The sequence below is a fragment of the Actinocrinis puniceicyclus genome, from assembly GCF_018283645.1.
Taxonomy (GTDB): Bacteria; Actinomycetota; Actinomycetes; order Streptomycetales; family Catenulisporaceae; genus Actinocrinis; species Actinocrinis puniceicyclus.
Map to the genome: position 1 here is coordinate 1 of NZ_JAGSXH010000013.1, position 54,605 is coordinate 54,605.

Here is a 54,605-nt window from a genome sequence, read left to right on the forward strand (position 1 = left end):
GACCTGCCCTGCCTCCCGCCGCCGCCCGCCCGGCCCAGGCCGCCGGCCACCGCCATCGCCGGTCTGCTGCTGCTCGCGCTGCTGGGCGGCTGGCTGGTGGCCGCCCCCTTCGTGCTCGGCGACCAGGTGCGCGGCGCCCGCTGGACCGCCGCCACCCGGGCCGACGTGGCGACCGGCGCGGCCGTCGCCGTGACCGCGGTACTCGGGCTGCTGTCGTACCTCGGCGCCGCGGTCTGCTGGCTCGCGCGCCACGGCGGCCGGCGAGCGTGAAAGCCACCCGCGGCGAGCCCGCCGTGCCGGTTCGTTCGGGCACGTCGGGCGGTCCTTCCGGTCGACCGCCGGTGCTGCTTTGTCATGGGAAAGTAACAGTTCGCTGAGTACATCATGAGAATCCGGAGCAAAGGCTCGCGGCTTCACCTTCGCTTCAGATTCGCCGCCAACACTCCGGCCATGACGCCGCTCAAGTCCTCCCGTCGCAGACTCGTGCTCAACGGGTCTCTCGCCGCGCTAGTGCTGGCCGGCGCGGGCGTCGCCTACACGACGGTCGGCCCGGCCACCAGCGCCGGAGCCGCTACCACACGGACATCGCCGGTGCAGCGCGGCACGGTCATCGCCTCCGTGTCCGCCTCCGGCAACCTCGCGCTGGCCGCGACCTCCTCGCTCGCGTTCGGTGCCGCAGGCAAGGTCAGCGAGATCGACGTGAAGGTCGGTCAGACGGTCGCCGCGGGCCAGGTGCTCGCCAAGATCGACCCGACCCTGGCCAACCTGCAGCTGACCGAGGCGCAGCAGCAACTGACGGTCGCGCGCGACAACCTGGCCAAGGCGCAGAACGGCCCGAGCTCGACCCAACTGGCGCTGAACGACGCGCAGCTGGCGCAGGACGAGCAGGCGGTCACCAACGCGCAGAACGCCTACTCGACCGCGAAATGCACCGCGTCGTCCACATCGCAGGCATGCGCGCAGGACCGTCAGGCGGTCACCAACGCCGAGAACGCGCTGACGCTGCTCAAGGCGCAACAGGCCAACAGCGCCTACGTCGATCCGGGCACGATCGCGCAGGACCAGGAGGCGGTCACCCAGGCCCAGGCGAACGTGAACACCGCGCAAACCGCGCTCGCAGGCACCGTGATCACCGCGCCCGGCAAGGGAACCATCCTGAGTATCGCAGGGCTCATAGGTTCATCGGTGAGCGCCGGCTCCACCACCACCGGCGCCCCGGCCACCTCCTCGTCGTCCGCGTCGGGCGGGTCCGGCGGCGCGGGCGGCAGCGGCTCCTCCGCGTCCTCGTCGACCTCCTCGTCATCCTCGGCCGCGTCGTCGAGCTCAGGGGCCTTCATCACGATGGCGGACCTGAGCCAGCTGCAGGTCACCGCGCAGGTCTCCGAGACCGACGTCTCCTCGGTGCAGATCGGCCAGTCCGCGACGGTCACCCTGAACGCCACCGGCAAGGCGTATCCGGCGCAGGTCGAGGTGATCTCGCCGACATCCACCGTCGTGTCGAACGTGGTCGAGTACGCGGTCACGCTGAACCTCACCGAGGCCGTCGCGGCGAGCGTGCGGCCGGGACAGTCCGCCTCGATCTCCATCGTCACCGGCGAGGCCAGCGACACGCTCTACGTGCCGAACTCGGCGATCACCACGGCGGGCGGCCGCTCGATCGTCACCGTGGTGGGCGCCGGCGGCAAGGAGACCATCACCCCGGTCACCACCGGCATCGTCGGCACGACCGACACCCAGATCGTCAGCGGGTTGACGCAGGGTGAGAACGTGCTGCTGACGCTCTCCAGCGGCGCGAGCACCACCGGCGGCCGCGGCTTCGGCGGCCTGGGCGGTTTCGGCGGCGGGCTCGGCGGGGGCGGCGGCGCGGCCGTGACCGGAGGCAAGGGATGACCGAGTATCAAAGCGCCGACGGCCCGGTCACCGGGTACGCGCCGCCGCGCCCCAGCGCCGTCTGGATCAGTGCCCTGCGGAAGGTGTACGGCGAGGGCGACGCGGCGGTGCACGCGCTGCGCGGCGTCGATCTGGACATCCCGCACGGCGACTACGTGGCCGTGATGGGTGCGTCCGGTTCCGGCAAGTCCACGCTGATGAACATCGTCGGCTGCCTCGACGTGCCCAGCTCCGGGGAGTACCGGCTGGACGGCATCGCCATCGCAGACCTCGACGAGCGGCAACTGTCCCTGGTGCGCAACCGGAAGATCGGTTTCGTCTTCCAGTCCTTCAACCTGCTGGCCCGCACCACCGCCTTCGAGAACGTCGAACTGCCGCTGGTGTACGGCGCGGTGCGCGGTCCGCAGCGGCGGCGCCGGGCGCTGGCCGCGCTACACCTGGTCGGGCTCGGCGACCGGGTCGACCACCACCCCAACCAACTCTCCGGCGGTCAGCAGCAGCGGGTCGCGATCGCCCGGGCGCTGGTGACCGCCCCCTCGCTGGTGCTGGCCGACGAGCCGACCGGCAACCTGGACACGCAGTCCAGTTCCGAGGTCATGTCGCTGTTCGACCGGCTCAACGCCGCCGGGCGCACCATCGTCCTGATCACCCACGAGGAGGACATCGCGGCGCATGCCAAGCGCGCGGTGCGCCTGGTCGACGGGCTGATCGTGCAGGACGTCAGGTTCGCACCGGTGGACGGTCTTCCCCCGCGGCTGGCCACCGCCGGCGCGGGCCGGCCCGCCGCGCCGTCGCTCGCGCTCGGGCCGGGTGCCTGATGCGGGCGCGCGAGGTCTTCCGTTTCGCCCTGCGCGGACTGCGGGCCAACAAGCTGCGTTCCGGACTGACCACGCTCGGCATCCTCATCGGCGTCGGGGCCGTGATCCTGCTGATCGCGGTCGGCCAGGGCAGCGGCGCGGCGGTGCAGGCCCGCATCTCCAGCCTCGGCTCGAACCTGCTGACCGTCACCCGGCAGGCCGGCGGCTTCGGCCGGGCCGCGGCCACCCGCACCGGCACGCAGAGCAAGGTCTCCAACCTCACCGTGGCCGACGCGCAGCTGCTGGCCGCCTCGGACCAGGACCCGGACGTCTCGGTGGTCGCCCCGGTCGCCTCCACCTCCGCGACCGCCACCTTCGAGGGCGCGACCACCACGATCAACCAGATCGTCGGCACCTACCCGGCCTACCTGCCGATCTCCAACGACACCGTCGCCGCCGGGTCCTCCTTCACCGACGAGGACGTCAACCGGCACCGCAAGGTCGTCGTGATCGGGCAGACGGTGGTGACGAACCTGTTCGGCACCATCGACCCGATCGGCAGGACGATCCAACTCGGCGGCGTGCCCTACACGGTCGTCGGCACGCTCGCGGCCAAGGGCGGGGGCAACACGTTCAACGACCCGGACAACGTCGCGCTCGCCCCGCTGACCACGGTCCAGGACAGCCTGACCGGATTCGGCTCGCTCAGCGAGATCGCCGTGCAGGCCAGGGACGCGAACTCGGCGAACGCCGCCCAGGCGGAGGTCACCAGCCTGATGCTGGAGGCCCACCACGTGACCGCGGCGAGCGAGGACTTCAGCGTCACCAACGAGGCGACGCTGCTGTCCACCGCCGCGAGCACCACCCAGACCTTCACGGTGCTGCTCGCCGCGGTCGCCGCGATCTCGCTGCTGGTCGGCGGGATCGGGGTGACCAACATCATGCTGGTCACGGTGACCGAGCGCACCCGCGAGATCGGCATCCGCAAGGCGCTGGGCGCGCCGCGCGGCGCGATCCTCGGCCAGTTCCTGATCGAGGCGGTGCTGCTGTCGGTGGTCGGCGGGGCGCTCGGCGTCGTGGCCGGCGTGGCCGGCTCCCGGTTCACCGTGGACGGGATCAAGCCGGTGCTGGTCCCGTCCTCGATCCTGCTCGCGTTCGGCGTGTCCGCCGTGATCGGCCTGGTCTTCGGCTCGCTGCCGGCGAACCGGGCCGCCAAACTCCACCCGATTGAGGCACTGCGTCATGAGTGAACTCGAAACCAGGCGGGCCGCGGCGGCGGCCGGCGAAACCCACCCGGACATGGCGCGCACCGCGGAGCTGGTGCGGTTCGACGGCGCGCAACCGGCCGAACCGGATCTCGGCGCCGAACCGGACGGCGCCGACCTCGACGATACCGACCCCGACGGCGCCGAATCCGCGGCGGCCGAACTCGACGGCGCCGACGCGGACCTGCTGGCGATCCCGCCGCGCGCCGACGACCTGGGCACCGCGCTGGCCGCCCGGCCGCCGCGCGCGAAGCTGCCGAAGGCCACCGTCGCGCTGGCCGCCGCGGCGCTGATCTGCGCGGGCTTCATCGGCGGGGCGCTGGCGCAGAAACACTTCGGCGCCTCGTCGAGTGGGCGCGGCAACTTCGCGGCCGCGTTCGGCAACCGGACCGGCGCGGGCGCGGGCGGGAGCGGCGCGGCGGGCGGTTTCCTCGGCCGCGGCGGCTTCGGCGGCGCGACCGGCACCAAGAGCGGGGCCGGCGGCGCGATCACCGGCACCATCACCGTCGTGAGCGGCGACAAGCTGTACGTCACCGCCCCGGACGGCAGCGTCTACACGGTCACCGCCGACGGCTCGACCGTGATCGACGTGACCAGCGCCGGCTCGCTCGCGCAGCTCAAGCCGGGACAGAGCGTGGTCATCGCGGGCAGCAACGACAACAGGGGCGACGTGACGGCCACCTCGATCACGGCCGGCGGCGCCGCCCCCTCCACTTCGGGCACCAAGACCTCAGGCGGGCAGTGACATGACGAGCGGCAACCTGAGAAACCTCCGGACCAGGACCGCGGCGCAGGTCTGCGTGGCGCTCGGCGCGGCCGTCGCCGCCGCCGCCGCGCTGGCGGCGTGCGGCGGTGGCAGCACCTCGATCTCCGCCGTGGCGGCCGCGACGCCGTCCGCGACCGCGTCCCTGTCGCGCAACGCGGTATACCTCGACTGCCTGCGCCAGCACGGCGCCGACATACCGACCGCGTTCCCCTCCCGGGGCGTTTTCACCGCGCGGCCCACCGGACCGCGCCCGTCCGGAGGCTTCGGCGGCCCGGGCGGCGGCTTCTTCGGTCAGAGTCAGAACCCGCAGATGCGGGCCGCGATGCGCGCCTGTGTCTCGGTCCGGCCCACCGGGGGCTTCGGCGCTCGCGGCGCAACCCAGTCGGCGGCGTTCCGCAACTGCATGACACAGCAGGGCGTGACCATCCCGGCCACCCGGCCGACCGCGTTCCCCACCGCGCCGCCGACCGACCGCGCCGCCAGGTATCTCAATGGTCTAAGTCTCTCCGACCCGAAGGTCGAGGCCGCGCTCAGGGTCTGCTCGCCGCTGCTGCCCTCTCCCGGGGCGCGGGCGTCCGGTACCAGTAGCCCGACCGGCTGAGCCGCCCCCGGCGCGGAACGCCCGTCCGCGCGCGCTCTAAGGCTGTTTTCAGCAAGTTCATCCACCCTTGCGATACCGGGTCGACTCTTGCGGAGGGGTGTAACCCATGGCGAACGGTGGAGCGCGACTACTCGTCGTCGACGACGACAGCGAGGTGCGCGAGGCGCTGGGCCGCGCGCTCAAACTCGAGGGCTTCGCGGTGACGCTGGCAGCCGACGGCGCCGCCGCGCTGGAGGCCGTGCGCGACACCCCGCCGGACGCGCTGGTGCTCGACCTGGCCATGCCCGGCATCGACGGTCTGGCGGTCGCCCGCGCGTTACGCGCCGCGGAGGACCGCACCCCGATCCTCATGCTCACCGCCCGTGACGCGATCGCCGACCGGGTCTTCGGCCTCAACGCCGGCGCCGACGACTACCTGGTCAAACCGTTCGCGCTGGTCGAACTGGTGGCGCGGGTCAACGCGCTGCTGCGCCGGGCCACCCAGCACACCCCGCCCCCGCCGCCGATGCTCGAATGCGGCGACCTGGCCCTGGACCTGGCGGCCCGTCAGATGGTGCGCGCAGGCCGGCGCGCCGACCTGACCAAGACCGAGTTCGAACTGCTCGAACTGCTGCTGCGCAACGCCGGCCGGGTGGTGACCCGAGAGTTGATCATCGACCGGATCTGGGGCTACGACTTCGGACCCGGCTCCAACTCGCTCGAAGTCTTCGTCTCCACGCTGCGGCGCAAGACGGAGATCGGCGGCGCGCCGCGCGTCATCCACACGGTGCGCGGCGTCGGGTACACCGTCCGGGAGTGCCGGCCTTGAGCGCGGCGGACCGCGTCGGGCGGTCCGCCGCAGCCGCGCTCGATCGGGTACGCGCGCTGTGGCGCCGAACCGGCCGCTTGAAGCTGCGCACCCGCATCACGATCGCCGCCACGCTGGCCGTCGCGCTGGGCATAGGAGGCGGTGTCGCCTTCGCGTACCTGGCCGTGCGCGCGGAACTGTACGGCGGCATAGACCGGCAGCTGGGCAAACAGGTCGGCGCGTTGCAGCGGCTTGCCGACGAGAAGGCCCGCCCGAACGGGCCGGCGCCGGTCAAGTTCCTGCCGTCGGGTTCCGGCCCGTCCGACGCCAAGTCCGTCGTCGTCGGGCCCAGGCGCAGATTCGGCGACTCGGTCGACTACGTGCAGATCGTGCGCGCCACCGGTCAGCCGCTGCTGCCGAACGACCAGACCGCGCGCCTGCCGGTCGACGCCACCGATCGCGCCGTCGCGGCCGGCACCGCGGCCGAGCAGTTGCGCACGATCAGCTTCCAGGGCACTGACGTGCGCCTGGCGACCGCGCCGCTCGGCCAGGGCGTCGCGATCCAGGTCGCGCTGCCGCTCACCGCCGCCGAGGACCAGCTCAGCCAGCTCGGGCTGGAACTGCTCGGCGCCGGCCTGGCCGGGATCCTGCTGGCCGGCGGGCTGGGCTGGTGGGTGACCCGCACCGCGCTGCGCCCGGTCGGCCAGCTGACCGAGGCCGCCGAGCGGATCGCCGCGACCCGGGACCTCGCGCACCGGATCGACCCCGGCGACCGGGCCGAACGCGACGAACTCGGCCGCCTCGCGGTCAGCTTCAACGCCATGCTCAGCGCGGTCCAGGACTCCACCGAGCGGCAGCGCCAGCTGGTGGCCGACGCCTCGCACGAGTTGCGCACCCCGCTGACCTCGCTGCGCACGAACGTGGAGGTGTTGCGCAAGATCGAGCTGCTCGATCCGGACGACCGGGAGCGCCTGATCGTCTCGGTGCTCGCCGGGATCGACGACCTGACCGGGCTGGTGGCCGACACCGTGGAACTGGCCCGCGGCGAGGAGCCCGCCGCCGCCTTCGAGCAGCTGGACTGGGCCGAGGTCGCCGGGAATGTCGTGGACCGCGCGCGGCTGCACTGGCCGGGCGTGGACTTCGCCGCGGACCTCGCCGCGACACGGATCGTCGCGGTGCCCGACCGCATCCAGCGCGCGATGGCGAACCTGCTGGACAACGCCGCCAAGTTCAGCGGCGGGGCCGGCCGGGTGGAGGTCACCCTGGCCGGCCACACACTCACCGTTCGCGACCACGGTCCCGGCATCCCGGAGGGCGACCTGCCGCATGTCTTCGACCGCTTCTACCGGGCCGCCTCGATGCGGGACCGGCCGGGCTCCGGACTAGGGCTGGCCATCGTCGCCCAGGTCGCCGAATCCCACGGCGGAGCCGTGTCGGCCGCCAACCATCCCGACGGCGGCGCGGTCCTGAGCCTGCGGCTGCCCGAACCTGCCGAGCCTGGCGAACGCGGCGTCCCGCGGGGCGTCCTGCGGGTCGCCGCCGACCGGCGCGGCCCGGCGCAGTGATCGCGGCCAGTTGCGCTCGCCCAGCAGGATCATCGTCGCGGGCAGCAGCAGCACCCTGATCACGGTCGCGTCCAGCGCGACGGCTACCGCGAGGCCGACCCCGAGCTGCTTGAAGTCCTGCATCGACAGCGTCCCGAAGACCGCGAACACGGCGACCATGATGACCGCGGCGCTGGTGACGGTCCCGGCCGCGGACCGCAGCCCGTGGACCACCGCGCGCTCGGTCGTCATGCCCGCCTCGCGCGCCTCCCTGATCCGGGAGACCACGAAGACGTGGTAGTCCATCGACAGGCCGAACAGCACCACGAACACGAACAGCGGCAGCCAGGACTCGATCGCTCCCGGCGCCTGCGTGCCGACCAGGGCCGCGCCCCAGCCGTGCTGGAAGATCGCCGTCATCACGCCGTACGCCGCGCCGACCGACAGCAGGTTGAGCGCGATCGCGGTCAGCGCTATGACCGGCGAACGGAAGGCCAGCAGCATCAGCAGGAACGTGATCGCGAGTACGAACGCGAAGACGGGCACGATCGAGTGGTGCAGCCGGCTGTTGAAGTCCGCGCCGAAGGCCAGCTGCCCGCCGACCGCGACCTTCGCCCCCGGCAGCCTGCCGAGTGTCTGCGGCACGACCGCGGTGCGCAGAGTGCCGAGGGCGTGCAGCGACGCGGCGTCGGTGCCGTCGCCCCGCAACGGAACCTGGATCTGCGCGACGCCCGCGGCCGGGTACAGCTGCACCCGGATCGGGTTGCCCGCCTTCGGATCGCCGAGTTCGCCGGTGCGCAGCGCGGCCCGCTCGAAGTCCTTGATCGCGTTCTGCGCCGCGGCGCCCCGGATGTCAGCGCTCTTGAGCACCACCACGGCCGGGGCCGGGCCGCCCGGGAAGGTGCGCACGATCTGCCGGTAGGTCTGCACCAGCGGCACGTTCTGCGGCACCTGCTGGTCGATCGTGAGCTTCTCGGTGTGCATCCCGAACGCCGGTCCGGCCAGCAGCAGCAGGAAACCGGCCGATCCGAGCAGCGCGGCCCGCGGGTGCGCGGCAGCCTTGCCCAGGGTCGCGTTCCACACCCGGCCGCCGCCGGCCGCCGTCGTGCGGGAGCGGCGCGCCGCGCGCCGCTTCGCGCCGGGCAGGCGACCGAACTCGACCCTGTCGCCGAGCATCGACAACAGCGCCGGCAGCACGGTGACCGAGCCGAGCATCGCGATCGCCACCACCAGGATGGTCGCCGTGGCGAAACCTTCGAAGATGTGCATGCCGGACAGGTACATCCCGGCCATCGCCACCATCACGGTCAACCCGGAGACCAGCACCGAACGACCGGAGGTGGCCGCGGCGATCCGCAGCGCCGTCTCCCTGTCGCGGCCGGCGGCCCGCTCCTCGCGCTCCCGGCGCAGGTAGAACAGGCAGTAGTCGACTCCCACCGCGAGGCCCATCAGCAGCATCACCGAGTCCGCCGAGGAGTCCACCGCACTGAGATGGCTGGCCAGGCCGAGCAGCCCGATCGCGGCGATGAACGCGGTCAGTGCCAGCAGCACCGGCAGGATCGCGGCGAGCAGCGCGCCGAACGCGACCAGCAGGATGCCGAGGGCGAGCGGCACGGCCGTCCACTCGGCCTGCTTGAAGTCCTTGCCGAGCGTGTCGTTGAACCAGTGGTTCCCCGAGGCCTCGCCGAACTCGCTCACCGCGATGCCCGGATGCGCCGAGCCGGCCTTCGCGACCGCGTCGAGCACCGGCTGCACCCGGTCCGCCGCCTTCTGCGGGTCGCCGGTCATGTCGAACTCGATCAGCGCGCTGTGTTCGTCCGCCGAGATCAGGCCGGCGGAGTACGGCTCGCGCAGGTTCTGGGTGAGCCCGGTGGCCCGCACGGCCGAGACCACGTCCGCGACGGTCGCGCGGAACTGCGGCGTGCCGGTGGTCTGCGAAACGCTATGCACCAGCACCATCTCGCCGGCGGGTTGCGCGATGTGCGCGTCGTCGAGGATCTGCAGTGCCTGCGCGGAGTCGCCGGAGCCCTGCTGCGCGCCGGTCAGGTTCCGCTGCCCGGCCGCACCGCCGATCACCGTCGCGAGCACCACGAACAACAGCCAGCCGAAGACCGCGGTCTTGCGGTGTCGCGCGCTCCAGCCGCCCAGCGCGGCGGCGATGTTGCGCCTGTCCTGTCGTGTCGAACGTTGCACGGATCTCTCCTCAAGCCTTCTGCGGCGGTGTGGCTCACCGCCCCCCACCGGAAAGCTACGGCCTGCGGTCATGCCTCTGACATGCGGTTGAACCCCCAATTAGGGTGTACCTGGGTACACCTTCGGATCGGCCGCGTAGGTCCCGTGCGGTGCTCGGCCGGGTGCCGACAGACTGGTCACGCCACGTCTGGGCGACGGGGGCTCACAGGAGGTGCGGGAGATGGCCATCACCGGTCCGGCGGACGCGGTCGCGCGGCGCGATCCGCCGAGGTCGCGGTTCAAGCGAGCGCTGCTCGCTCCGTGGCAGGGACTCGTCCTGACGCTCGTCGCCGGCCTGAATATCGCCGTGGTCGTGCTGCAGGTGGAGGTGATCGCGTTCATCAGTCTCGGCGTCGGCCTGCTGTTGCTGCCGATCTCCACGCTGATCTGCCGGTGGGTGGCCAACCTGGCCCGCGATCTGGCCTGGCGCTGGCAGGGCGTGCAGATCCCGCGGCCCTATCGGCCCAAGCCGGCCTTCCAGCGCGGCGCGATGGGGCTCGTCGAGCGCTGCCGCTGGATCCTGCGTGATCCGGCGACCTGGCGCGACCTGGGCTGGAGCTCGGTGAACATGGTGCTCGGCCTGATCCTGGCGATCCTGCCGGCCAGTCTGGTCGTGTACGGCGTCGAAGGGTTCGTCGATTCGTTCCTCTGGCCGGTGCTGGTGCGGCACGGGGAAGAGAACTGGTACACCTTCGTGCATCTGCGGCCCGGCAACGAGCACCTGCGCTGGGTGTCGGCCTGGATCGGCGCGTTCGTGCTGATCCTGGGCTTCCTGACCGGTCCGGCTCTGCTGAGGGCGCACGCGCACTGGACCCGCGTCCTGCTCAAGCCGACCCGCGCCGCCGAGCTGGCTCTGCGCGTGCGGCACCTGACCGAGACCCGCGCGGACGCCGTGGACGCCTCCGCGGCCGAGCTGCGCCGCATCGAACGCGACCTGCACGACGGCGCGCAGGCCCGGCTGGTCGCCATGGGCATGAACCTCAGCGCGGCCGAGGCGCTGCTTGAGCACCACCCCGACGAGGCGCGCGCCCTGCTGCTGGAGGCCCGCGACGCCTCCATCAAGGCGCTGGCGGAGTTGCGGGGGCTGGTGCGGGGCATCCATCCGCCGGTGCTGTCGGACCGCGGCCTGGCCGACGCGGTGCGCGCACTGGCCCTCGACAGCGCGCTGAACGTGGAGGTGACGGCAGACCTGCCGGGCCGCGCCCAGGCGCCGGTGGAGTCGGCGGCGTACTTCGCGGCCAGCGAACTGCTGACCAATGTCGCCAAGCACTCGGGTGGCACGCGGGCCTGGGTCGATCTCTCGCACGCGAACGGGGTGCTGCGGCTGACGGTCACCGACGACGGTCACGGCGGCGCGGACCCGGGCGGGGGCACGGGGCTGCGCGGAGTGGAGCGCCGGATCGGTACATTCGACGGGTTGCTGACCGTGACGAGCCCGCCCGGCGGGCCGACCGTAGTCACCCTGGAGATTCCGTGCGCGTTGTCCTCGCCGAAGACCTCTTCCTCCTGAGGGAAGGGCTGACCCGGCTGCTGCAAGCACACGGTTTCGAGATCGTCGCCGCGGTGGACGACGGGCCGAGCCTTCTCAAAGCACTGATCGACCATCGCCCGGACGTGGCGGTGGTCGATGTGCGTATGCCGCCGACGTTCACCGACGAGGGTCTGCAGGCGGCGCTCGCGGCGCGCCGCCAGGTGCCCGGCCTGCCGGTGCTGGTGTTGTCGCAGTACGTTGAGCAGCTCTACGCCCGCGAGCTGCTCGCCGACGGCACCGGCGCGGTCGGTTACCTGCTCAAGGACCGGGTTTTCGACGCGGCTCAGTTCGTCGACGCGGTGCGGCGGGTGGCGGCCGGCGGTACGGCGATGGACCCCGAGGTGATCGCGAAGCTGCTCGCGCGCGGCAGCAGCCGGGAACCGCTCGGCCGGCTGACCGCGCGCGAGGTGGAGGTGCTGGCGTCGATGGCGGAGGGCCGGTCCAACGCGGCGATCGCGCAGCGTCTCGTGATCACCGAGCGCGCGGTGACGAAGCACACCTCGAATATCTTCGCCAAGCTGGACCTGCCGCCCTCCGACGACGACAACCGCAGGGTGCTGGCCGTGCTGGCGTATCTGGATCGGTGAGAGACGGCGGACCGGCCGAACGCCCGCTCGGCCAGGCTCGATTTCAGTGAAGCGCGCTCTGAGCGAAGCGCTCTGAGCGAAGCGCCGCCTTCGCGATCCCGAGAATGAACGGGCCGGTGTTCACCGACTCGCCCGTCGGGCTGAACGCGTAGACCAGCACCCGCCGCCCGCCCAGAAGCGCGACGATCAGGGTATGCAGGTCCCGCGCCGAGGAGATCGCGCCGCCCTCCGCCCACGGATAAGGACTCTGCTCCGTCACGTTGACGAGCGTCGTCGTCGAGCCCGAAGCGTCCGGCACGGCGAGGTAACCGTGCAGGCGCGGCCCCCACGTTGACGAGCGTCGTCGTCGAGCCCGAAGCGTCCGGCACGGCGAGGTAACCGTGCAGGCGCGGCCCCGAGATCCGGTAGGAAGTGGCGGCCGGCACCGAGGTGTCGTGCAACCTCAGGGGCTTGATTATCCGCGCGTCCACCGTGTCGGCGTAGCCGCGCCCGGCCACCCGTTCGATCAGCATCCCGAGCAGGAAGTAGTTCACGCCGTTGTACTGCTGCGCGGTCCCCGGAGTGAATGCCATCGGCTCACCGGCGAGCGACCCGACGACGTCCCGCGGCGTCGGATGCTCGAAGCGGTGCGCGACGAACCCGGCCGGGTCTCCCTCATCGTCGCCCACGTGCGCGGCGGGCAGCCCGCTGGTGTGGTTCAGCAACTCGGCCACGCTGATCGGCGGGTAAGCACCGGGCATCGTCCAGCACTTCCTGCCCGGCTACGCCCCCGAACTCAACCCGGTGGAACTACTCAACGGCGACACCAAGCCGAGGTCGCGAACAAGGCAGCACCCCGCAACCGGCTCGCCATGGCCGCCGCCATCAGAGCCCACCTACACCGCCTCCAGAAGCAGCCAGCCCGCGTGATCTCCTTCTTCCACAAACCCGAAGTCGCCTACGCAGCGTCCTGACCACAACAGGAAAGACCCACGGGTCAATAAACTCCCCGATGTCCTCGACTGGCGAACCGGACGCGAAGAGTCTTGCGAACCGCGATCCGGCCTGCACGGGGGGCAGAGTCAGTCTTCGGGGTGGTGCCGGCCCCACCCCGCGCCGGCGATCAGTCCACCGAGAGGAAACCGGACGCGTCTGCGACCATCACATCCGCATCGATGCGCCCGGCGCCGGCACGCCGGCACGCCGGTGCGGCGCCCGTGGCCGAGGCAGAGGCAGAGGCAGAGGCGAGGCAGAGGCGAGGGTTCACCCCGCGTCGGCCGGCAGCAGCGCCGTGGTCGGGCGAAGCCAGAAGCGCACGGATTCGGTCAGGAACAGAGCCCACAGATACGCCGCGAGCGCCACGAACGCGTAGGTCAGCCCGTGGTGCGCCGGGTGCGCCGGAATGAAACTGGCCAGAACCAGGATCACGACCCTGCCTTCGAATCCGAGCGCGCCCGCGATCGTCAGCCATCGAGGCACCGGCACCGACGCACGGATGCGGTACACGATGTCGTAGTGGTGGTACATGACCGCGCCCAAGTACGCGAACGCGACCGGCATCGCGCCGTGGATCTCTGCTGCCAGCGCGATCGCGATCGCGTATTCGAATGCGTGGTACACCGGAGGCACCAGCCAGCCGAGCTTCGAACCGAGCCGGCGGGCCTCGGCCAGCGGCCGCGCGAGGATATCAGACATCGCATACAGTGCGTCGGTCGCCGCCGGGCCACGAGGAACGTCCGGCCCGGCAAGGGAACGCCGCACGCGCCCGGCGGTCGTGTACGCGGCCGCGATCAGGCCCCAGATGAGCAGCACGGTGAACGTCGTGCGCGGCTTGCTCAGCGCCGTGAGCAACGCGATCAGTGCCCAGCGCTCACCGATGGGCAGGATGACCACCTTGCGCGCCCAGTACGACAGGCTCTTGCTCGGGCTGTCCGGCAAGGACCCGGCCGACTGGTCGTCCGCGAGCGTCGCACGCTTCGCTTCGTGCTGTGCCGTCTCACTCCGCTTCGCTTCATGCTGTGCCGTCTCACTCCGCTTCGCTTCATGCTGTGCCGTCTCACTCCGCTTCGCTTCATGCTGTGCCGTCTCACTCCGCTTCGCTTCATGCTGTGCCGTCTCACTCCGCTTCGCTTCATGCTGTGCCGTCTCACTCCGCTTCGCTTCATGCTGTGCCGTCTCACTCCGCTTCGCTTCATGCTGTGCCGTCTCACTCCGCTTCGCTTCATGCTGTGCCGTCTCACTCCGCTTCGCTTCATGGAAGGCGAAATCCACGTGGTGACGGACCGTCTGCAGCGCCATCGCGAGCGCCGCCAGAAGCCAGACGTCGTCGCCGTGGCGAGCCGAGCCGAAGGCGAGGCCGGCGTAGACCGCGTACTCCTTCACCCGGTCGCAGGTCGCGTCCAGCCACGAGCCGACCCGGGAGAAGTTCAGCGCGTAGCGGGCCAACTGGCCGTCCGTGCAGTCCAGCACGAACGAGACGTACAGCGCGACCGCCGCGGCCACGTAACCGCCGCGCGTGCCCGTTGCCGCCGCGATCGCGCCGACCACCGCCACCAGCAGGGACAGCGTCGTGATCAGGTTCGGACTCAACCCCCGCTGCGCGCACCACCGCGCCAGGAAACGCGAGTAGGACGACACGAAGACCGTCGTGAACAAGCCGTCGTCGGTCTTGACCGCCCTGCGCAGCCGGATCGCCTCACCGTCCGTGCGCGCCACCCGGTCGTACGCGTCCTTCCGGGCAGACAGCGGCGCGTCGACCAGCGTCGCGACCAAGCCCGCCGGAAGCGCGACCTCGTGGATCGGCAGCTGCTCGGCCAGCTGCTCGGCCAGCGCGTCCGGGACGAGCGGCCGCGGGGCGGTCAGCTTGGCCGCAGGTGAGATCCCCTCGACCCGGTGCGCGGTCAGATCGGGCAGCGTACGCAACCTGGTCGCCAGCAGTTCGCGGGCCGGCCCGGACACGGTCAGCACCCCGGTCGCGTGCGTGGCGGCCCAGCGCGGGTCGTCGATCGCCAGCCGCAGCGCGTGCCGGTGCGCGACCAGCCTGCGGTCCACCAGCGCCACTCGGCCGGCCGTGGACGCGCTGGCCACGGCGCGCGCCGCGGCCGCGGGACCGTCCGCGTCGACGACGGTCGCGCCGAGAGCGGCCAGATCCGCCCGCAACAGCCCGTCCCCGTCAACCGGCTGGGGACCGGTCAGCACCGCGATCGTGGGAATGCGCACTCGGCGGCCTTTCGTCAAGTTTTTGGCCCGGCGGCAACCATAGTCCCGGCTACAGTCCCGGCAACCGTAGTCCTTCACGGCCGTCGGCTACCATCGAGCAGCGATCGCCGGTGAACCTGGCCGGTGAGCCTGGCCGGAGCGCGGTTGAAGCGCCGCCCGGGCGCGGGGGGCCGAGAACGAGTCAGTGAGGACGCTGCGTGCCGAGTGAGACCGCCCCGCCGGACGTCAGTGGCACCGCGCCGGACGTCACCGTCGTCGTCATCGTGTACAACGACGCCGCCCGGCTACCCGCGGCCGTCGACTCCGTCCTGCGCCAGACGCTGCGCAACCTCGAAGTGGTCATCGTCGACGACTGCTCGACGGACGCCACCGAGCGGGTCGCCACCCGGCTCGCCGCCGAACACGAGCGCGTGCGCTACCTGCGGCTCGCGCAGAACAGCGGCGGCTGCTCGGCGCCGCGCAACGCCGGCATCGACGCCGCGCGCGGCACCTACGTGATGTTCCTCGACTCAGACGACACGCTCGACATGCACGCCTGTCTGAACATGCTCCAGGCGGCTGAAGAACACGACGCGGACCTGGTCTCCGGCGTATGCGTGCGGGTGCACCACAACCGCTCCGGCCTGACCGAGTCCGTCCCGTGGTGGCCCGAGATGTACGCCGAGCAGCGGGTGCTCGACGGCGTCTCGCAGCTGCCTGACTTGCTGCGCGACACGCTGTCGACCAACAAGTGCTACCGGCGCGCGTTCTTGAATGGGCACAGCTTGAATGGGCACAGCTTGAATGGGCACGGTCTCGACGGGCACGGCCTCGACGGGCACGCGCTGCGCTTCCCCGTCGGCTACCACTACGAGGATCTGCTCTTCTCGGCGAAGGCCTACCTGGCCGCCGACCGCATCGTGCTGATCCCGCAGACCGTGTACTTCTGGAACGTCGTCGTGCGCGCCGCGCAGAAGTCGATCTCGAACCGCCGCGACGAGATCTCCAACGTGCGCGACCGGATCGCGATCCACCGGTTGATCGACGAGGCGATCGCCGCCTGGCTGGACGGCGGCGGCGACCCCGAGGTGAAGATCGCCAAGGACGCGAAGTTCATCGAGCACGACCTGGTGCTGTACCTACGCGACCTGCCCTATCAGGAGCCCGCGTACATCGCCGAGTTCACCGGCATGTTCCGCGACTATCTGCGCACCCTGCGACCGGAGGCATTCGAGCGCTGCCCGCACCGGGCCGCCGTCGCGGGCGCGTACCTGCTGCTTGAGGACGACTGGCCGAACCTGGTCACGGTCTGCGAGCACCTGCTCGACCGGACCCGCGAGAGCGCGAAGGCCCTGGAGCGCACCAGGATCACCTCCGACCTCGTCGAACACGACGGCCGCGTGTACTGGTGTGACGCGCACCTCGACACGCAGCCGGGACGCGCCGCGCTGGACGTGACTGGCCTGGGATGGTCACACGTCCCGTACAGCCGGGCGAACCTCGCCTCCCGCCTGACCGGGATGCGCGCGCTCGGCGACGGGCAGGTCCGGATCGAGGGCGAGACCGTCAATCCGCTCGGCCGCATCCCGCGGGACGCGGACCTGTCGGCGTCGTTCGAGATCCGCCCGGTGGCGCGGGCGGTCCGCAAGTACCGGGTCAAGGCCGCCGAGGTCCGGCACGAGGGTGGCCGGATCCTGTGGGCCGCGCAACTGAACCCGACCAAGACGGTGCGGCCCGTCGGCATCGTCGACCAGGTGTGGGAGGTCCGGCTGCGACTGACCGCCGGCCGGCTCGGCACCGCCGAGTCGAAGATCACCGCGCTGCGCCTGCCCGACGGCGCGCACGACCCGCACGACCTACACGACCTACACGACAAGCCCCTGACGTTTCCGGCCCGTCCTCTGCTCACCCGCGCGGTGGGCGACGAATGGGTCGCCGCGATCAACCATCGCGGCTTGTTCACGCTCAACCTCGTCGCCCGCAATCCGATCGCCCGCGCGGTGACCGCGCCGTTCAGCCAGTCCGGCACGAGCGCGCGCAGCGCGAGAGTGCTGCGGATCGCGCAACGGCTCTACCGGCGCGCTCAGATCGTCAACGATCCGCGGATCAAGCGCGAGGTCTACACGCGCCTGCTCACCCGCCTGCCGCTGCGACGAGGCTCGGTCGTGTTCGAGTCCCACATGGGCGGTTCCTACAGCGACAGCCCCAAGTACATATACGAGGCACTGCGCCGCTCGGGATACCGCGGCAAGGTCTACTGGTCCTACGCCAAGAGCAGCGCCGGTTTCCCCAAGGACGCCACCCTGGTCAGGCGCAACTCCTGGGCCTATCTGCGAGCGCTGGCCCGCGCCGAGTTCTGGGTGGACAACCAGGGCTTCCCGCAGTGGATCCGCAAGCGCCGCGTCACGACCTACATCCAGACCTGGCACGGCACCGCGCTCAAGCGCATGGGCGTGAACGCCCCGCAGGTGCGCGCCATGCTGGAGGCCGACCGCACGAGACTGGCCAAGGCCGTCGGCCGCTTCGACCACTTCCTGGTCCGCTCCGAGTACGACATCAGGACCCTGGTTGAAGCCTTCGAGCTGCGGGCCGAGCCGCTGCGCGTCGGCTACCCGCGCAACGATCTGCTGCTGGCCCCGGACCGGGACGAACGCGCGGCGCAGCTGCGGCAACGACTTGACATCCCCGAGGGTCGCAGAGTCCTACTGTACGCGCCCACCTTCCGGAACACCTCCGGCGCCTTCGAGCCCGGATTCGACCTCGCCGAATTCGCCGGACGCTTCGGCGAGCGTCTGCTGCTGCTGGTGCGCGCGCACTACCTCAACCACGTGCGGGTCCCGCAGGAGGCCGGCGACGCGATCCGCGATGTGTCGACGTACCCGGACATAACCGAGCTGATGCTGGTCGCGGACGGCCTGCTGACCGACTACTCCTCCGTGATGTTCGACTACGCGCTGCTCGACCGGCCGCTGTTGTTCTTCGCGCCGGACGCGCGCACTTACGCGCAGGACCGCGGCACCTACTTCGACCTCGCGCAGCGCGCACCCGGCCCGTTCACCACCGGCCAGGACGAACTGTTCGCGGCCGTCGAGGGCTTCGCCGGGGCGGATGCAGGTGCGGACGACGCATACGCGCAGGCGCGCAAACGGTTCGCCCACGAGTTCGGCGAGTACGAGACCGGAACGGCGGCCGAACAGGTCGTCGCGCGGTTCTTCGGCGGCAGAGGCGGCGCGCGATGACTGACGTCTTCATCGTCTGCAACACGATCCACGAACTCGGCGGCGTGCAGCGCTGGGCACAGCGCGTGGGCGAACTCCTCGCCGAGCGCGGGCACCGGGTGCACCTCGTCGGCGTGTTCGCGGTCAGGCAGCCGCACGAACTCGTCGGCACCGGCCCGGACGGCGAGCCGGTCGCACCCCGGTATCAGACCCACGTCATCCACCCGGACCGGTACGGCGCCAGGCCGAGACCCGCGCTGCTCTCCCGCATCGCCAATCCGCTCGCCTACGCCCGGCACAGGCGCTGGCAAGCGGTTCAGCGCTCCGGCGCCAAACGACTGCGCGCCCTCTTCGAGACCGCGTCAGACCCCGGCGACGCCGTTGTCATCTGCGCACAGGTGCACGCGATGGAGTGGGTCGCCCCGGCCGCGCCGCGCAGCCTGCCGGTCATCGCGATGAGCCACGAGTCGTACGCCGCCGCCAACGCGTCGAGCCGCGGCCGGCGCGTGCGCAGGCTGTACCGGACCGCGGCGCGCTTCGTCTCGCTCACCGAGGATGACGCGCGCGAGTGGACGCGTCAGGGCATGAACAACGCCGCCGCCATCCCCAACCCGCTGCCGATCCCGGCCCTCGGCGGAGCCGACCCCGGCGCGCGCGTCGTGATCGCCGCGGGCCGCCTCTCCCAGGAGAAGGGGTTCGATCTGCTGCTCGACGCCTGGCGCGCGGCGAGCGGCAACCGGCCCGGCTGGACGCTGCGCATCTACGGCTCGGGACCGCAGCAGCAGGCGCTGCGCGAGCAGGCCGAGGCGCTCACGGCCGGCGCCGGGGTCGACTTCGCCGGGCAGACCGGCGACATCGCGGCCGCACTGGTCCAAGGCTCGATCTTCGTCAGCGCCTCCCGCGCCGAGGGCTTCCCGATGTCGCTGCTCGAAGCCATGGCCTGCGCCCTGCCGTGCGTCGCCTTCGACTGCGCGCCGGGCGTGCACGAACTCGTGCGCGACGGCGTCAACGGCCTGCTCGTCCCGCCCGGAAACACCGAAGCCCTCGCCGCGGCCCTCGGCCGGCTGATGGACGACGCGGGGGAGCGGGCGACCATGGGCAAGGCCGCGCTGGAGAGCGTCTCCGCCTACGCGCCGGACCGGATCGTCGAACGCTGGGAGCGGATGATCTCACTCGTGCTGCGATAGGCGGTTGTCACAGACGTATTACGTGATCATCGCCGAACGGTCGAAGGCGCTCGGATAGGGTCGACATCATGACGTGGCTGGTAACCGGAGGCGCCGGATACATCGGGTCGCACGTCGTGCGCGCACTGCTCGCGGACGGCGCGCGCGTGGCCGTGCTGGACGACCTGTCCAGCGGGGACAAACGCCGGGTGCCGGACGGCGTCCCGCTGGAAGTCGCCTCCGTGCTCGACCGGGACGCGCTCGGCCGCGTCTTCGCCGAGCACCGGATCGGCGGCGTCGTGCACATCGCGGCGAAGAAGCAGGTCGGCGAGTCGGTCGAGAAGCCGCTCTGGTACTACGAGCAGAACGTCGGCGGCCTGCGCGTCCTGCTCGAAGCCATGGTCGCGGCCGGGGTACGCCGTCTGGTCTTCTCCTCCTCCGCCGCGGTATACGGCTCGCCGGACGTGCCGCTGATCACCGAGGACACGCCCTGCGAGCCCCAGTCGCCCTACGGCGAAACCAAACTCGTCGGTGAGTGGCTGATCCGGGACACCGCGCACGCGCACGGCCTGTCCTACGCGAACCTGCGCTACTTCAACGTGGCCGGTGCGGCGTCACCCGAGCTCAGCGACCCGACCGCGCTCAACGTCGTACCCATGGTGTTCGAGCGCATCGACGCCGGGCTGCCGCCGCGCATCTTCGGCGACGACTACGACACCCCGGACGGCACCGCGATCCGCGACTACGTCCACGTCAGCGACATCGCCGGCGCGCACGTCGCCGCGGCCCGCCGCCTGGGACACGACGAGCACGCCGCGCTCACGCTCAACATCGGCCGCGGCGAAGGGGTCTCGGTCCGCGCGCTCGTGGACCGCATTCTTCAGCACGCGGGCAGCGACCTGGTGCCCGAGGTCACGCCCCGGCGCCCCGGGGACGGCGCCCGATCGATCGCGTCGGCTGACCGTATCAAGGCCGAACTGGGGTGGTCCGCGCGATACGACATCGCGGATATGGTGGCCTCCGCGTGGGCCGGTTGGCGCATGCGTCATGATGCATTCACGCACTAGTCACTGGCTACATCGAGCAACGCGGAACAGGAACCATGATCGGGCTTATCCTCGCCGCCGGGGCGGGTCGCAGACTGCGCCCATATACGGACACGCTGCCCAAGGCGTTGGTGCCTGTGGACGGCGATCGCACGGTGATGGACCTGACGCTCGCCAACTTCGCCGAAGTGGGACTGACTGACGCGGCCGTCGTCATCGGGTACCGCGCCGAGGCCGTGCATGAACGCAAAGCCGCGCTCGAAGCCGCATACGGCGTCACTCTTCACCTCGTGCACAACGACAAAGCCGAGGAGTGGAACAACGCCTATTCGCTGTGGTGCGCGCGTGACTTGCTCAGCGAGGGCGTGATCCTCGCCAACGGTGACACGGTTCATCCAGCGTCGGTCGAGCGCACCCTGCTCGCGGCGCGCGGTCCCGAGCAGCGGATCATCCTGGCCCTCGACACGGTCAAGAAGCTGGCCGACGAGGAGATGAAGGTCGTCTGGACCCCCGAGGACGGGGTGCGCCGGATCACCAAGCTGATGGAACCGGCCGAGGCCACCGGCGAGTACATCGGCGTCACGCTGATCGAACCGCGGGCCGGCGCCGAACTGTCCGACGCGCTGCGGGCCACCTTCGAGCGCGACCCGCAGCTGTACTACGAGGACGGCTACCAGGAACTGGTGGACCGCGGATTCCGGATCGACGTGCGGCCGATCGGCGAGGTCGACTGGGTCGAGATCGACAACCACGACGACCTGGCGAAGGCCCGCCGGATCACCGCCGGCGCCACGGCAGCCAACGCAGCCACGGCCGTCGGCACGCCCGCCGCCGACACGTCGGCCGGACGCGGGTAGTGGCCGTTCTCGCCCGGCTGATCCCGGGTCCCGCGGCCGTGCGGATCGGCGCAGGCGTCGCCCGCGAACTGCCCGCGATCCTCGCCGACCAGCGGATCTCCACCTCCGGTCGGCTCGCCATCGTCATCAGCGAGGGCTCCGGGACCGCGCTGCGCGAGCGGCTGCACGGCTTCCTGCCCGCCGACGCCGGCTGGTTCCCGACCCGCGGCGGTCGGCTCGACGACGCCGTCGACGTGGCCGACCGCATCCGCGCCTCCGCCGCCGGACACGAACCCGGGGCCAAGGGCCTCGGCTCGTACGACACCATCGTCGGGCTCGGCGGCGGCCGCGTGATCGACGTCACCAAGTACGCCGCAGCCCGTCTCGGCCTGCCGATGGTCGCCGTCGCGACCAACCTCGCGCACGACGGCATCTGCTCCCCGGTCTCCACGCTGGACAACGACGCGGGCCGCGGCTCCTACGGCGTTCCCGGCCCGATCGGCATCGTCGTGGACCTCGACCTCGTGCGCGACGCCCCGGGCGCCTTCGTGCGCGCCGGCATCGGCGAGGCGCTGTCCAACCTCTCCGCGCTCGCCGACTGGGAACTGTCGCACGAGGCCACCGGCGAGCCGGTGGACGGCCTGGCCGCCGCGATGGCGGGCACCGCCGCCGAGGCCGTCCTGCACCAGCCCGGCGGCATCGGCGACGAGTCCTTCCTGGCCGTGCTCGCCGAGGCGCTGGTCCTCTCCGGCCTGGCCATGTCCGTGGCCGGCAACAGCCGGCCCAGCTCAGGGGCCTGCCACGAGATCTCGCACGCGCTGGTGCTGCTCTTCCCCGGAAGGTACGGCCAGCACGGCGAACAGGTCGGCCTGGGCGCCGCCTTCGCCACGCACCTGCGCGGCGACGCGGAACGCGCCGGGCAGCTCGTCGACGCCTTGCGCAGACACGGGCTGGCCGCGCTGCCAGCGGATCTGGGCATTGATACTGCCGGTTTCACGGAAGCGGTAGCCTACGCGCCGCGGACGAGGCCCGGGCGCTACACCATTCTGGAACACCTCGACCTGACCGAAGCTGAACTGCGCGACGCGGTGAAGGACTATGTCGACACCTACGCTCGATGAGTTGCGGCTCGTCGTCCAGCCCGCCGAGAAGATGCAGCGGCGCAGCGGCGAGCACTGGGCCGGCCGTCTCTATATGCGGTGGGTCTCGCTGCGCGTCACCCGACGCCTCGTCAACTCGCCCATCTCGGCGAACGGCTACACCTATCTGATGATCGTCGCGGGGCTCGCCGCGGGCGCCGCGCTGCTGATCCCCGGGCTCGCCGGTGCGCTGGTCGGCGCGCTGCTGATCCAGGTGTACCTGTTGCTGGACTGCGTGGACGGCGAACTGGCCCGCTGGCGCAAGCAGACCTCGATCGTCGGGGTCTACCTCGACCGGATCGGCGCGTACGCGGTCGAGGCCGCGTTCCTGGCCGGCCTCGGCTTCCGCGCGGACCGCCTGCACGCCGGACCGTGGGCGGTCCTCGGCCTCGCGGCCGCCGCCGGGATCCTCGTGGTCAAGTCCGAAACCGACCTGGTGGACGTGGCCCGCGCCCGCAGCGGCCTGCCCGCCGTCGCCGAGAGCGCGTCCGTGCCCCGCTCCACGAAGGTCGCCAGGGCCCGCGTCCTGGCCTCCGCGTTCAAGGTGCACCGGCTCATCGTCGTCATCGAGACCTCGCTGCTGGTCCTGGCCGCCGGGATTCTCGACGCGGTCGCCGGCGGCGGCGCGAGCGGCCTGTTCTACACCCGGCTCGCCGTCGCGCTCCTCGCGGCGATCGCGCTGGCCATGGTCTTCCTCCACTTCGTCTCCATCGTCATGTCGAGCAGGCTCAAGGGATGAGACTCGCCGCCGTCATACTCACCATGGGCAACCGCCCCGCGGAACTGGCCGAGCTGATCCGCACGGTGGCCAAGCAGCAGGGCGACCCGATCGACGTCGTGGTGGTCGGCAACGGGGTCAAGGCGTCCGCGCTGCCCGACCTCGGCGGCGCGCGCACCGTGGACCTTCCGGAGAACCTCGGCATCCCGGCCGGGCGTAACGAGGGGTACCGGCTGCTGCTCGACCTGCCCCCGCAGCAGCGTCCCGAGGTCATCCTGACCCTCGACGACGACGGCTCGCTCAACGGCGACCAGGTCGCAGAACAACTACGCGCCGCGTTCGCAGCCGATCCGCGCCTCGGCATCGTCTCGTTCCGGATCACCGATCCCGCGACGGGCGCGGTACAGCGCCGCCACGTGCCCCGGGTTCGGGTCGGTGACCCGAACCGTTCCTCGACCGTCACCACCTTCCTCGGCGGCGCGAACGCGGTGCGCACCGCCGTGCTGGAACAGGTCGGGCTGCTGCCGGGGGAGTTCTTCCTGTTCCACGAGGAGACCGACCTCGCGTGGCGGGCACTGGACGCAGGGTGGAGCATCGAGTACCGGGCGGACCTGACGTTGCACCACCCGACGACTTCCCCCACCCGGCACATGACTTATCACCGCATGGTCGCGCGGAACCGGGTATGGCTGGCCAAACGGAACCTGCCGTGGCTGCTGGTGCCCGTGTACCTCGCCGTGTGGGCCGGGCTGACCGTGCTGCGCACCCGCGACCCGGCCGCGTTGCGGGCCTGGCTCGGCGGATTCGCCGAGGGCCTGCGGACGAGCGCCGGCCCGCGCCGGCCGATGCGATGGCGTACTGTCTGGCGGATGGCCAGACTCGGCCGGCCGCCGATCATCTGACGGCCATCCGACGGCCATCCGACGGCCATCCGACGGCGCTGAACACCTGCCGCGGCGGGACGGAAACCGGCGGCGGGCCGATTCGGTCAGACTAGTAGGGCGATGAGGGCGAGAAGGGTCGAAGTGAGCGGCACACAGACAGTCGCGGCCGGGCCGCAGCAGCAGGGCGCGCAGCCGTCCGAGCCGGTCAGCCTGCCCGCCGCCGATCCGGAGTACCAGGAGCTCGGCGGCTCGGGAATGGCGGCCAAGTACGGCCTGGCGATCGCCGGGGCGCGGCCGAACCCGGTCGCGTACGCGCGCCGGCTGTGGGTGGCCAGGCACTTCATCGTGGCCTGGGCGACCGCACGCAACCAGGCGTTGTACTCCGGCTCCCGGCTCGGCCAGCTGTGGCAGGTGCTCACCCCGATCCTCAACGTCGCGGTCTACTACCTGATCTTCGGCATCCTGCTGGGCACCCGGCAGGGCATCCCGGACTTCATCGTCTACCTGGTCGCCGGCGTCTTCATCTTCAACTTCATGCAGACCGCGATGCTCTACGGCTCGCGGGCGATCAGCGACAACCTGAACCTGATCCGCGCGCTGTACTTCCCCCGCGCCAGCCTGCCCATCGCGATCACGATCATCCAGCTCCAGCAGCTGATGATCGCGATGGTGATCCTCTTCGCGGTGGCGCTGGCCCAGGGCGAGCCGGTCACCTGGCACTGGCTGCTGATCGTCCCGGCGCTGTCCCTGCAGTTCGTCTTCAACACCGGCCTGGCGCTGGTCGTGGCCCGCTTCGGCGCGATCCTCACCGACACCAGCCAGCTGCTGCCCTTCGTCCTGCGCACCTGGATGTACGCCTCCGGCGTCTTCTACAGCATCAAGATCATGGTCGGGAAGCACCGCATCCCCGGCGCGGTCACGTGGGTCCTCGACCACAATCCGCCGCTGCTGTTCATCCAGGTGATCCGCGGCCAGCTGATCAAGGTGCCGGCCACCGGCGATCCGAAGACCGCCACCGGCTACGCCAACGCTATGTTCCTGCCGCCGCACGCCTGGTTGTGGTTGGTGATCTGGGCGCTCGTCGTCGGCATCGGCGGGTATCTGTACTTCTGGCAGGGTGAGGAGACCTACGGCCGTGGCTGAGCAGTTGATCCCGGCGGACGGGAAGGTCCTCGTCGACGGCGAGGAACTGACCCGTGAAGAGGCGCTGGAACGCCGGGCCAAACGGCGCGCCGAGGCCGCGCGCAACTCGCCGACCGTCGTCGTGGAGAACCTGCACGTCCACTACCGGGTCTACGGCGGAAGCGGGGCCACCCGCGGCGCCGCGACCGGTGCGCTCAACCGGATGATCCACCGCCGCAAGCACGACGCGCTGCGCGACGTGCACGCGATCAAGGGCATCTCCTTCGTCGCGCGGCGCGGCGAGTCGATCGGCCTGATCGGCTCCAACGGCTCCGGCAAGTCCACGCTGCTGCGCGCCATCGCGGGCCTGTTGCCGGCCGAGAAGGTCGGCGGCGTCTACACCGACGGCCAGCCGAGCCTGCTGGGCGTGAACGCGGCGCTGATGAACGACCTGAGCGGCGAGCGCAACGTCGTGCTCGGCTGCCTGGCGATGGGCCTGCACCCGAACGAGGTCAAGGAGAAGTACCAGTCGATCATCGAGTTCTCCGGAATCGACGAGAAGTCCCCGAACACCTCGCTGCGCCCGATGAAGACCTACTCTTCCGGGCAGGCCGCGCGGCTGCGTTTCTCCATCGCCGCGGTCAAGCTGCACGACGTGCTGCTGATCGACGAGGCGCTGGCCACCGGCGACGCGGGCTTCCAGCGGCGCAGCGAGGAGCGGATCCGTGATCTGCGACGCAACGCGGGCACCGTGTTCGTGGTCAGCCACTCCCTCAGTTCGGTGCGCGACATCTGCGACCGCGCCATCTGGCTGGAAGCCGGCCTGATCCGCATGGACGGCGACGTGGACGAGGTCACCGCCGCGTACGAAGCCTGGAGCAACGGCTGACCGCCATGGGCATCACGGGAAAGCTGTTCCTGGTGACCCTCGGCCTGGCCGCGCTGGCGGCCTGCGGCTTGACGCTGTGGCTCTGGCCGCGGCTGGCCCGGCCCGGCGCGCGCCCGGTGGCCGGCCGGATCGGACTGATGCTCGCCGCCCAGCTCACCGCGGCGCTCGCCGTCGCGGCACTGGCGAACGACCTCTTCGGGTTCTACACCTCATGGAGCGACCTGTTCGGCGTCGCACCGCAGCGTTATCAGCTCAAGGACTCCGGGGGCGTGCAGCCCGGCGTCAACGCCTCGCAGTTGCACGGCGGCACGACGGCGACCGCGGCGCCCGGTACTTCCCACGCGCCCGGAAAGGCGGCCGGTGACACGCTCGTCACGACGACACTCGTCGGTCTGCGCAGCGGCATCACGACCCGGCTTCAGGTGTTCCTGCCGCCGCAGTACTTCGCCCCCGCCGACACGCGCCGCTACTACCCCGCGATCGTCGTCGACGAATCCGCGGACCCAGGTGTCAGCACCCTGTCGTCCGAACTGATGTCCAGCGCGGCGCAGCCCGGAGCCGTCGTCGTCATAGTGCGCGGCGACGGGCACCACCCAATCCCCTGCGTCAACCAGGCCGATGCGCCGACCGGAGAGCTGTTCTGGGGTCAGGACCTGCGTACCGCGGTCGCCGACGCGTACCGCGTGCGGCTGGAGCCGGCCGCGTGGGGGGCGCTGTCGAGCGGATCGGGCAACGCCTGCGCGCTGTCGCTGGCGGTGGAAGACGCCGGGCGCTATTCGGCGGCGGCCGTGTTCGGCCCGTGGCGGGCTCCCGGGTCGCCGGCCACGACCGGAGGCCCGGCCTGGTGGCTGCGCAACTATCCGGCGCCGCCCAGCCGTCTGCTGCTGGCAGCCTCCGGCGCGTCGTCGCAGGCCATCCTCGGGCCGGTACGCCCGCCGCTCCAGGTGACCTCGACGACCGGCCCGACCAGCGAGTACGCCGCGCTCGACTGGCTCGCGCGGACCCTGGCGAACGGCGCCCCGCAGTCATGAAAACCAGCAACGTCGCGAACGCGGCGATGATGAGCGCGGAGAGGATCGAGGCCCCCGGCGCGCCCATTCCCGCGCCCGTCGCCACCTACAGGCCGGTCCCCGCTTACGGGCCGGTCCCCGCGACCACGGCCGCGGGGCCGCCGCGATGAACCTCACCGGCCTTCCCCTCCTCGTACTGCTCATGGTGCTGACCGTCGCGGTCTTCGCCGCCGCGGTCCGCTTCTGGCCGAGATTCGCCGGCCGCGGTTCGCGCGCCCTCACCGGGCGGATCGGTGCGCTCGTGCTCACCCAGCTGCTGCTGCTCGCCACGGCGCTGGCCGCCGCGAACAACTACTTCGGCTTCTACACCTCGTGGCGCGCCCTGGCCGCGGTCGCGACGGGCCGCTACTCCGCCCCGGCGCCCGCGCCGCTCGGCGCGGACATCACGGTCAACAGCCACAGCAGCCTGCCGATAGCGGGTGGCGCCGAGCCCGCTCAGGGCGGCCGGCTCGACGACGTCACCGTCCACGGCCGGCTGACCGGCCTGTCCGCGCACGCGCTGATCTACCTGCCGCCGCAGTACTTCCAGTCCGGCTTCAGCAACACCCTGTTCCCGGTCGCGATAGTGTCCAGCGGCTACCCCGGCGACGTGACCAAGCTCGTCACGCTGCTGCGCTACCCGGCCCGCCTGGTGGACGGCATCCGGGCCGGGCAGGACAAGCCGATGGTGCTGGTGATGATGTCGCCGATGATCATCCCCGGCCGCGACACCGAGTGCACCGACGTGGCCGGCGGCGGCCCGCGCGCCGGCGAGTTCTGGTCCGTGGACGTCACCACGGCCGTCGAGCGCGCCTACCGGGTCAGCCGCCGGGCCTCCGGCTGGGGGCTGGTCGGCGATTCCACGGGCGGCTACTGCGCGCTGAAGCTGGCGATGCTCGACTCGGACCGGTTCTCCGCGGCGGCGAGCCTGTCAGGCTACTTCGACGCATTGCAGGACTCGACGACCGGCGACCTGTACGGCGGGGACCCGGTCTTCCGGCAGCACAACGACCTGCTGTGGCGCATCGAGCACCTGCCCGCGCCGCCGATCGCCGCGCTGCTGACCACCAGCCGCACCGGGGAGTCGAACTACGCGCCCACGCTGCGGTTCGTCCGCGACGCCAAGCCGCCGATGCGAGTATCGACCCTGATAAGAGCCTCCGGCGGCCACAACTTCAACACCTGGAACGCCGAGGTGCCCGCCGCGCTGCAGTGGCTCAGCACCCATCTGGTCCCTGCGAGCGCCGGAAGCTGAACCCCGCGGCGGCGCGGGGCCGGGGCGCTCGCACGCGGCCGGGCCGCAGGCTCTACGATCAGGGATCGTGGTGCACCCAGGGCGGGGATCCGAGCAGGCCGACGGGCCGGCTTCGGGGCCCGACGCTACCGCCGCTCGGCCGCCGGAAGCCCCGAAGGAGGGGGAAGCGCCACCCGGCGCCGGTCCTGGACCAGCGCCGGACCTCGCGGAGCCGGCGCATGCTCAAGGACTTCGGCAACGTCATCGCAGACGCCGGTTCGGCGACCCCGCGGCCCCGAGACCGGTCGAGAAGCCCAGCGAGTACATCGTGTGCGGCGCCAACACACTGGCGTACCGCCTCGTCGCGGAGCTGACGGAACTGTACGAGGTCTCCGTCGTCGCGATCGTGCCCAACCGGGACCGCGACCACGCGCCGCAGATCACGAAGATCCTCGGTGAGGGCTCGGTGATCGCGGTGCCCGCCATCACCGAGGAGGCGCTGCGCGCCGCAGGGGTCGTCGTCGCCCGCGGAATCGCGCTCGTCGACGGCGACGACCAGAGCAACATCCACACCGCGCTGCGCGCCCAGGCCCTCAACTCCGGGATCCGCGTCGCGCTGCGGATGTACAACCAGCGCCTCGGCAAGCACGTCGAGCGGCTGCTGAACGACTGCGCCGCACTCTCCCGTTCCGCGACCGCGGCGCCCGCGTTCGTCAACGCCGCGCTGCGCCGGCCGAACTCGGTGCAGGTGGGCACGCGTTCCGTGAGCGTCGAGATCGGCCTCGGCGGCGATCCGGCGGACTTCCTGTGCACGATCGCGGACCGGATCGACAAGCAGGACCTGGCCCGTATGCGGCTGCTGCCGGACGCGCCCGGCCCGGCGGCGACCTGGATCAGCGAAGTGGCGCGCAATCCGCCCGTCGCGCCCGGTGGGGCCGGCGCCTTCGCCTTCACTCCCGCCGGGACGCCGGTCGCCGCCCCGCCGCCGGGTACGCGCGCCGTGCTGCGTTTCCTCGACGGGGTGCGACCCCACACGCCGGCCTGGTACTCGCGGCTGCGCTGGCGCATCGTGGATCTGCGCCGGCTGCTCAGCGCGAACCAGCTGAGCCGGGTCTTCCTCGGCGCGTTCGCCGCCGTGCTCGCGTCCTTCTTCGTGGTCTGGTACCTGAACGGGCACCTCGCCTGGGCGATCTACGACACCCTGCTCGACATGGCCGGCGCGGCGCAGCCCGACGTCCTCGGGCAGCCGAGTCAGACGGGCGGCGCATGGCAGCGCGCGGCGCAGGTGGTGACCACCTTCTGCGGCATCATGTTCATCCCCGCGATCACCGCGATCATGTTGGATGCGCTGGCCCGGGGCCGCGCCGGGCTGGCCCGCCGGCCGAGCGCCGGCGTACGCGGCCACGTCGTCGTGTTCGGGCTCGGCAACGTCGGCACTCGTGTCGCGACCTTGATCCACCGGCTCGGCATTCCGGTGGTCTGCATCGAACGGGACCCCACCGCGCGCGGCATCGCGGCGGTCCGCGGCATGGAGATCCCGGTGCTCGTCGGCGAGGCGCCGCTGGAGGACCAGCTGCGCAAGGCCCGCGTTCACCGCAGTCGCGCCGTGCTCGCCCTCACCGGCGACGACGCGGCGAACCTGGAGGCGGCGCTCGAAGCCAGAGCGCTGGCCCCGGACGTGCGTGTCGTACTGCGCCTCTTCGACGACGACTTCGCCACGCAGGTCTACCGCACCTTCACGAACGCGGCGTCCCGCTCGGTCTCCTACCTCGCCGCCCCGGCCTTCGCCGCGGCCCTGATGGGCCGGGAGGTGCTCGGCACGCTCTCGGTGTACCGGCACGTGGTGTTGGTCGCGGAGTTCGTCACCGAGGCCGGCTCGGACCTGGTCGGCAAGCCGATACACGAGGTCGAAGTCCCCGGCGAGGTGCGCGTCATCGCCGTGCGGGCCAAGGGCGCCCGTGACTACGCGTGGAGGCTGGATCGCTCGCGCTGCTTCGCCGAGGGGGACAAGTACGTGCTGTTGACCACGCGCGCCGGGCTCGGCCGCCACACCAGCCGCGTCGCCGCTTAAGGCCCGACCAGAAGTAATCGCGTGCCCGGCCGCAACCCCGATGGACACATTCCCGAACGCGGCTAGCCGAGGGCGCCCCAGGCCTCCGGGCTGTGCCGCTCGGCGTGTGAGAGCGCGAACCGCGCGTCGTCGGCCGCCGCCTGCCGAACCCGGTCAGTACCCTCATACGCCGCAAGCTCGATCAGCATCCTGAGTATCGCGACGTGCGCGTCGGTCAACGAAGAACTCCGCTCATCGCCGCTCACGTTCCCGACCATCAGATACTCGCCGGTGCTGCACCCGAAGTTGCCCGTGGTGAGGGCGCCCTGCCGCGCGCCGGGCAGAAAGTGCCACGCCTCCGCCTCGATCGCCTGGGAGATGTAGTGCCCTCCCAGCGGATCCAGCATCCGCTGGTCGCGGCGCCCCGGCAGCCGCGGTTTCACCAGGTGCAGGTCGCACACGTAAAGCTCGCAGGTCCCGGTCTCCACCGTGTCAGACCACGTGGAGAGCCCGGCGGCCCCGTTCAACCCGCTCGCCGCCTCGATCAACTCCACCGCGCTCGGCGCCGAGTGCAGGTCGTACTGCCCGCACGCCTCCGGTGCCGAGAACGGCACGGTGCCGCCACTCGCGAACAGCGCCCTGATCACCCGCAGACTGCTGTCGTACGCCTCCTGAATCACACCGCGCGGCACCGGTTCGTCGTCGCCCAGCGGCCGGCGCCGGATCCGGCACGCCGCGTTCGTCGTCGCGTGGGGCGGGCGCCTTGCTGGCCGTCGGCGCGAAGAACGAGACGATCACGCTGCTGGTCGCGCTGGGGCTGGCGCTCGGGACGCGCCGGTTCGAGACCGGACGCCTGCGTGGCCGCGTGGGCGCGCGGAAGCACGAACTGGTGGAGTCCGCATCCGGTCGAGTTGGACCCGATGTACGCGCGCTACCGCAGCCGGCTCAGCCGGGCGAACCTCGCCCGCTACCTCGCCACGCAACCGGCACTGGATGCGCGCGTCTTCGCCGGCGGCGCGGGCGCGTGCCTGAGCTTCCGCAACACGAACATCGGCACGTACCCGATGCACGCCGGATACACCCCGGAGAGTCAGGAGTGCCGCTCCTGTCTGCTTCAGGACACGGCGCACGCGTTGAAGTGGAATGGCTTTTCCGGCGTGCTCGTGTACTGGCTGGCCTGCTTCGCCGCTGCGGGATGGCCGATCGCCAGGTCGGTGCCCGGAGGCCGACGCAGGGCGTTCGGCCTGGTCGGCTTGGCACTGATCGGCTGCACCGTGGTGCAGTACACGACTGCCGTATACGGCGAGGGCGACGAGGTCACCAAGCACTTGTCGCCGGCGTTGTTCGCCGCCGCTCTCGCGCCCGTGTGGCTCGTGGCCGGTGCGTTCCAGCAGCGTCGCGCGCGGCCCGTCGTGGTCGCGCCCCGGCGCGCATCATCACTCTTGTGGCGGACCACCGCGTCCCTGCGGTAGAAGGTTCGGCCTCGGTGGCGCAATCTGGAGTTGATCGGCTCCGGCGATGAATGTCCGAGGTGCTCTATGGCCGACACGCCGCCCGATGACTGGAGTTCGTCGCAAGTCGGCTGGGGCGTCGCGCCTCCACTGCGCGGCTCGGGGTTTTGGGCAGGACAGCCGACCGGTGACGAGCCGTGGTCGCAGTCGCAGTCCCAGCCGCCGCGGCAGTCGCAGCCGTATGCGCTTCCCACCCCGCCCCGGCGCAGGTGGCCGTGGATCCTGCTCGGTGTGCTGCTGCCGGCAGTCGGCGGGTGCGTCGCCACGATCGTCGCGTTGACCGCAGGTGTCCACGGGACCGCCAAGACGGAGCACGTACTGTTCAAGGTGACCGGCGACGCGAAGTCCGTGACGGTCGTCTACACGACGTGGAACAACGAGACCGCGTCGACCGACCAGCGGCGCGTGACCCTTCCGTGGACGACGGCGGAGAGCACCGACGGGCTGCTGAAAGGCGGCATGCTGACCGTGATCGTCGGCGTCGGAGGCGGCACCGCAACCTGCTCGGTGGCCGTCGACGACGGCGCGCCGAAGACGGCGACCGCCAGCGGAGCGTTCTCCACCACGACCTGCCAGCTCGGTTAGCGAGCTGGCTGGCCGTCGCCAGAGCGACGACTGATGCGACAGCCGAAGCCGAGTCGACATCATCGGAGCCGACGGCAAGCTCACTGCGTTGGTCGGTTACTGACGGGCCGTCGATCCGCGAGCCGCGTTCGCATCGGACCGAGAAGGCGGCACTCAACTGCCAGCACGCGGCGGCTGGTCGTGCCCGATGGCCGTCGCTGGAATTCAGGTACCGGGTCGACCGGCTCGGCCTGGTCGGCAACCCGCTCGCCATCGCTGTGATGCTCGCTGCTTTAGTTCGCGGCTTGCCGTGTTGCTCCGGCGCCCAGTAGCTTCGGCTGACAGGCTTTGCAGTGACAACGGGCTCGCGCACCGTAGGGGAACCATGGGAAACCTCGACTTCACCAGCAACGCAGGATTCTCTTGGTACTGCGTACTGTTGGTGATTGACGGGCTGACGATGATCGTGCTTGGCCGGTTGCGCGGGCAGTCCCGGTCCGGGCTGACCTTGAACCTGGTCCTGGGCATCGTGTTCCTCTGCTACGGCCTGTACCTGACGTTCGGTTTCCGAGGCGGCCACTACTTCGTCTCGTATTGGGCGCTGATCCTGCCCGTGGTGCTGATCACTCGGACGATCAGATCATCCAACGGCGAGAAGGTGCGGCGACGGGAAGCGGCGAAGCGGGCCCGCTATGCGGAGCTGCAAGAGGCCCAGGAAGCGCACGCCGCAGAGGTCGAATACCGATCACCGGGCAAGTAGGCGCTGCGATTCGAGGTAGACGGTGGTCGCCGACAGCTCGTCGGCGACCCCACGATCTCTCTGTCAGGACGGGCTACCAGAGCTTGGGTACAAGCCGCCGAGGCACGTCGCGTGGACGAGTCGTACCGGGCAGGACGCCGTAGTAGAACACCTCGATCAGGACGGTGACGGCGTTCTCGTACCACTCGAACGCTGACGCTGCAAAAGCACTGATATCGATGGGCGGCACGGGTCCGTCCATCTCCACCGGCAGAAATGTGGCCGGTTTGCGGCCCGCCGGGTGAGGCGGGATCGTGACGTCGAGCATGACGGGACCCGGCTCGGTGCGTGAGGTCCACACGACCCGGATGAGGCAGTGCGCAGAGCTCTTCGGCGGTAGTTCGGGGTGGTGAAGGTGCGGTGGACCTCCCGGCCCGTGCCAACCGCCGCTCGCCGCGCCGACCGGTTCACGGACCGAGGTGATGGGCCCAGGGTGGATCGCGTGCCGATTACGGTGCAGGCTCAGGTTCCAGCCCGCACTGGCGAGCGACTTGGCCAGTTCGAAGACCCTGTCGCCGGCGGAGCCGTCGAACCCGTACGCGACGGCGACCTGTCGTTGGAAACTCATCATCGCGAAGACCCCGGAGCGGATCCGCAGGATCCCGATGTCCCACTGCCGTCGGCTGTTCGTACCCGTGAGCACGCCGAAGTCGCTCACTAGTCGCGCAGCCGGAAACAGCGCGTCGCCACCGCCGATACAAGCGAACTGGTCCTCGATCCAGTCTTCGGCTGCGGCATGCAGTTCGTGAAACTGTGCGGTGCGCACGAAACGCGGCAGATCCGGTGGCCGCCACGGTAGCTCCCAGTTGAGCAACGGCCCCTGAAAGCCCATGACACCCCCGTGACGCTTCGGACGAATTGCCGGGATTCATGGCGACCGGCAGATCGTCATGCTAGCGGGACCATGTCGAAGGTTGAACTTCCTGTGCGGGGGACAGTGCTCCTAGCGGGTCACGGGGGGTTCGGTGGCCGGAGAGGGACCATCGGTGGCTGAGAAGGAGGAGCGCCGGGAGGCATCCCGTCGACTACGAACGAACAGCTTCGTGGCGGCAGCCGTGGAGCAGCCGGAGCCAATCTCCAGGGACCGTGCCGACGAGGTCCAGTAACCGACTCGTGGGCAAAGTAGTGGGCAAATGATCAGGGCGGGTGGCTGTTGGCGGCGTCAGCCCTGGTCAGAAGAGTGCCCACGGCGCGATTCGAACGCGCGACACCCGCTTTAGGAGCGGCGAGCAAGATCAGTCCTGGCCTGCGGAAACGAATGGCTTCCGCAGGCCAGGACAGTCAACGTGAGAACGTCAGGGAGCGCGAGAGAATCCGCGAAAGCTGCCGGAAACGCATGATCGTCTCCCATTCGCATCCCAACATGGGCAGGGTATTTATACGCTGGGCGTCGCGGGGGCCGGACCTCCGGGATTGTCGCCGGGCCACGGGATCACGTGGTGGCGCACGAGCCGCTGGCCGTCAGAACCCTGCGACCAGAAGTGGAAACCGTGCTCGAGGTCGCCGTCCAGATCAGAGCCCGGACGCGCCGAGGCCTCGTCGTAAAGCTCGCGTGCGCGCTCAGCGGTGATCAGGTCACTGATCAGGCCGCCATTGGAGAGAACGTAGCCGCCTGCCGGCATACCTCGCAGCAGCTCAGACACCGCAGTCCTCCGTCGATAGCTCAGCCCACCAGCAGCCGTGGCCCGGTGCGGACTGCGCACCCCACTTGTCTGCCAGCGCGGCGACGATCAGCAGCCCTCTGCCCGACTCGCCGTACGGAAATGCCGCCTCGTCGCCCGGGTCGAACGCCTCGTCGGGGGGTGCGAGCGGCGTCGCCGGCTCCCCCTGGTCGACCACCTCGATCCGCAGGCAGCCCGCTGACAGCTCGAACGAGACCTCGAACTCGCCGTCGCCGTTGCTGGCACTGTGCAGCACCGCGTTGGTCGCCAGCTCCGCGAGCACCAGCTCCGCGTCATCCAGCCGGGTGCAGTCCGGGATGAACTCGCGCAGCTCGCCGCGTGCTTTCCGCACGGATCGTGGTACAGCTGGCAGCGTGCGCGACAGGCTCTCGGGCATGAGGAATCCCCAGGTCAAAGCCGCGCGCCCTGTGTGATGCGCAGCAGTCCTGTACAGAGCTTGCGCCTCTGTACAGTGCCGCGTCAAGCTATGGGGGAGAAATCCACGAGCCGGGGTGAGACCGATCGCCAAGACACCGCGCTACGCGCTGATCGCTGATGGCCTGCGTCAGCAGATCATCGACGGCACCCTCGCGCCCGGGTCGCAGATGCCCTCCCTCGCCGAACTGGTGGAGCGCTACCGGGTCTCCGAGCGCACCGCCTACGAGGCGACGAGGATCCTGCTCAACGAGGGCTTGACCGTCTCACGGCCCGGCGCAGGCAGTTTCGTGCGCTCCCGCCCGGACGTGGTGCGCATGGTGCGGCACTGGTACCGCGACGCCGCGGGCAAGGGGTCGCCGTGGCGCGCGGAGATGGCAGCCGCCGGACGCCACGGGTCCTGGATCGCCGAATCCACACCGGTGCCGGCTCCGCCGGCGATCGCCGAGCGGCTCCAGGTCGAGCCCGGCGAGCGGCTCATGCGCACCCTCTATGTGTTCACCGCGGATGACGCCCCGACGTATCTGTCGACCTCGTGGGAGCCGCTTGCCGTCACCGGCGGCACGCAGATCATGCTCCCGGAGAAGGGCGCACACTCAGGCAAGGGCGTCGTCGACCGGTTTGGCGTCATCGGTGTGCGGATCACGCGCGCCACCGAGGAGCTCGTGCCGCGGACGCTCACGATCGCGGAGGCCGAGAAGCTGCGCCTGCGCGCGGGTATCTCCGTGATCGTCATCGAGCGGACGTACTACGCCGGCGACACACCCGTGGAGACTGCCAACATCGTGCTGCCGCCGTCCTATCACGCGGTCTACGAGATCCCGGTGGGCGGGAGCGCCTGAGTCGCTGACCCACTTGACGTTCCAGGCCATCGCCGCCCGCCACGCCACCGAATCGTGACCGAGCGCGAACTGTGGTCGGCAGCCCGCGCCGCCGACCATCTCGGCCTGGCCGGCACACACAGCGCCCGGCGCACCCTCTCCCGCTGGGGCGTACAGGCCGTGGCCTACGAGCGCGGCGAAAGCGGCCGCCTCGAAGCGCGCTACGACGCCCAGGAAGTGCGCGACAAGGCCGCCACCAGACCGGGGCGCGGCAAACGCACCGATCTGATGCGAAAGGCCGCAGCCGAGGGAACCGACGGTGTAGCGTCTGACGCGTGATGGTCCCCGCGCAGGCGGGGTTCGCGCCCCGGCAGGGAAACCGGCCGGGGCGTTCTGCTGCCGCCTGGCCGTGCTACGGCCGAGCACCGCGCGGCACGCCACTCACCGCGAGCTAGGGCCGTGGCGACGTAGCGGCATTACGGTCGACGTCCCTCGGGCTGCGCAAGCAGCCGTGCCTTCGCGACAACGAATTCGCGGTCGCTGAGGCCCCCGTCAGAATGCAGTTTCGCCAGCCGTTCGAGCTCTCCTGCAAGATCCCGGGCGCCGGCAGCCGGCTGCTTGGCGAGCGCACCGGAACGCGTGTTGTAGGCGGCGACGAAGCGGCGTGCCTGGTCGCCGAGCGTCGGCGCGATTTTCCGCACCAGCTGGAAACCATCACCCTCGACCGTCAGATACAACTCGCGGTTGTCGATCTTCTTTCGCGCGCCGAGTGCGAACACGCCGAGTGTCACCAGCCTCGTCACGGTGATGCGGCTGGTGAGCTGCCCCTCGGTTTCGATGCGCATCACCGAGCCTGTGAAGCGTCCCCTCGCCTGTCCGGCGACCGAGACCGTGTCGGCGGCCAGATCGAGTACGACCCCGAATTCCCGTGCCCTCTGCGCGAGGTTGTGATCCGGATCGGTGCGCCCCAGAGGCTGCTGCCCGGCGCCGGCAGCCCGGGCGGTCGCAGCTCGCTGATCTGCCTCGTTACCAGCACGCACATACCAGAGGATCGTGAGTACGAGGATGAGTACGAGCCCGATGATAATGCCGATACCTGCGCCGTTCATGATTGCTCCCGCCCTTGAGTGCTGTACAGCGCACGGTACCGCTCTCATCACCGCTCGTCAGGCAGTCGCCGGAAGCTGCGCACCGGGGTGTCGGCAGGTGAATTCGGCCATTCACGATTCACGATTCACGAATCGTGAGACGACAAAAAACGCCCCGCACTCCCTCACGGGAGGCGGGGCGTTCTTGCCGTGCCAGTCAGTGTGCTGCGTTGTCTTCACCGGAGGCGTGCGGTGGTTGATGGTCCTCGGATGGGCACCGTGCGCGCTGCACGCGCCAGAGCACGACCAGCCGCCACAGCAGGATCACGCCGATCGCATTGAGGGACCCGCGGTCGTACCAGCGGAACCAGCGCCGGGTAAGCGCGAGTCCGGCGGCGTAGTGCAGCACTGCCGGCAGTAGCGCCAGGGCGATGGCGACGGCGAGCGAGACCATGGATCGGCCTACCGGGGTGCGCCACCAGCGGGCCATGGCCGTGTAGCCGGCGATGTACACCAGCGCCGCGGCGAACGGGAAACACACCGACCAGCTATCCACGTCGCTGCTCCTGCAGCAGCTGCGCGACGCGCTCGCTGAAATGATTCACCTCGCGGATCGCGCGCAGCCGTGCGACCAGGTCCGCTACCTCGGGTCCGGAGCGGGCGCTCTCCTGCAGGGCGGCGCGGGCGTCGCGTACCGCGAGCGCTGATGCGTCCGCGGGCTGCCGGCGGTGCCTACGCCACGGCGCTCGCATCTGGGTTCCCTCCGGCTGGAGCCACGGGAAGTGCGGTGAGAACAGCGGTCGCCGTGCGCGCCGCTTCGATACCGGCAGCGGCGTGTATGGCCAGGCGCTCGCGTGCCTCGCGCTCGAGCTCATAGGCGCTCCTCCATCGATCCGCCTCGGCGCGGGCGTCGCGCAGCATCCGGTAGGGCACCAGACGCCCGGTCAGGATCAGCAGCACGACGATGGCCAGCAGGCTACCCGCGCTGGCCTGCCACAACGAGATCCCCGTCAATACCCCCACCCCTTTCCGTGCGCAGGCGTCGGGCCGTCAGCCGGTGCGCGGCGCCTGTTCGTGGCCGTCCGCGACGCACTGCGCCGCCTGCACGCCCATCGTCTTGCGCCACTGGCGGAATGCCGTCTCGGCGGATCCTGCGAGCACCGACCAGAGGGCGACCCATCCGGTGACGTGCGCGCCGGAGAGCAGCTGCGAGCCGAGCGCGTACGCGAACACCCGCAGGAATCGCTTGATCTGCTCAGGGAGATGGGAGCGCCGCGCTTCGAGGGCCAGGCCCTCGCGCAGGGGCGCCGGCTGTGGCAGCCCGCTGCCGGCCATGCTCAGCCCTTGGCCAGGTCGGCGCCGATGCGCGCGGTCACGGCGGAGGCGAGCTGGCCGACGTTCACGGCCGCCTGCGCGGACATGGCCACGAACAGCTCGTGCAGCGACGCGGAGATCGGGCGCTCAGGGATCCCCGGCACGAGTTGTTTGATCGCCTCTACGTCGGAGGGAGTGGCGACGTGCCCGTACCGGCCCGCGCTGTCGCGGTACCAGATGCCGTAGGCGGCGCCGCCCGCGGCGGGCTGAACGTCGAACAATACGTCCTGCATGATCATGATCTCCTGGAGGTGTTGGGGGTTCGGCACGACGGGTGTCCTGCCCGGCTGCCATTGGCCGACGTCCGGGACGAGGGCCTCGTCCACGTCGACCTGCACGCCGCCGACGGTGGCGCTGCCGGTCTGGCGGATCGTGTCGCGCGGGTCCCACTGGCCGCCCGACCAGGCTGAGGTCTGCCATGTCCATGCGGCGGCGCCGTTGTCGCGGGCGATCCGCACCGGGTAGTAGCCGCCGTACTCGCCCACGTCGCCGGCGCCGAGTACGGATGCCGCGCCGCGCAGGTAGTCGGTGACCGCGGCCTCCTGCGCCGGGGTCACATCCCAGTCGGCCGAGAAATAGATCGGCCGGCCCCGCGGCATTCCGGCCGCGGTCGCCTGCCGCAGCGCGAGCTGCGCGTCCGCTACGCCCCCGGCGTAGCCGCGCAGCATGTCCTGAGCGCCGTACTCCCAGTTCGCCACGACCCAGACGTCGTGTGCCGCAAGGGACGCGGCCTCGGACAGCGTGAGGTTCTTTGTGGCGTCGCGGCTCAGGTACCGGCATGCGAACTGGTAGCCGGCCGCGGCGAGGGCGGCCGGGTCGGGGTGCTGCCATGCGTAGTCGATGCCGAGCACCGGGCCTCCTCGGAGCCGAAGGATCAGGACTGGAGTCCGTAGGACGTGTAGACGGTGGCGGCCAGGGCGCCGGCGCCCCCGGTGATCTGCCCCTGCAGCTGTAGCTGCAGGGTGTCCAGATGGTTGCCGCCGATCGCGGCCGGCCCGATCGCCCAGGTGGCGCCCCCCGGAGCGCTGGAGACGGTGACCGTCGAGCCGATCTGCACGCCGTTGACGTAGTCCCACAGGCGCAGCTGCCCGGTCACGCCGCTGGGCGTGGTGGCCGCGCCGGCCACCAGCAGCCGCGGCTGCTGCTTGGGTACCTGGGCGACGAGCAGGTTCGTCCAGGCGCCCGCGGCCGTGGAAGGCCACAGGGACGCCGCGTCCGGCGCCCACGGGAAAGACAGGTACGGGCGCCCGATGCCCTGGGCCGCCACGCCGTCATCGGTCCACAGCGTGTTCCCCGCGGCGTCGTAGAGGCCGGCGGTCTGCGGCGGGGCGCCCAGCGGGCTGTAGACGCTGAAGGCGAGCTGCCCCGGTGTCCCGTCGGGATTCTGGCGGTTGATCAGGAACGCGTATTGCGTGGCGCCGCTGATCGGCTCGGTGACCTTGCCTAGGGTCATCAAGTAGTTGCCGTACTCGTCGATGACGTTGAGCGACCCTTCGGCTGCGACGTTCAGGCCGCCGTCGCCGACGGTGGCCGCCTCCAGGCGCTTTGCCGCCCGCAGCTCCCTGACCTGGCGTTCGAGGTCGGCCAGGCGCCGGTTGAGGCCGCCGGGGTCGAGGTGGTCGGCGATGCCGTTGGTGGCCGAGGGCATGTCAGCTCCCTGCCAGGACGGGGGTGAGTTTGTTGCCGGCGAAGTCGAGAGACCAGCCCAGTGCGCGCAGGTTGACCTGCACGCCGTTCGGGTGCCCGGGCGCGATGATCTGGCCGCCGGCCGGGGACGGGTCGACCTGGAGTGCGACGGTGTCGCCCAGGCCCCAGTCGGTGCCCACGCGGGGCGCCTGCGATGCCGCGGCGTCCAGGGTCCAGATGCTGGTGCCGGCGCCCATCACGGCGACCGCCTGGGTGGCCGCGGCGGTGAGCACGGCGGGGTCGGTGGTGGCCTGGTTCGGCGTCCAGCGGTGGTCCCAGCGCGGCCAGCCCTGCGCGATCAGCGGGCTGAGGACGTCGCCGGAGGTTGCCCGGGTGGCGCCCTCGCCGTTGCCGTAGGCGCGCGCCGCGGTCGCTCCCTTGCCGCTGGTGTAGTCCTCGGTCTGGGTGTACGAGATCACGCAGCCGGGCAGCTCGAACACGGCGTTCGGAGTGCTGCTGTGCACGCCCAGCGTGTGCCGGATGCGCGCGATCAGGTCGAACGAGGTCATGGTGGAGTCCGACCAGGCGACGTCGATCGTGATCTCCGGCGAGCCGGTCTGCATCAGCGACGTCAGCGCACTGAGGATGCTGGTGTCGTTGCTGTCGGCGTAGGTCTCGCTGATCAGCGTCCCGCTCGCGACCGCGTCGACGATCAGGCCTAGGCCGTCGACCGCGCAGTCGCCGATCAGACCGGCGCCGACCACGCTGCACTCGTCCACAGCGCTCCAGGTGTGGTCTGAGGCGTAGCGCCGGTCGAGGTACGCCTCCGGGGTGACCAGGCTGAGGGCCGCGGTCGGTGCGCTGCCGCGGGCGCGCCCGATGACCAGCCCGGCCCAGATCGGGGTCTCGTCGACGACGCAGACCACCATGGTGCGGCCCGGTTCGGTGTCCTCGATCCAGCCGGAGGGCGCGCCGCTGATGGTCAGCTGCGCGCTGGTGGACATCGGCTGCCCGACGACCCGGGCGATCGGTGACGGGACGAGCGGCAGCTCGTCGAGTACGGCGCCGGTCGCGGCGTCGGCGGCGTACCAGACGGGCACCAGCGGCGGCGGATCGCTGCGGGTGAGCGGGACCACGCCCGCGGCCGGCGAGAGGGCGAGTTCGAGGGTCATCTATACCCCGATGTCGTCGAGCCAGAGCACGTTGGCGCCTCCCGGGATCGCGACGATGCCGCTGCCGGACGACAGGTTGTAGGTCAGGGCCAGGGTGTAGGTGCCGCCACCGGGGCTCACGAACTCGTCGGCGACCTGGTAGGGCTGTGCCCCGTCAGCCACCTGGGTCACGGTGATGACGTTGGTGGCGCCCACGGCGCCGGCGGGCATGGATGCGCCGGCGATGTAGTACAGGCCGAGCGCGGCTCTCAAGCCGGTGACGGAGTCGGTGATGTTGCCGGATGCCCACAGGCGGTAGCGGCGCCCGGAGGTGAGGGTCGTCGTGAGGGTGTTGTAGACCACCGGGGTCGAGCTGCCGGAGTTCGCCCCCGCGCTGGTGATCTTCTTGTAGGCCATGCGGCCGCGCGGGTAGGAGTCCGGGACGATCGGGTGCCACGCGCTGGTGTCCCAGATCTCCAGCGGCCCGGGCTGGACGGTCAGCGAACGGTCGGCGCGCCAGCGTACCTGGCCGTTCTCCGGGCTGCCGGGCTGCCCATCGGTCAGCGCGGGGATGATGCCGCCGGTGGCGGCGGTGTACGGCATGACGCCGGCCTGGGTGACCGTGGGCGAACCGGACGCGGGAACGTACGCGGTGCAGATGGCGAAACCGGACCGGCCTGCCGGGATGGTCGGGGCGACCGGCGACCCCGACGGGGTGCCCGGCAGATAGACGAACGTCGCCTGTACCGCGCCGCTGGCGTCGACCTCGTTGTCCTGGAGCCACAGATAGATCAGGTCGATACGGTCCTGGGCGCTGGCGGCGTTCAGGACCTGTGTGACCGTGGCACTCGAGTAGACCGGGTAGGCGCCCTGGGTGCCGCTGGTGGCGCCCTGCACGACGCCGCGGCCGGCGCCGATGCTGACCGTCGTGCCGGCGATCGAGGCGGCGAAACTGTCGATGCTCAGCGCGCCACTGCGCACGGTCAGCGCACCGGAGGAGACGTAGAGCCCTGAGTAGGCCAGGCGCCACTGTCCGGCGCTGAACGAGGGCGAGCCGCTGACGGCGTCGGAGAGCACCGGTCCGAGGGTCATCTCTACTCCCAGGCGTCGTACCAGCTGGCCGTGAGGATCGGCGCGCCGGTGGTCGAATTGGCGTTGAAGTACAGGGCGGCCGTGGTGACGTCGGCGCGGGGCGGGATCTGCGGCCAGCCACCGGCGACGGTGAGCAGGCCGCGGCGTGACGCGGTGCCGTTGATGATCGCGGTGTGCCGGTCGCAGTCCAGGTCCAGGTAGTCGAGGGCCTGCAGCGTCCCGTTGTAGATCAGCTGCTGCACGCTACCGTCAGGGTCCTGCAGCGTCACCACGGGTGTGACGCAGGGCCCGGTGATGCGCAGCATCGGGCGTGACCCGACCGTGCCGATGTTGGCCACCGGGATCTGCCCGGAGCTGACCGTCGCGTCGAACACCAGCGGGAACGCGGCGGGGAAGGTCAGGCCGCCGATCACGCTGGGCAGACCGCAGCTGCCGGTGTAGCCGGTCGCGCTGTAGAGCCGCGGGTCCGCAGCGACCAGCGACAGGCTCACCTCGGCGCTGGTGCCGTATTTGGTCACCAGTGGCTCGCCCTGCCGCTGGACGGTGCGTGTGCGGTCGTAGCCGGCTTCCTGCACGCGCATCGTCGTCGCGGTCAGCGACGCCGCGGCCTTGAGCGCCTCGACCGCCGTGTCGCGCAGTGCCGCCGTCGGCGCCTGGATCGTGACGGCCGGGGTCAGCGGCTTCGGTGTCAGCCAGCTGCCGCTCGCGTAGCCGCCGTGGTCGGACTGGCGCTGCACGACCTGCTGCGTGGTCGCGGCCCCGCCGCTCCAGCCTCCGGTGCTGGTGACGATCCACGCGACGCCATTGTCGTCGATCACGTTGAGCGGCAGGTCGCCGAGCCAGGTCGGGTCTCCGTCCAGCGCCGTGGGCATGCATCCTCCCGGGATGGTGGATCAGGAGATTCCGGCGTGCTGCAGGGTGCGCACGACCTCGGCCGCGGTCTGCTCGGCCGACGCGGCCGGCGGATACACGTACAGCGTCGTGGTGCGGCCGGCCGCCGGGGTGCCGCGCCCGCCGAGCGCGGCCAGTTGCCGCCACTGCGCGCCGGAGAGCACGGGATCCGGCGCGGCGGCGCTGCCGAGCACCTGAGTGACACCGGGGGGAAGGTAGCGGGCGGCGGCAGCCGCGGGCGCGACGACGGCCGACGCGCCTGCACTGGAGATGCCAGACATCGCGAGCGGCGCGAGCGCGAGGCCGGTGGACAGCACATTGCCGGCGCTGATGCGGCCGCCTGTGTCTGCAGCGCGCAGCGCCGTGAGTACCCGAGGATCTACCGCCTGGCGCCCGGCGAGCATGTCGCGCGAGAGCATGTACTCCCCGCCGTGAACGATCGCTTCTTCCGGCTGCCCAGGCGCGGCGCGCGTCCAGCCGCCGTAGTCGTAGTAGGCCTTGCCGCCCGACTTGGGGTTGTACGTGACCCCGGAGCCGTCCTGCGCCTGGATGGTGATGGTGCCGGTGAGCGAGTCGATGTACCGCACCGCGCCGTTAGCCATCTTGATCGCGGCCTGTGTGTTCGCGTCGATGTTGATCGGGATTTCCTGCGGCAGTTTGAACAACTGGTCGGCGAGTTTCTTCACCTCGTCCTTATTGAATCCGGCTTTGATCGCAGCCTGTTCGAATGCCTTTTTTTCCGCGAGTAGTTTCTTGTTCGCATCGTCATATGCCTGATTCGCGCCCTTGGTGTTGACCTCGGACTGGTAGAGCGCGACCGCGGCCTTGTCGGCGCTCGACGCGATGCCTGTGAACGTCTGGATATTCGCGGCGCCCTTGATGTTGTTCACGTCCAGGCTGCTACCGTTCGCCGCGATCGCGGTGCTCAGACCGCCGAGCGCTACGGTGAACCCGGCCTCGCTCGCGTAGAGATTGTTCGTGGTGTCGTTGAGCGCGGAGAGCACCGACCCGTAGGACTTCCCGCTGACGGCGGCCTGGTCGTATTGCTGTACCACGCCGGCGATCGCCTGGCTCAGGGCGGTGTGGTTCGCCCCGAGTTTCAATGCCGCCGCCGCGCTGTCCGCGGTCGCCTGGGCGTGCGCCACGAGTTTCTGGTAGTCGGCGTCCAGGGTGGCATTGAAAATGGTTGTCGAGTTGTTCAGTTCGTTGGTCGCCTGGTCGTATTGCGCCTGTTTCTCGATCGCGTCAGCGGTCTGCTGAGCCTGTGCTTTCACGGAATTAATCAGTTGCTGGTTGGCGTCCGTGAGGTTGTTGGTGACCACCAGCGACTGTGTCAGCCGGTCGGTGCCGGTCGCCACCGTCTGGTTCAGGGCGCCGAACCCGGTCAGACTCTGCTCGGCGGACAGCTGCTGCTGGCGCTGCGCCTCGTTACCGTGCCCGACCGCGACCGTCAGCTCCTGCTGCGCCCGGGTGTTTCCGACCGCGGCCTGCACCAGCAAGTTCAGCGGCACCCCTGCTTTCGCCGCGCTGTCCGCGAGCCCGTTGAGCTGCGACTGCTGCGCCACATACGCGGCAGTGGCCTCGCCGGCCTGCGCCCCGTCGGCCGCGATCGCGCTGCGCAGATCGGTGCTGCTCAACGTGATCGCCCTGGTGGCGTCGTCCGCGTTGAGCAGGGCTGCGGCCAGCCCGGACGCCAGACCGATACCCGCGCCGATCGCCAACCCCCACGGGCCGCCGACCACCCCGGCCATTTTGCCGAGCAGCCCGGATGCGCCGGAGGCGGCGCCTCCGAGCTTGCCGAGAATCCCGCCGGAGGTCGCGCCCTTCGCGGCGACCTTCTCCAGGCCGTCGGCGGCAGAGGACAGGCCGCTCTTGAGCGCGGGGTCCAGCTTCATGGCGCCGAACAGCCCGGCGACGCCGCCGATCGTGGCGGGGCTGGAGACGGCCTGCACCGCGGACAGCAGCCCGTTGATCACGGGGGTGAGGGCGAGCAGGTCCGCCGAGGCGGCAGCGGAGGCCGACCCGATCACGGTGCCGAGGGTGCGCACGGTGTTGCCGATCACGCCGATGGTCTGCCCGAGCGCGTGGCCCTGGACGTTCGCGTCGCGGACCAGACCGTTGAAGAAGCCGCCGATGTCCTGGCCGAGCCCGGGCAGGGACTGGGAGAAATCCGAGACGATCACCTGGCTGGCGCCGACGGCCTTGCTCAATCCGGGCAGGATCCCGCCGGCCAGCCCGGTAAGACCGCTGGTGACGGCGGTGATGTCCGGTTCGGCGCTCGCGAACGGGGCGGTCGGGGCCCGCGCCAGGGTCACGCGGGCACGGAGTGCAGCCGGATCTCGTAGGTCGCGGCGTACAGCTGCACGCTGGTGTCGGCGTAGGGCAGCCAGCGCGGCCGCACGACCGATCCGGTATTGCGGATCACGGCGCCGCCGGCGGTGACGTTGACGGAGCCCAGCAGCAGCGTCTCGGCCGCGATCGCGAGCTGCGAGGCGCCTGTGTCGTCGGCGGTGAACGCGTTGAGGTCGACGAACGCGGTGTCCTGGTTGCGGTGGCTCACCGCGCCCGAGACGCGGCGCACCTGCAGCAGCGGCACGCTGCCGGCCAGATCCGCCGGCAGACTCGTGCACGCCCGGGTGCCGGGCAGCTGCGCGGCCAGCCAGCCGGTCAGCACGGCCTCGACGTCCGGCAGCGTGATCGGGACGCTCACGTCTTTGAGCTGGTAGGGGCCGCTGCTGTCCGGGACCTGCACGGTGCTGTAGGCGCCGGATTCCCAGAACTCGAAATAGGTGTTCGCGGGCGTGATGCTGTTGGTGGGTGGCAGGTCGATCGACCAGGCGCCGGTCTCGTCGGCCTTGACGGTGTGCGGTGCGATCAGCTCGCCGTCGGTGGTGTAGCCGGGCAGGCCGGCCGTGCCGGTGACCAGGGTGATGCGGACCTGCGCGTACGGGATGGGTGCTTTGGCCGCGTCGCGCGCGGTGCCCTCGACGACCGTCATCGCTCACCTCCCGTGCGTTGATGCCCGAGGGCCGCCCGCGGGGCCGATATCGCGGGCGGCCGGTCCGGCGGACCGCTCCCGGTTTCGCTGGGATGCGGAGCGGCCCGGTCTGTGGTTATGCCGGCACCCACTGCCCGTCGCGGATCCATCCGTGATGCTGGCAGCGAGAGCACAGCAGCGATGGAGCGACGGTCAGTGGGTCTTCGCGCACCAGCTCGTGTTTCGAGCGCGGCGGATGTCCCTCGACGTTGGTGAAGCCGAGCCAGCCTCCGCACCAGTGCCCGTTGGCCTGGTCCCAGTGCCAGGTGTGCAGGCCGATGCGCTTGCCGGTGCCGCGCTCGGTTTCCCAGACGGCGTACTCGTCCGGGCCGATGCTGAACACTGAATCGTTGCCGGGCCAGGTGTTCGGCGGCTCGTCCTTGCCGGGCGGCGGCGTGCTCGAGACGAGCGCGTCCGTCACGGCAGGTATTCGAGGTGGGATGCCACGTCGTCGGTGCCGGCGTCCTCGGCGACGACCCTGCGCGCGCTGCCGACCGTGATCGACGCGTGGTGCACCTGGTGGCCGTCGCCGAGCAGCTGCTCGACGAACCGCTGCAGACGCTGCTCGGCGTCGTGGCCCAGGCCGTTGTCGTGCACGCCGTGCCCGTCGATCGCGATGTGCCAGTTACCCATCGTGGTTTTCCTTTCGAGGGTGGCCGCTGCGTGAGCGATTGGCTGGAGCCGCGTGGATTAGCCCGCGGTCGCGATAGCCCGCATCGCAACGGCCGGTCTGTGTCGCGCTACCCGTTGCGCTCGGGCCAGTGCCAGGTGCCGCCCTGGTGGCCGAGCTCGTCATGCGGTCGCCCGCGTTGCAGGAAGATCCCCTCCGGGTTTAGGACGCAGAGGCCGACGTCGTCCTGGCCGCCCGCGGGCGGATCGTCGTAAACCTCGGTGATGATCGCGGCGCGGCACTGCGGCTTGTACTTCTGCGTGCCGTCGGGCAGCACCGGGCTGCCGTGCGAGACGTAGTGGACGACGCGGCCGACGCTCGGAACCTGCACGGCTCAGGCCGCCGTTTCCGGCGTGCTCTGCTCGGCGCTCTGCGGCGCGGCCGCGACACCGGAACCGGTCGGCTCCGGAGCGGGGCCGGGCGTGCTGTTCGACCCGACCACGTCGTGCAGGTCGGCTGCGGCGGTGTGAGTCAGGTCGGCCGCGGCCTGCTCTGCCTCGGTGACGAGCGGCGCGGCGGCCGCCTCAGCCTCGCCGAGCACCGTCTTGCCGGCGGCCTCGGCGTCGCCGACCAGGTGGCTGACCTCGGCGTCCGCCTTGTCGCGCAGGTCCTTCACGGCCGCGTCGAAGGCAGCCTGGTGCTGGCCGAACAGGTGCTTGATCGGTGCGACCGCCTGCTCGAGCTCGTCGAGCGAGTCGTGCCAGATCTGGGACATGGATGTGGACATGCGGATGCTCCGGAGTGTCGTGACGGAAGGTCGAGGCGGAACGGCCCTGGGTATGCGAAAGGCCCGAGCGATGCGCTGCGGGCCTGAATGAGGGCATGCCTCTGTCGCTGCTGATGATGATTCAAACTGTGGCCGCAGGTCAAGCGACATGCTCAAGGCGCCGCGACGCGACCTGGTGATAGTGGCGCGACTGCTCGATCCCGATGAACGAGCGGCCCTCGGCGAGCGCGGCGACGCCGGTGGTTCCGGAGCCGGCGAACGGGTCGAGGATCGTGCCCCGGTGCCTGGGATCACCGGGGCTGCGCTGGAGCTGATTGCTTGAGTGAGCAAACATTTTTACACGCTGCTGTACAGAGCCCACCCTTTACTTCGCCGATCGCGATGCTCTACGGCTCGGCGTCGCCGTGTCGGAACAGCGCGCGGGATTCGGCGAGCAGCGCGGCCAGGCGGGGTCTGCGGCGCGTCGCTTTCTCGACCGCGAGGACGTCGGCGCCGTTGAACAGGTGCTGGCCGCGCTGCTCGCCGATCGGGGTGAGCTTGCCGCGGGTGACCCAGGTCTGGATCGTCTTGGGATCGACGTGCGCGGCGGCCGCGGCCTCGGTGGTGTTCCATGCCTGGTGAGCCGGGTCGCGCGGGTCCGCAGGCGCGTCGGGCTCGTCGTAGTCGTTCATGCGTCCTGTGCCTGTCTGCGCTCGGCGAGCGCCGCCGCGATCTCGTCTTCCAGCTGGTGATACTCGCCGAGGGTCATCGCGTGCCCGCAGCCGCCGCGGCGGCACGCGACCAGACCGCCGTTGTGGCTGAGCGCGAGCTGCCCGCAGCGCGGGCACGGCAGCGGCAGGCTGCGCCATTCGAGCTCGCGGGGCGCTACCCGGTCGGTGTCGACGCGCAGGCCGCGGATCTCACGGTCGAAGTCACCGGCGGCCTCCTGCCGCACGATCCAGCCCAGCTGCGTCGTGAGCCACGGCGCGGTGGCCTCGACGGTGACGTCGTGCGGCGGCCAGGGCCGCGGACGTTTCGCCTCGACGACCATCCGCGCCCAGTACGCGAGTGTCTCGGTGATGCGGTCGCGCTGCAGGGACATCCGCGCGTCGAACGGGATCGGCGTCTCGGTGCGAAACGCGCGGATCGACGAGGTGCGCCACGAGGGAGGCAGCAGCACCATGCACTCTCCGAGCCACCGGTAGTCGCCGACCAGGCCGTGAAGATCTTCGCGCAGCGCGAGGTAGCAGGGCACGCAGATCCAGCGCGCGGCCCAGGCCGGCCGCTGCCGGCAGGCCGCGCAGGTGCGGTTGTGCTGATGGGTCACTCGGCGTCCGGGCCTGGCTCGGGCTCGTCGCGGGTGCCGTCGGTGATGTAGCGCTCGATTGCTGCGGCGTCGGCGAGCAGTTCCTCGATCGTCAGGTCCTCGTCGCGGTTGAACGTGAGGGCGTGCTGTGTGGCCAGGTGCCGGATGCTCTGCGCGGCGGTCAGCTGCTGGGCCCTCGCGTGGGAGGCCTCGGGCGCGGGGGGTGCCTGTTTCAGGGCTGGGCGCGGCGGGGCGCCGGGCATCATCGTCGGCAGCGGCGTGACGGTCGCCGTGCGGGTGTGTTTGTCAGGCATCGAGTTCCCCGATCAGCAGAGACACGTCGGTGATGTGGTTGCGGGCCGCGACGCGGAATCCGGGATCCGCGATGCGGGCCGCGATGTAGTCGGTGACGGCCTGTCGTACGGCGGCGGCCACATCGAGGCCGTCGATCTGCGCGACGAGCGCCAGCTGCTCGGCGAGCGGGCGGGGCAGGCGCAGCGTCATGGCGTGGACGTCGTCAGCCATCCGTGGCCGTGCCAGAGAGGCAGCGCAGGCGGTTACGCATCGGCGTCTCCTGCGGGTGTGAGGATGGCTTGGCTGAGGCGTCGGGCGGCGCGTTGGGCGTATTTCGGGTCGGCTTCGATGCCGATGGCGCGGCGGCCGGTCTGCCTGGCGGCGTCGAGGATGGCGCCGGATCCTGCGAACAGGTCGAGGACGAGGCCGCCGGGTGGGCACGCGTATTCGATCAGGGGGCGTAGCAGGTCAACGGGTTTCTCGGTGGGGTGCAGGGCGAGACCGCGCAGGTTCTTTGCGCGGATGACGCTCGTCATCAGGCGCGTGCCGTCGTCCTGATAGGTGGATTGCTTCGTGCCGCCGAGGTGTTTTCCTGCCCCTCCACTGCGAACGGTCTCACCATTCAGCGCGCCGCGGCCCGACCAAGTGGGCGGCGTCGGGATGCGCTGAGCCTGGTGATAGATCTCCTCCCAACGCCTCCCGCGGTACCAGTGCAGGGCGTTCTCGTGGATGCGCCGGAACCGGTCCGTGAATAGGCCGGTTCCGGCGTTCTTCTCCCAGATCACGGCGAGGTCGGCGCGGATCGGTGCGCCGTCCTCGTCGGCGCCGACGGTCTCTTGCGAGAGCTTCCACTTGGCGTCGGTGAACTCGTCCCAGTGCTCGCCGAACATGCGCATGGAGCCGAAGCACCACATCGAGCGCGCGGCGGTAGCGGCGAGGGTCGGCCAGCCGTCGACCCATCGGTCCCACTTGAGCGAGGTCTCACCGTATGGCGGATCGGTGCAGATCAGGTCGGCGACGATTCCGAGCCGGGGCAGGATCTCGCGGCAGTCGCCGAGGTACAGCGTGACCTGGCCGTCGTCGAAGTACGGGTCAGGCATCGGTGGCCTCCTTCGGGTGTTGCTGCTTGCGCAACGCGAGGTAGTCGAGGCCGGCCTTGGTGGGGACGTGCGCGATGGGCTGCTCGTCTGGGTCGGCGGCCGCCAGGAGTGCGCGCAGGTCGTCCGAGGTGAGCATGTCCGCTGAGCCGGGCTCGGTCTGGACGAGGACTTGATCACGTGTCGTGTGGCGTTCGTTCCAGGCGTCGAGGAAGGCGCGCAGGTGGTCCGCGGCGCGCCGGCTCGTGGTGGCGGCAGGCTCAGCCATCGTGTGTCTCCGTCGATACGTCGGTGGCGGTCTCGTCCGGCGCGTCGTCGCGGATGGTCGCTGCCGAGATCGGCTGGTGCGTGGCCTGTGGGCCGGCCAAGCAGGTGCAGGTGTGGTCGGATACCTCGGCCGTGCAGCGCGGCTGCGCGGCCTCGGGCGCGATGACGCCGGTCCGGCCGATCTGTTGGATGACGGCGCGGGCCTCGGTGAGCTCGGTCTCAAGCCGGTTGGCGCGGTCTGCCTCGTCGAGGTAGCGGCTGCGCAGGTCGGTGACGTCCTCGACGACGCCGAGCTTCGGGCCGCGTACCTCGCCGACGGCTGCCTTGTGCATCTGGGCGATGGTGTCGCAGGCGCCCTGGTGTGCCTCGCGCATTGCGGCCAGTTCGCGGCTGAGCCAGTCGCGCTGCTTGACCAGGCGTCCGAGCTGCGCGCGTGCCTTGATCAGCGCGACGCCCGGGTGCGGCTCGATCGGGTCGGCGCCGGCGCTCAGGTCGAGCCAGTGCTCGATCGCGTCGGTGCCGACCGGCGGCTCGAGCTCGTCGTACACGGATGCGGATGCGGTTTCCATGTATCAGGGTCCTTTCAGCGTGGGGCTGCGGCGGTCGGGCTGGCGATGGTGCTGCCGTGCGATGGCCGGTCGGTGGTCGGTGTCGCCGTGGCCAGCAGCAGCCACGTGACGGCCGCGAGGGTGGCGAGCAGCGCGGCGAGCACGATGGCCTTGGTCATCTGTGTGCGGCGGTGGTCAGGCATTCGCGGCCTGTCCACGTGCGGTCTCGTCGAGGAAGCGGGCGATCTCGCGGTTGTGGCGCGCGTCTTCGAGCGCGTTGTGCTCGCCGGCCTGCTGTGTCGGCACGGTGGGGTTACCGAGACACATCGCCTGCTGCTTGAGGTCGTTCGTCCACATCGGGATGCCCTCGGGCAAGTGGATCATCGGGCCGAACAGTTGCGCGAGCGCGACGTGGTCGTAGGCGCCGTACCAGGCCCACAGTTGCGGGCTGGGGGTGGCCAGGATGTACTCGCGCACCTCGTTGCGGATCACGTTGCGCGGCTTCACCGTGATGTCGGTGTCGTCGAGGCTGAGCAGGTCCAGCCCCGGCCGGTGGTGGGTGTTGGGCGAGTCCTTCAGGTACGTCTCGAGGATCCTGCGGTTGCGGACCGGCAGAGAGGGGACGACGTTGCGCACCAGCCAGTCGTTTTTCAGGATCCGCTCCCATGGCATGTCGGTGTTGACGGCGTAGTACTCGCGGCCGTCCTCGTCGACGATGCCGATCGAGATCAGGTCGATCGTGCGGCCGTCTTCGATGAATTCGGTGTCGTAGAAGATCCTCATGTGTTTCCTCTCGTCAGTAGTCGAATTTCGCTGTCGTCGCGGCTGCGGCCCGCTCGATCAGCTCCTGGCGCCGCTGGTCGGAGCAGACTTTGTGGCACGGCCGGAAGGTGATCGGGTGGCGCAGGATCGCGTCCTGCCCGCAGAACAGGCAGGGCTGCGGTTCGCCGACCGGTGCGCGGTGCCAGTCGAGTCGGGCGAGGTCGCCGAGGCTCATCGCGTCTGCACGCTGCCGCTGCGCGCGGTCGGCTCGGGCGGGTCGTGCTCGGCCATGCGCGTGAGGTATTCGCGCATCCAGTGCACGCGGGCCTTCGCGGTCTGCGCGGTCTTGTATCCGCGTTCGTGTTCGCCTGTGCCGGTCCAGGTCCAGGGCAGCTTCGGCGCCGGATACCACCACTCGTAGCGGACGTTCGGGGATTCGCCGGTCCACAGGCGGTAGCGCTCGCTCAGGCGGTCCTCGGGCGCGGTGTGGGTGCGCGGGAAGTCGTCGCCGACCAGCTTCCACAGGCCCTGCGGCAGGCGGTCGAGTTCGCCGCCGTACCAGGTGACGATGCGCCGGGCGCTGATCTGCCGGATGGTCTCCAGCAGGTCGCCGACGTACACGCTGCCTTCGAGCTGATTGCGCACGTCGGGCCGGTAGGTGGCGGCTCGGTCGTCCGTCGTGGTGCGCACGTGCGTGTCGAGCAGGACCTGGCCGTCGACGGTCTCGACGCGGTAGCCGGGGCTGATCCAGTCGATGTGGTTGTCCTCGCTGGCGGCCAGGACGGTGCGCGGGTCGGCCAGGACGTCGCGCGCCCAGGCGGCCATGTCGGCCTGCGCCGCGCGGGAGGCCTCGATCCACCGTTCCTGCGCGGTGGTCTGCCGGCAGGGCGTGCAGTACCGCTCAGGGTCCGGGTCGGGGCTCAGAGGCAGCGGCCTGGCGCGCTGCTCGCCGCAGCGCGAGCAGGTGCGCGAGGCGCTCCACGCGGCGGCGCGTTTCTCCGGGAGCGCAGGCAGTGGTGCGGCGTCGGCGATCGCGTACAGCGGCGCCCAGTCCCTGTACAGCCGGTACCAGGCGATGATCAGTTGCCCGGGGCGCGGCCGGCGGCGGTGTTCGGTACGCAGCGTCGTGCGCGTGGCGAGGTGCTGGGCGGGTAGGTCGCCGTACCGGTAGGTCGGCCGGCCGCCGTAGCGTCGCGCGGTCGAGAGCACCTCGCCGCTGCGGCCGCGCAGCAGGCTCGGATGGTCGCCGATCGTCCAGTCCGGGTCGAGTGGCACGACCTGGCCGGTGTCTTGCGCGAGCCGCGGCCGCGTTGAGCGTCCCGCCGGCGGGAGGATGACTCCGGAGCGCGTGCGCCGCGCGCTGACCGCCTCGACGTACCGGCCGATCAGAGACTCGTCGAACGCGGGATCGGGTGTTTCGTCATTCATCGGCGCTGTCCTGGGCGTCGGCGGCCGGGTCGTCCTGGCCGTGGTCGGTGCGGTGGCCGAGACCGAGGCCGTTGGCCAGCCGCGTGCGTAGCGGGAGGCGGTCCTCGGCGTCCCAGAGCCGCTGGCCGCACAGGCCGAGCCAATTCGCGCAGGCGACCGTGGTCCATTTCGGGCCGATGTCGCGCACGATCCCGGTGAGCACGTAGTGCGCGGTGAGCAGCACACGGGCGAGCTGCTTGTCGCTCAGGCCGGTCTCGTCGCGCAGGTGCGTGATCGCGTGCTCGACAGTGCGCAGGTGCGCAGGTATCGGTCCGAGTTTGTCCGCGCCTTCGCTGATGAAAGCGGCGAGCCGGTCGAAGTCGAGGTGCAGCGGCCGGCAATCGCCCGGGCCGTCGGGCCGGCCGGTATCGGGGTTCTCAGGGGTCTGTGTCATGGCGTCGTCCTGTCAGGGTTCGCGCGAAGGGCGCGGGGTCGGCGTCGGAGCCGAGGCAGGTCAGGGTGTTTCCGTGCTCGTCGGTGAAGTCGTGCTCGCTGATCGCTCCGGCGTCGGTGACGGGCTGCCCGGTGCGGCAGACCTGGCAGATACCGATGCCGTAGAGAGCGGCTCTGGCGCGGCTGGCGCCGGTCTCCTGGTCTCCGGGTTCTGGTCGGCGGCGCCAGTCGGCGACGGGATCGTGCAGGTGTGCGGGACGTACGAGGCTGATGCCCTGGCCGGTGAGGGCCGCGATCAGTTCGAGGGCGCAGGCGTGGCTGTAGGCGCGGCGCACGCCGTGGCGCTCGAGGATGCCCTCGAAGTTCGAGATCAGCAGGCTTCGTACATCCCGGCTGCTCACTCCAGATCGCCGCCATCGGAATCGTCGAGGCGGAACGCTTCGGTGAGCTCGACCTCGATGTGCTCGGGCAGCGTCTGCTGGCCGGCGGCGAAGTCTTTGCGGCCGAGCGCTTCGAC

The 54,605-nt window shown here is 70.8% G+C and carries 61 protein-coding genes and 5 pseudogenes (1 of these 66 running past the window's edge); 27 read left to right on the forward strand and 39 right to left on the reverse strand.

All coding sequences use genetic code 11. The annotated features are described in order from the left end of the window. From KGA66_RS05805 to KGA66_RS29785, 8 genes and pseudogenes are all read left to right on the forward strand, one after another. A pseudogene (locus tag KGA66_RS05805) lies at positions 1–270 on the forward strand (hypothetical protein); the annotation flags it as partial. 180 nt (positions 271–450) lie between these two features. Further along, positions 451–1,890 (forward strand): efflux RND transporter periplasmic adaptor subunit, encoded by a 1,440-nt coding sequence (locus KGA66_RS05810; RefSeq protein WP_211465343.1) that lies wholly within the window; start codon positions 451–453, stop codon positions 1,888–1,890. Further along, on the forward strand, positions 1,887–2,708 hold the full coding sequence (locus KGA66_RS05815) for an ABC transporter ATP-binding protein (protein WP_211465344.1): 822 nt from the start codon (positions 1,887–1,889) through the stop codon (positions 2,706–2,708). Before KGA66_RS05810 ends, KGA66_RS05815 begins: the two co-directional genes overlap by 4 nt. Further along, on the forward strand, positions 2,708–3,937 hold the full coding sequence (locus KGA66_RS05820) for an ABC transporter permease (RefSeq protein WP_211465346.1): 1,230 nt from the start codon (positions 2,708–2,710) through the stop codon (positions 3,935–3,937). Before KGA66_RS05815 ends, KGA66_RS05820 begins: the two co-directional genes overlap by 1 nt. After that, positions 3,930–4,697 carry a DUF5666 domain-containing protein gene (locus tag KGA66_RS05825; protein WP_211465349.1) on the forward strand — a complete coding sequence of 256 codons (768 nt, stop codon included), beginning with the start codon at positions 3,930–3,932 and terminating at the stop codon, positions 4,695–4,697. Before KGA66_RS05820 ends, KGA66_RS05825 begins: the two co-directional genes overlap by 8 nt. Before the next feature lies 1 nt (position 4,698). Next, positions 4,699–5,319: a hypothetical protein gene (locus KGA66_RS05830; protein ID WP_211465351.1), complete on the forward strand. Its 621-nt coding sequence runs from the start codon at positions 4,699–4,701 to the stop codon at positions 5,317–5,319. A gap of 106 nt (positions 5,320–5,425) precedes the next feature. Then, the gene (locus KGA66_RS05835) at positions 5,426–6,127 is read left to right on the forward strand and encodes a response regulator transcription factor (protein WP_211465353.1); all 702 of its coding nucleotides are present in this window, start codon (positions 5,426–5,428) and stop codon (positions 6,125–6,127) included. A 653-nt stretch (positions 6,128–6,780) separates the two neighbouring features. Then, positions 6,781–7,536 (forward strand): annotated as a pseudogene (locus KGA66_RS29785) (HAMP domain-containing sensor histidine kinase); the annotation flags it as partial. Here the strand turns inward: KGA66_RS29785 and KGA66_RS29790 are convergent. Continuing rightward, complete coding sequence (locus tag KGA66_RS29790) at positions 7,489–9,843, reverse strand: MMPL family transporter (RefSeq protein ID WP_312886773.1); 2,355 nt, start codon at positions 9,841–9,843, stop codon at positions 7,489–7,491. The pseudogene KGA66_RS29785 and the gene KGA66_RS29790 overlap by 48 nt on opposite strands. A 220-nt stretch (positions 9,844–10,063) precedes the next feature. Here KGA66_RS29790 and KGA66_RS05845 point away from each other — a divergent pair, with 220 nt between their 5' ends. Next, on the forward strand, positions 10,064–11,392 hold the full coding sequence (locus KGA66_RS05845; RefSeq protein WP_211465357.1) for a sensor histidine kinase: 1,329 nt from the start codon (positions 10,064–10,066) through the stop codon (positions 11,390–11,392). Next, complete coding sequence (locus tag KGA66_RS05850; protein WP_211465359.1) at positions 11,356–12,000, forward strand: response regulator transcription factor; 645 nt, start codon at positions 11,356–11,358, stop codon at positions 11,998–12,000. The genes KGA66_RS05845 and KGA66_RS05850 overlap by 37 nt, the downstream gene beginning before the upstream one ends. A 43-nt stretch (positions 12,001–12,043) precedes the next feature. Here KGA66_RS05850 and KGA66_RS05855 read toward each other — a convergent pair whose 3' ends face one another. From KGA66_RS05855 to KGA66_RS05860, 3 genes and pseudogenes are all read right to left on the reverse strand, one after another. After that, positions 12,044–12,298 (reverse strand): hypothetical protein, encoded by a 255-nt coding sequence (locus tag KGA66_RS05855; protein ID WP_211465544.1) that lies wholly within the window; start codon positions 12,296–12,298, stop codon positions 12,044–12,046. 121 nt (positions 12,299–12,419) lie between these two features. Next, a pseudogene (locus KGA66_RS31995) lies at positions 12,420–12,740 on the reverse strand (serine hydrolase domain-containing protein); the annotation flags it as partial. 502 nt (positions 12,741–13,242) lie between these two features. After that, positions 13,243–15,198 carry a DUF5941 domain-containing protein gene (locus tag KGA66_RS05860; protein ID WP_211465362.1) on the reverse strand — a complete coding sequence of 652 codons (1,956 nt, stop codon included), beginning with the start codon at positions 15,196–15,198 and terminating at the stop codon, positions 13,243–13,245. Positions 15,199–15,395: 197 nt separating this feature from the next. On the opposite strand from KGA66_RS05860, the gene KGA66_RS31450 reads away from it, so the two are divergent. From KGA66_RS31450 to KGA66_RS05920, 12 genes and pseudogenes are all read left to right on the forward strand, one after another. Further along, complete coding sequence (locus KGA66_RS31450) at positions 15,396–18,416, forward strand: bifunctional glycosyltransferase/CDP-glycerol:glycerophosphate glycerophosphotransferase (protein WP_211465364.1); 3,021 nt, start codon at positions 15,396–15,398, stop codon at positions 18,414–18,416. Then, complete coding sequence (locus tag KGA66_RS05870) at positions 18,413–19,582, forward strand: glycosyltransferase (RefSeq protein WP_211465367.1); 1,170 nt, start codon at positions 18,413–18,415, stop codon at positions 19,580–19,582. The genes KGA66_RS31450 and KGA66_RS05870 overlap by 4 nt, the downstream gene beginning before the upstream one ends. Before the next feature lie 68 nt (positions 19,583–19,650). Continuing rightward, positions 19,651–20,628, forward strand: coding sequence for a UDP-glucose 4-epimerase GalE (gene galE, locus KGA66_RS05875; RefSeq protein ID WP_211465369.1), 978 nt, complete (start codon positions 19,651–19,653; stop codon positions 20,626–20,628). Between the two features lie 35 nt (positions 20,629–20,663). Then, positions 20,664–21,386: pseudogene (locus KGA66_RS05880) on the forward strand (phosphocholine cytidylyltransferase family protein); the annotation flags it as partial. A gap of 77 nt (positions 21,387–21,463) precedes the next feature. After that, on the forward strand, positions 21,464–22,564 hold the full coding sequence (locus KGA66_RS05885; protein ID WP_211465373.1) for an iron-containing alcohol dehydrogenase family protein: 1,101 nt from the start codon (positions 21,464–21,466) through the stop codon (positions 22,562–22,564). Further along, the gene (locus tag KGA66_RS05890) at positions 22,542–23,321 is read left to right on the forward strand and encodes a CDP-alcohol phosphatidyltransferase family protein (RefSeq protein ID WP_211465375.1); all 780 of its coding nucleotides are present in this window, start codon (positions 22,542–22,544) and stop codon (positions 23,319–23,321) included. Before KGA66_RS05885 ends, KGA66_RS05890 begins: the two co-directional genes overlap by 23 nt. Beyond that, positions 23,318–24,202: a glycosyltransferase family 2 protein gene (locus KGA66_RS05895; RefSeq protein WP_211465377.1), complete on the forward strand. Its 885-nt coding sequence runs from the start codon at positions 23,318–23,320 to the stop codon at positions 24,200–24,202. The genes KGA66_RS05890 and KGA66_RS05895 overlap by 4 nt, the downstream gene beginning before the upstream one ends. 123 nt (positions 24,203–24,325) lie before the next feature. Next, on the forward strand, positions 24,326–25,327 hold the full coding sequence (locus tag KGA66_RS05900) for an ABC transporter permease (protein WP_211465379.1): 1,002 nt from the start codon (positions 24,326–24,328) through the stop codon (positions 25,325–25,327). Positions 25,328–25,391: 64 nt separating this feature from the next. After that, entirely contained in the window at positions 25,392–26,195 is an 804-nt protein-coding gene (locus KGA66_RS05905; RefSeq protein ID WP_369015822.1) for an ABC transporter ATP-binding protein, read from the forward strand. 5 nt (positions 26,196–26,200) lie between these two features. Then, positions 26,201–27,226 (forward strand): hypothetical protein, encoded by a 1,026-nt coding sequence (locus tag KGA66_RS05910; RefSeq protein ID WP_211465383.1) that lies wholly within the window; start codon positions 26,201–26,203, stop codon positions 27,224–27,226. A gap of 145 nt (positions 27,227–27,371) precedes the next feature. Next, positions 27,372–28,499: an alpha/beta hydrolase gene (locus KGA66_RS05915; RefSeq protein ID WP_211465385.1), complete on the forward strand. Its 1,128-nt coding sequence runs from the start codon at positions 27,372–27,374 to the stop codon at positions 28,497–28,499. A 307-nt stretch (positions 28,500–28,806) separates the two neighbouring features. Then, on the forward strand, positions 28,807–30,549 hold the full coding sequence (locus KGA66_RS05920) for an NAD-binding protein (protein ID WP_211465387.1): 1,743 nt from the start codon (positions 28,807–28,809) through the stop codon (positions 30,547–30,549). Positions 30,550–30,611: 62 nt separating this feature from the next. Here KGA66_RS05920 and KGA66_RS05925 read toward each other — a convergent pair whose 3' ends face one another. After that, positions 30,612–31,220: a hypothetical protein gene (locus KGA66_RS05925; protein ID WP_211465390.1), complete on the reverse strand. Its 609-nt coding sequence runs from the start codon at positions 31,218–31,220 to the stop codon at positions 30,612–30,614. 165 nt (positions 31,221–31,385) lie between these two features. Here KGA66_RS05925 and KGA66_RS05930 point away from each other — a divergent pair, with 165 nt between their 5' ends. The 3 genes from KGA66_RS05930 to KGA66_RS05940 all read left to right on the forward strand — a co-directional run bounded on the left by KGA66_RS05930 (position 31,386) and on the right by KGA66_RS05940 (position 33,363). Further along, positions 31,386–32,000 carry a hypothetical protein gene (locus tag KGA66_RS05930; protein WP_211465392.1) on the forward strand — a complete coding sequence of 205 codons (615 nt, stop codon included), beginning with the start codon at positions 31,386–31,388 and terminating at the stop codon, positions 31,998–32,000. A gap of 66 nt (positions 32,001–32,066) precedes the next feature. Beyond that, complete coding sequence (locus tag KGA66_RS05935; RefSeq protein ID WP_211465394.1) at positions 32,067–32,624, forward strand: hypothetical protein; 558 nt, start codon at positions 32,067–32,069, stop codon at positions 32,622–32,624. A gap of 364 nt (positions 32,625–32,988) precedes the next feature. Next, on the forward strand, positions 32,989–33,363 hold the full coding sequence (locus KGA66_RS05940; protein ID WP_211465396.1) for a hypothetical protein: 375 nt from the start codon (positions 32,989–32,991) through the stop codon (positions 33,361–33,363). 73 nt (positions 33,364–33,436) lie between these two features. On the opposite strand, the gene KGA66_RS05945 is transcribed toward KGA66_RS05940, so the two are convergent. From KGA66_RS05945 to KGA66_RS05955, 3 genes are all read right to left on the reverse strand, one after another. Then, positions 33,437–34,234, reverse strand: a complete 798-nt coding sequence (locus KGA66_RS05945) for a hypothetical protein (protein ID WP_211465398.1) — start codon at positions 34,232–34,234, stop codon at positions 33,437–33,439. Between the two features lie 544 nt (positions 34,235–34,778). Beyond that, positions 34,779–35,045 carry a hypothetical protein gene (locus KGA66_RS05950; protein WP_211465400.1) on the reverse strand — a complete coding sequence of 89 codons (267 nt, stop codon included), beginning with the start codon at positions 35,043–35,045 and terminating at the stop codon, positions 34,779–34,781. Next, positions 35,038–35,460 carry an ATP-binding protein gene (locus KGA66_RS05955; protein ID WP_246507091.1) on the reverse strand — a complete coding sequence of 141 codons (423 nt, stop codon included), beginning with the start codon at positions 35,458–35,460 and terminating at the stop codon, positions 35,038–35,040. The genes KGA66_RS05950 and KGA66_RS05955 overlap by 8 nt, the downstream gene beginning before the upstream one ends. 115 nt (positions 35,461–35,575) lie before the next feature. Between KGA66_RS05955 and KGA66_RS05960 the strand changes: the two genes are divergently transcribed. Then, complete coding sequence (locus KGA66_RS05960) at positions 35,576–36,340, forward strand: GntR family transcriptional regulator (RefSeq protein ID WP_211465404.1); 765 nt, start codon at positions 35,576–35,578, stop codon at positions 36,338–36,340. Positions 36,341–36,394: 54 nt separating this feature from the next. Then, positions 36,395–36,658: a hypothetical protein gene (locus tag KGA66_RS05965; RefSeq protein ID WP_211465406.1), complete on the forward strand. Its 264-nt coding sequence runs from the start codon at positions 36,395–36,397 to the stop codon at positions 36,656–36,658. A gap of 137 nt (positions 36,659–36,795) precedes the next feature. Here KGA66_RS05965 and KGA66_RS05970 read toward each other — a convergent pair whose 3' ends face one another. The 31 genes and pseudogenes from KGA66_RS05970 to KGA66_RS06120 all read right to left on the reverse strand — a co-directional run. Further along, positions 36,796–37,428, reverse strand: a complete 633-nt coding sequence (locus KGA66_RS05970) for a hypothetical protein (protein ID WP_211465408.1) — start codon at positions 37,426–37,428, stop codon at positions 36,796–36,798. Between the two features lie 196 nt (positions 37,429–37,624). Then, positions 37,625–37,963 carry a putative phage holin gene (locus tag KGA66_RS05975; protein ID WP_211465410.1) on the reverse strand — a complete coding sequence of 113 codons (339 nt, stop codon included), beginning with the start codon at positions 37,961–37,963 and terminating at the stop codon, positions 37,625–37,627. Then, entirely contained in the window at positions 37,956–38,159 is a 204-nt protein-coding gene (locus tag KGA66_RS05980; RefSeq protein ID WP_211465412.1) for a DUF7620 family protein, read from the reverse strand. The genes KGA66_RS05975 and KGA66_RS05980 overlap by 8 nt, the downstream gene beginning before the upstream one ends. Next, a complete protein-coding gene (locus tag KGA66_RS05985) occupies positions 38,140–38,421 on the reverse strand; it encodes a hypothetical protein (RefSeq protein ID WP_211465414.1) in 282 nt (93 codons plus the stop codon). The genes KGA66_RS05980 and KGA66_RS05985 overlap by 20 nt, the downstream gene beginning before the upstream one ends. Positions 38,422–38,457: 36 nt before the next feature. After that, positions 38,458–38,742, reverse strand: coding sequence for a hypothetical protein (locus tag KGA66_RS05990; RefSeq protein ID WP_211465416.1), 285 nt, complete (start codon positions 38,740–38,742; stop codon positions 38,458–38,460). 2 nt (positions 38,743–38,744) lie between these two features. After that, positions 38,745–39,632, reverse strand: coding sequence for a DUF1906 domain-containing protein (locus KGA66_RS05995; RefSeq protein ID WP_211465418.1), 888 nt, complete (start codon positions 39,630–39,632; stop codon positions 38,745–38,747). A 23-nt stretch (positions 39,633–39,655) separates the two neighbouring features. Next, a complete protein-coding gene (locus tag KGA66_RS06000) occupies positions 39,656–40,429 on the reverse strand; it encodes a hypothetical protein (RefSeq protein WP_211465421.1) in 774 nt (257 codons plus the stop codon). Between the two features lies 1 nt (position 40,430). Further along, a complete protein-coding gene (locus KGA66_RS06005; RefSeq protein WP_211465423.1) occupies positions 40,431–41,579 on the reverse strand; it encodes a hypothetical protein in 1,149 nt (382 codons plus the stop codon). Then, entirely contained in the window at positions 41,580–42,650 is a 1,071-nt protein-coding gene (locus tag KGA66_RS06010) for a hypothetical protein (protein WP_211465424.1), read from the reverse strand. Between the two features lie 2 nt (positions 42,651–42,652). Further along, the gene (locus KGA66_RS06015; protein ID WP_211465425.1) at positions 42,653–43,522 is read right to left on the reverse strand and encodes a phage tail family protein; all 870 of its coding nucleotides are present in this window, start codon (positions 43,520–43,522) and stop codon (positions 42,653–42,655) included. A gap of 21 nt (positions 43,523–43,543) precedes the next feature. Next, positions 43,544–45,856: a hypothetical protein gene (locus KGA66_RS06020; protein ID WP_211465426.1), complete on the reverse strand. Its 2,313-nt coding sequence runs from the start codon at positions 45,854–45,856 to the stop codon at positions 43,544–43,546. Further along, a complete protein-coding gene (locus KGA66_RS06025; protein WP_211465427.1) occupies positions 45,853–46,539 on the reverse strand; it encodes a phage tail termination protein in 687 nt (228 codons plus the stop codon). The genes KGA66_RS06020 and KGA66_RS06025 overlap by 4 nt, the downstream gene beginning before the upstream one ends. 115 nt (positions 46,540–46,654) lie before the next feature. Further along, positions 46,655–46,999: a hypothetical protein gene (locus KGA66_RS06030; protein ID WP_211465428.1), complete on the reverse strand. Its 345-nt coding sequence runs from the start codon at positions 46,997–46,999 to the stop codon at positions 46,655–46,657. Beyond that, complete coding sequence (locus KGA66_RS06035) at positions 46,996–47,211, reverse strand: hypothetical protein (RefSeq protein WP_211465430.1); 216 nt, start codon at positions 47,209–47,211, stop codon at positions 46,996–46,998. Before KGA66_RS06035 ends, KGA66_RS06030 begins: the two co-directional genes overlap by 4 nt. 107 nt (positions 47,212–47,318) lie before the next feature. After that, on the reverse strand, positions 47,319–47,579 hold the full coding sequence (locus KGA66_RS06040; RefSeq protein ID WP_211465432.1) for a hypothetical protein: 261 nt from the start codon (positions 47,577–47,579) through the stop codon (positions 47,319–47,321). A 3-nt stretch (positions 47,580–47,582) separates the two neighbouring features. After that, positions 47,583–47,975, reverse strand: coding sequence for a V-type ATP synthase subunit E family protein (locus KGA66_RS06045; protein ID WP_211465434.1), 393 nt, complete (start codon positions 47,973–47,975; stop codon positions 47,583–47,585). 139 nt (positions 47,976–48,114) lie between these two features. Then, positions 48,115–48,252: pseudogene (locus KGA66_RS06050) on the reverse strand (DNA methyltransferase); the annotation flags it as partial. Positions 48,253–48,361: 109 nt separating this feature from the next. Further along, positions 48,362–48,646 (reverse strand): MerR family transcriptional regulator, encoded by a 285-nt coding sequence (locus KGA66_RS06055; protein ID WP_211465438.1) that lies wholly within the window; start codon positions 48,644–48,646, stop codon positions 48,362–48,364. Next, positions 48,643–49,281: a hypothetical protein gene (locus KGA66_RS06060; protein WP_211465441.1), complete on the reverse strand. Its 639-nt coding sequence runs from the start codon at positions 49,279–49,281 to the stop codon at positions 48,643–48,645. Before KGA66_RS06060 ends, KGA66_RS06055 begins: the two co-directional genes overlap by 4 nt. Further along, positions 49,278–49,574, reverse strand: coding sequence for a hypothetical protein (locus KGA66_RS06065; protein WP_211465447.1), 297 nt, complete (start codon positions 49,572–49,574; stop codon positions 49,278–49,280). The genes KGA66_RS06060 and KGA66_RS06065 overlap by 4 nt, the downstream gene beginning before the upstream one ends. Continuing rightward, on the reverse strand, positions 49,567–49,785 hold the full coding sequence (locus KGA66_RS06070; RefSeq protein ID WP_211465448.1) for a hypothetical protein: 219 nt from the start codon (positions 49,783–49,785) through the stop codon (positions 49,567–49,569). Before KGA66_RS06070 ends, KGA66_RS06065 begins: the two co-directional genes overlap by 8 nt. Positions 49,786–49,817: 32 nt before the next feature. Continuing rightward, positions 49,818–50,654, reverse strand: coding sequence for a DNA-methyltransferase (locus KGA66_RS06075; protein ID WP_211465449.1), 837 nt, complete (start codon positions 50,652–50,654; stop codon positions 49,818–49,820). After that, positions 50,647–50,919, reverse strand: coding sequence for a hypothetical protein (locus KGA66_RS06080; RefSeq protein ID WP_211465450.1), 273 nt, complete (start codon positions 50,917–50,919; stop codon positions 50,647–50,649). Before KGA66_RS06080 ends, KGA66_RS06075 begins: the two co-directional genes overlap by 8 nt. Continuing rightward, complete coding sequence (locus KGA66_RS06085) at positions 50,912–51,487, reverse strand: hypothetical protein (RefSeq protein ID WP_211465452.1); 576 nt, start codon at positions 51,485–51,487, stop codon at positions 50,912–50,914. Before KGA66_RS06085 ends, KGA66_RS06080 begins: the two co-directional genes overlap by 8 nt. A gap of 14 nt (positions 51,488–51,501) precedes the next feature. After that, positions 51,502–51,669, reverse strand: a complete 168-nt coding sequence (locus tag KGA66_RS06090; RefSeq protein ID WP_211465454.1) for a hypothetical protein — start codon at positions 51,667–51,669, stop codon at positions 51,502–51,504. Next, on the reverse strand, positions 51,662–52,249 hold the full coding sequence (locus KGA66_RS06095; protein ID WP_211465456.1) for a 3'-5' exoribonuclease domain-containing protein: 588 nt from the start codon (positions 52,247–52,249) through the stop codon (positions 51,662–51,664). Before KGA66_RS06095 ends, KGA66_RS06090 begins: the two co-directional genes overlap by 8 nt. A gap of 13 nt (positions 52,250–52,262) precedes the next feature. Further along, entirely contained in the window at positions 52,263–52,463 is a 201-nt protein-coding gene (locus KGA66_RS06100; RefSeq protein WP_211465458.1) for a hypothetical protein, read from the reverse strand. Further along, positions 52,460–53,656 (reverse strand): hypothetical protein, encoded by a 1,197-nt coding sequence (locus KGA66_RS06105; protein WP_211465460.1) that lies wholly within the window; start codon positions 53,654–53,656, stop codon positions 52,460–52,462. Before KGA66_RS06105 ends, KGA66_RS06100 begins: the two co-directional genes overlap by 4 nt. Next, the gene (locus KGA66_RS06110; protein ID WP_211465462.1) at positions 53,649–54,089 is read right to left on the reverse strand and encodes a hypothetical protein; all 441 of its coding nucleotides are present in this window, start codon (positions 54,087–54,089) and stop codon (positions 53,649–53,651) included. Before KGA66_RS06110 ends, KGA66_RS06105 begins: the two co-directional genes overlap by 8 nt. Next, on the reverse strand, positions 54,073–54,489 hold the full coding sequence (locus KGA66_RS06115; RefSeq protein WP_211465464.1) for a hypothetical protein: 417 nt from the start codon (positions 54,487–54,489) through the stop codon (positions 54,073–54,075). The genes KGA66_RS06110 and KGA66_RS06115 overlap by 17 nt, the downstream gene beginning before the upstream one ends. Beyond that, a protein-coding gene (locus KGA66_RS06120) for a hypothetical protein (protein WP_211465466.1) crosses the window boundary here: on the reverse strand, positions 54,486–54,605 show its 3' portion. 198 nt of this gene lie beyond the right edge of the window; the window shows 120 of its 318 coding nt (coding positions 199–318); the start codon falls outside the window, past its right edge — the gene reads right to left on this strand; it ends in the stop codon at positions 54,486–54,488. The genes KGA66_RS06115 and KGA66_RS06120 overlap by 4 nt, the downstream gene beginning before the upstream one ends.

What these genes read in the sequence shown, in the direction of transcription:
- KGA66_RS05810 (WP_211465343.1), top strand. Translation starts at nt 451, where the DNA reads ATGACGCCGCTCAAGTCCTCCCGTCGCAGACTCGTGCTCAACGGGTCT.
- KGA66_RS05815 (WP_211465344.1), top strand. Translation starts at nt 1,887, where the DNA reads ATGACCGAGTATCAAAGCGCCGACGGCCCGGTCACCGGGTACGCGCCG.
- KGA66_RS05820 (WP_211465346.1), top strand. Translation starts at nt 2,708, where the DNA reads ATGCGGGCGCGCGAGGTCTTCCGTTTCGCCCTGCGCGGACTGCGGGCC.
- KGA66_RS05825 (WP_211465349.1), top strand. Translation starts at nt 3,930, where the DNA reads ATGAGTGAACTCGAAACCAGGCGGGCCGCGGCGGCGGCCGGCGAAACC.
- KGA66_RS05830 (WP_211465351.1), top strand. Translation starts at nt 4,699, where the DNA reads ATGACGAGCGGCAACCTGAGAAACCTCCGGACCAGGACCGCGGCGCAG.
- KGA66_RS05835 (WP_211465353.1), top strand. Translation starts at nt 5,426, where the DNA reads ATGGCGAACGGTGGAGCGCGACTACTCGTCGTCGACGACGACAGCGAG.
- KGA66_RS05845 (WP_211465357.1), top strand. Translation starts at nt 10,064, where the DNA reads ATGGCCATCACCGGTCCGGCGGACGCGGTCGCGCGGCGCGATCCGCCG.
- KGA66_RS05870 (WP_211465367.1), top strand. Translation starts at nt 18,413, where the DNA reads ATGACTGACGTCTTCATCGTCTGCAACACGATCCACGAACTCGGCGGC.
- galE (WP_211465369.1), top strand. Translation starts at nt 19,651, where the DNA reads ATGACGTGGCTGGTAACCGGAGGCGCCGGATACATCGGGTCGCACGTC.
- KGA66_RS05890 (WP_211465375.1), top strand. Translation starts at nt 22,542, where the DNA reads ATGTCGACACCTACGCTCGATGAGTTGCGGCTCGTCGTCCAGCCCGCC.
- KGA66_RS05895 (WP_211465377.1), top strand. Translation starts at nt 23,318, where the DNA reads ATGAGACTCGCCGCCGTCATACTCACCATGGGCAACCGCCCCGCGGAA.
- KGA66_RS05910 (WP_211465383.1), top strand. Translation starts at nt 26,201, where the DNA reads ATGGGCATCACGGGAAAGCTGTTCCTGGTGACCCTCGGCCTGGCCGCG.
- KGA66_RS05915 (WP_211465385.1), top strand. Translation starts at nt 27,372, where the DNA reads ATGAACCTCACCGGCCTTCCCCTCCTCGTACTGCTCATGGTGCTGACC.
- KGA66_RS05935 (WP_211465394.1), top strand. Translation starts at nt 32,067, where the DNA reads ATGGCCGACACGCCGCCCGATGACTGGAGTTCGTCGCAAGTCGGCTGG.
- KGA66_RS05940 (WP_211465396.1), top strand. Translation starts at nt 32,989, where the DNA reads ATGGGAAACCTCGACTTCACCAGCAACGCAGGATTCTCTTGGTACTGC.
- KGA66_RS05945 (WP_211465398.1), bottom strand. Translation starts at nt 34,234, where the DNA reads ATGGGCTTTCAGGGGCCGTTGCTCAACTGGGAGCTACCGTGGCGGCCA.
- KGA66_RS05955 (WP_246507091.1), bottom strand. Translation starts at nt 35,460, where the DNA reads ATGCCCGAGAGCCTGTCGCGCACGCTGCCAGCTGTACCACGATCCGTG.
- KGA66_RS05970 (WP_211465408.1), bottom strand. Translation starts at nt 37,428, where the DNA reads ATGAACGGCGCAGGTATCGGCATTATCATCGGGCTCGTACTCATCCTC.
- KGA66_RS05980 (WP_211465412.1), bottom strand. Translation starts at nt 38,159, where the DNA reads ATGCGAGCGCCGTGGCGTAGGCACCGCCGGCAGCCCGCGGACGCATCA.
- KGA66_RS05990 (WP_211465416.1), bottom strand. Translation starts at nt 38,742, where the DNA reads ATGGCCGGCAGCGGGCTGCCACAGCCGGCGCCCCTGCGCGAGGGCCTG.
- KGA66_RS06000 (WP_211465421.1), bottom strand. Translation starts at nt 40,429, where the DNA reads ATGCCCTCGGCCACCAACGGCATCGCCGACCACCTCGACCCCGGCGGC.
- KGA66_RS06005 (WP_211465423.1), bottom strand. Translation starts at nt 41,579, where the DNA reads ATGACCCTCGAACTCGCCCTCTCGCCGGCCGCGGGCGTGGTCCCGCTC.
- KGA66_RS06010 (WP_211465424.1), bottom strand. Translation starts at nt 42,650, where the DNA reads ATGACCCTCGGACCGGTGCTCTCCGACGCCGTCAGCGGCTCGCCCTCG.
- KGA66_RS06015 (WP_211465425.1), bottom strand. Translation starts at nt 43,522, where the DNA reads ATGCCCACGGCGCTGGACGGAGACCCGACCTGGCTCGGCGACCTGCCG.
- KGA66_RS06025 (WP_211465427.1), bottom strand. Translation starts at nt 46,539, where the DNA reads ATGACGGTCGTCGAGGGCACCGCGCGCGACGCGGCCAAAGCACCCATC.
- KGA66_RS06035 (WP_211465430.1), bottom strand. Translation starts at nt 47,211, where the DNA reads ATGGGTAACTGGCACATCGCGATCGACGGGCACGGCGTGCACGACAAC.
- KGA66_RS06045 (WP_211465434.1), bottom strand. Translation starts at nt 47,975, where the DNA reads ATGTCCACATCCATGTCCCAGATCTGGCACGACTCGCTCGACGAGCTC.
- KGA66_RS06055 (WP_211465438.1), bottom strand. Translation starts at nt 48,646, where the DNA reads ATGAACGACTACGACGAGCCCGACGCGCCTGCGGACCCGCGCGACCCG.
- KGA66_RS06065 (WP_211465447.1), bottom strand. Translation starts at nt 49,574, where the DNA reads ATGCCTGACAAACACACCCGCACGGCGACCGTCACGCCGCTGCCGACG.
- KGA66_RS06070 (WP_211465448.1), bottom strand. Translation starts at nt 49,785, where the DNA reads ATGGCTGACGACGTCCACGCCATGACGCTGCGCCTGCCCCGCCCGCTC.
- KGA66_RS06075 (WP_211465449.1), bottom strand. Translation starts at nt 50,654, where the DNA reads ATGCCTGACCCGTACTTCGACGACGGCCAGGTCACGCTGTACCTCGGC.
- KGA66_RS06080 (WP_211465450.1), bottom strand. Translation starts at nt 50,919, where the DNA reads ATGGCTGAGCCTGCCGCCACCACGAGCCGGCGCGCCGCGGACCACCTG.
- KGA66_RS06085 (WP_211465452.1), bottom strand. Translation starts at nt 51,487, where the DNA reads ATGGAAACCGCATCCGCATCCGTGTACGACGAGCTCGAGCCGCCGGTC.
- KGA66_RS06090 (WP_211465454.1), bottom strand. Translation starts at nt 51,669, where the DNA reads ATGCCTGACCACCGCCGCACACAGATGACCAAGGCCATCGTGCTCGCC.
- KGA66_RS06095 (WP_211465456.1), bottom strand. Translation starts at nt 52,249, where the DNA reads ATGAGGATCTTCTACGACACCGAATTCATCGAAGACGGCCGCACGATC.
- KGA66_RS06100 (WP_211465458.1), bottom strand. Translation starts at nt 52,463, where the DNA reads ATGAGCCTCGGCGACCTCGCCCGACTCGACTGGCACCGCGCACCGGTC.
- KGA66_RS06105 (WP_211465460.1), bottom strand. Translation starts at nt 53,656, where the DNA reads ATGAATGACGAAACACCCGATCCCGCGTTCGACGAGTCTCTGATCGGC.
- KGA66_RS06110 (WP_211465462.1), bottom strand. Translation starts at nt 54,089, where the DNA reads ATGACACAGACCCCTGAGAACCCCGATACCGGCCGGCCCGACGGCCCG.